A 57,671-nucleotide genomic window follows, 5' to 3' on the forward strand; every position below is an offset into this window, starting at 1 on the left:
GCATCGTCGACAAGACGCTGACCGCCGAAGCCGTGCGCGCCATCGGCCACGCCCTCGGTTCCGAAGCCGTCGCCCGCGGCCAGCAGGCCATCGCGGTGGGCCGCGACGGCCGCCTGTCGGGCCCCGAGCTCGCCGGTGCGCTCGCCGACGGCATCCGCGCCGCCGGGGTTGATGTGGTGGACGTGGGCTGCGTGCCCACCCCGCTCACCTACTTCGCCGCGTATGAACTCGGCACGAACTCCTGCGTCTCCGTCACTGGCAGCCACAACCCGCCGGACTACAACGGCCTGAAAATGGTGCTGGGCGGCCAGACGCTCTTCGGCGAGCTGATCCAGGCCCTGCGCCAGCGCATCATCGACGGCAACCTCGTCACCGCCGCCGTGCCGGGCAAGCTCACCCACGCCGATGTGGTGCCGGCGTACGTAGAGAAGATCGTCGGCGACGTGAAGCTTTCCCGCCCCATGAAGGTGGTGATGGACTGCGGCAACGGCGTAGCTGGTGCCGTCGCCCCGGAGCTCTTCAAGCGCCTGGGCTGCGAGCTGGTGGAACTCTTCTGCGAAGTGGATGGCAATTTCCCCAACCACCACCCGGACCCGTCCAAGCCCGAGAACCTCGCCGACGTGATCCGCGCGCTGAAGGAAACCGACGCCGAGATCGGCCTCGCCTTCGACGGCGACGGCGACCGGCTGGGCGTGGTGACGAAGGACGGCGAGATCATCTTCCCGGATCGTCAGCTGATGCTGTTCGCCGAGGATGTGCTGTCCCGCGTGCCCGGTGGCGAGATCATCTACGACGTGAAATGCACCCGCAACCTCGCCGGCTGGATCAAGGATCGCGGCGGCAAGCCCACCATGTGGAACACCGGCCACGCGCTGGTGAAGGCCAAGCTGAAGGAAACCGGCGCCCCGCTGGCCGGCGAGATGAGCGGCCACGTGTTCTTCAAGGAGCGCTGGTACGGCTTTGACGACGGCCTCTACACCGGCGCCCGCCTGCTGGAGATCGTGTCCCGCCAGCCGGACGCCAACCCGGTGCTGAAGAACCTGCCCAACGCCACCAGCACGCCGGAGCTCAACATCAAGATGAACGAAGGCGAGCCCTTCGCGCTGGTGGATAAACTCAAGGCCGAGGCGAAGTTTGAGGGCGCCGAGAGCATCCTCACCATCGACGGCGTGCGCGTCGAATACGCCGACGGTTTCGGCCTCGCCCGTCCGTCCAACACCACCCCGGTGGTTGTGCTGCGCTTCGAGGCCGACAACCAGGCCGCCATCGAGCGCATCCAGGCCGACTTCCGCCGCGCCATCGAAGGCGTGTGGCCGGGGGTGAAGCTGCCGTTCTGAGCGGGACCCCAGCGCAAAAAAACGGCGACCGGAGCAATCCTGTCGCCGTTTTTGTTTTGTGCCCATGCTCGGACTTCAGTCCAAAAGAACCCGCTCTGAACTCCAACGCTTACCACCAAGAGCTGCCCGGCAGATAAATACGTCCGCGGCCCCACCAGAGCCCGAACTAGCTCCGATAGCAACACCCTTTCCAAACAAATCAATCGCTACCAAACAGATCCCGGGTATAGACCTTATCCTGGACGTCATCCAGCGCCTCGGTTCGACGATTGGCAATAATGACATCAGCCTGCTGCTTAAAAGTACTCAAATCGTTAACAACACGAGAATGAAAGAACTCCCCTTCCTTAAGCACAGGCTCATAGACTATCACCTCGATGCCCTTCGCCTTGATCCGCTTCATGATCCCCTGGATGCTCGAAGCACGGAAATTGTCTGATCCGGCCTTCATGATCAAGCGGTAGACTCCAACCGTCTTGGGCTGGCGACGGATGATATCGTCGGCAATAAAATCCTTCCGGGTGGTATTGGATTCGACAATTGCATGAATGAGATTCTGCGGGACATCCCGATAGTTGGCCAACAACTGCTTCGTATCTTTGGGGAGGCAGTAGCCGCCATATCCAAAGCTCGGGTTGTTGTAGTGCGCCCCGATGCGAGGATCCAGACTGACGCCATCGACAATCTGCCGCGTGTCTAACCCATGGGTTGCAGCGTATGTATCAAGCTCATTAAAGAATGCAACACGCATCGCAAGATAAGTGTTGGCAAATAGCTTGATTGCCTCTGCCTCGGTGCTGTCGGTGTACAACACCGCAACATCCTGCTTGATCGCGCCTTGGCGCAACAAACCAGCGAACATCGCAGCCCGATCCGAACGCTCGCCGACGATAATGCGCGACGGATATAAGTTGTCGTATAAAGCACGCCCCTCTCGCAAGAATTCCGGCGAAAAAACGAGGTTTTCGCATGAAAACTGCTGCCGCGCCCTAACCGTGTAGCCGACGGGGACGGTGGATTTGATGACCATCATCGCCTTCGGATTGATGGCCATCACGTCACGAATGACCGCCTCGATGGAGTTGGTATTGAAATAGTTAGTCTCCGGATCGTAATCGGTAGGGGTGGCAATGATGACCACATCCGCGGCTTCATAGGCCTCCTGTTTATCTAGCGTTGCCCGAAGATTCAACGGTTTGTCGCGCAGAAACTCCTCAATTTCCTTATCCTCAATCGGAGACTCTCGGCGATTGAGCATCTCCACCTTCTCCGCCACGATATCCAGCGCCACAACTTCATTGTGTTGCGCGAGGAGTACCGCATTAGACAACCCAACATAACCAGTCCCAGCAATCGCGATCTTCATTGCAATCCTCTATTTAACCTTTATCACCAAGCACCCAAAAGCCTTAAAGCGACCTTAGGGCTTACCGTATCCAAATACTCCCTAGAAATCCCCGCGCTCCCGACACCACGCAATCAACGCACGGGTCGACTGATCGAGCCCCTCCAGCCCTCCCTCGCCCTTTAGCGCCGGCAACAATCGACCAGCAAGCTGCTTGCCCAGCTCGACACCCCACTGGTCAAAGGAATTGATACCCCAGATCACGCCCTGAACAAACACCTTATGCTCATAGAGCGCAATCAACATGCCGAGGCTGTGGGGATCAAGGCGGGGAAGAATGATCGTCGTCGAAGGTTGATTGCCAGCAAATACCTTGTGCGGAAGCAGCGCCGCCATGTGCTCAACCGGAACCCCTGCGGCCTCCAGTTCTGCGCGTGCTTCGGCTTCAGACTTTCCAAAGGCCAGCGCCGAACTCTGCGCAAGAAAATTTGCCATCAAGGGTGCCTGATGGTCTGGCAGGGGAAAATCACTCTGCGCGCTGGCAATGAAATCGCACGGAACGAGCCACCCCCCCTGATGGAGCAACTGGAAGAATGCGTGCTGCCCGTTGGATCCAATCTCCCCCCACACAATGGGGTTGGCCTGGCAGCTCAGAGGGCGGCCGTCCCGCCCAACCGTTTTTCCGTTGGACTCCATCTCCAGTTGCTGTAGAAACGATGGAAGAAACCGCAGCGACTCGTGATAGGGGAGCACGGCACTTGTTCCAGCGCCAAGGAAATTGGTGTTCCAGATGCCGATCAAAGCCATCAAGACCGGTAGGTTCCGCTCGAAGGACGCCTCCCGGAAATGCTCATCCATCGCCTCGGCCCCGGCGAGCAGGCGCTCAAAACCATTCATCCCGACCGCCAATGCTATGGGCAAACCAACAGCCGACCACAGGGAATAGCGCCCCCCCACCCAATCCCACATACGAAACAGATTCTCGGGCGGCAGGCCAAATACTGCGGCTCTATCAACGGCTGATGTCACCGCAACAAAGTGAAGGGGCAGCGCACGACCTGCCGACTCCCCCGCCGCTGCACATAACCACTGGCGAGCGGTGTGGGCATTACGCATGGTCTCCTGAGTCGTGAAAGTCTTGCTGGCAACCACAAAGAGCGTCGTCTTCGGATCCAGTGAATCCAGCAACGGTCCAAGCTGCGCACTATCGAGATTGGAAACGAAGTGAAGCCTGAGCCCAGGTCGCTGATACGCCGAGAGCGCACGCACAACCATCTTGGGGCCGAGATCCGAGCCCCCGATGCCGATGTTCACGACATCCCGGATGGCCTCTCCCGAGAACCCCCGCCACAAGCCGGAGCGAACCTTGTCTGAAAACTGCCGCATCTGCGCACGTACTGAGCGCACTTCCGGCATCACATCGACACTCGCGGAAGGAAACGGCGACAGCTTTAAATGACGCAGCGCCGGGTGCAGTACGGCGCGGTGCTCACTCACATTGATCTTCTCGCCACCAAACAGCCGATCACGCCAACCAGCAAGATCAGCGTCCCGCGCCAGATCAACAAGCAGGCGCAGGACGTGACCATCAAGGCGCTGTTTGGAAAAGTCAACCAACAGGCCATTGAGCTCCAAGGACATCTGAGAAAACCGCGCACCATCCCTCGCAAATAAATCACGAAGATGACGGAACGCAAAGATGTCCCGCAGAACGGACAACTCTTTCCAGGCAGCAGTTTCGGTAATCAACATAAGGACACGCACTACAGACAATTGCAAACTTGTGTAGCACTATACAAGAGTTCTTACGCCGTTACCGTGACACTGTTACTCGATTTGAATCAACACACTTCGCAGCCAGAATCCGCGCAAAAGAGTCTCGTGCGGCTTGACAGCAGGCACTCAGCCTCTGGCATCCCCCCAACGCAGACTTACCCCGTCCTCACCCACGTAAGTCGTCTTACCTGACCGCTCAACGCAATATTGCGGAGACAAGATGCGCTCGGCAACCGTACAACCCTCACTCACACGGGTGTACTCAAAAAGAATGCTTCGTTCGAGCCGCGCCGAAGATTTCACATGGCACCCGTGGCCAATCCAAGAAGGACCAATGATCGATGCGCCGGGGTCGATCCTTACATTCGATCCGATATAAACCGGCCCAACAATCTGTACGCTATCCCAAGCGATCGACGTATTGAGCCCAACCCACACGCCTGGGCGAATCTGCTTGCCCGGCATGTGCATCTGTGACACCTCACCACGAAGCACACGCTGAAGCACATCCCAGTAGTCTGTCAGGCGACCGATATCAATCCAATTGAACGACTGCCGCTGAGCGTAGAAAGGAATCCCCTTCTCCACCAACATCGGGAACAACTGACTGCCGATGTCAAATTCGCAGCCCTGAGGAATCAAGTCGAGAATTTCCGGCTCAAAAATGTAAATCCCTGTACTGGCCAGCGTCGACTTCGCCTCTTCCGGAGAGGGCTTCTCCTGAAACGAGACCACGCGACCGTCGCTGTCTGTGACAACGACCCCATAGTTCTTAACCTGCTCACGCGGAACATCAACCGTCACAACGCTGGCAAGCGCCCCCTTGGCCTTGTGCTCGGCAAGCGCAGCCTGAATGTCGAGGTCAACAATAGCATCGCCACAGAGCACCAACGTCGTCTCGTCGAAGAATCCCCCGAAATCCTGGATCTTTCGCATTCCTCCGGCAGACCCCAGGGCCTTGGGCACGATGTCCCCATGGTCTCGGCCACCTTCGTAGGAGTACCCGATCTCAACCCCCCAGCGATGTCCATCGCCAAAGTAGCTTTCAATCTTGTAGTGATTGAATGCGACATTGATCATGACCTCGCGAATTCCATGACGGGAGAGATGCTCAATCAGGTACTCCAGCAATGGCTTGCCCAACAACGGAACCATCGGTTTCGGAATATTCTTGGTTAGCGGTTTTACTCGTGTCCCCTGCCCCGCCGCCAGGATCATGCCTTTTGCCACATCACACCTCAAGAATAGTTATTTTGTGTAGCTCTTCAAATTTCTTACAATCTGATCCACAGCCGCTCGCGATGAATACAACGACTCAGAAAGTGCTTTAGCCCGAGTAGACATTCCAGATTTGTCCTGCTCTTCAAACAAGGCCATGCCCAAGTCTGCGAACTCCGACAGTGACTCGCCCACATAGGCCTTCCCAACCCCTTCCCGTGCAATGAGGTCGCACAGATCGTTTCCGGCGTTGATGCGCGCCAGTACAGGCAGGCCCGCCTGCATATAGGTGAGGAACTTGCCCGGGACGTTGTGCGTCTTGTGCCGCGGATCGAGCATGACGAGACCAACATGGCACTGGGCGAGTAGCCCGGGAACCTCGGTCGGATCAATCTCGTCATGGAAAAGCACGTTCGGCAACTGCATCTCTTCGGCCAGCGCACGAAGGCGCGCAACATCCGACCCTCGGCCTACGAACATGAAGCCCACGTCGGTACGATCCTTGAGGCGATCAGCAAGCCCGAGCACCATGTCCATCGACTGGGCCGCGCCCATGTTACCGGCGTATACGAAGATGCGCCGCCCGGCCAGATGGGTTTCGCTCACCTGAATCGAGCAGCCCATGTTCTCGGCCGGGGCAAGCCAGTTCTGCAGCACCTCGAGACGGCGGCCAGGCTGGCGGGACCATTCGGCGAAATAAGGCAGCCCCGCGTGGGACTGAACACCAATGGTGTCGGCAGCCGCGTACTGAACCTGCTCGAAGTACTTGAAGAACTTGTACACCGGCCCACGCCCCATCAGCCCGAGATCGACCGCCCACTCGGGAAAGATGTCGCGGATGATGAGATAGCTGGGGCAGCGGCTTCTCGCCTTGAGCCAAGCAACAGCCCGACCAAAAAAGATCGTGGGCGAATACCAGACAACCGCGTCCCATTTCACGTCCCGCAAGGGGCTGGCCTCCAGCCCCTTGCGGACGAAATGAGACAGCGCAAGTTCGGCCAGCGTGCGCCACACGTAACTGGTGTCACGAGTCTGCATAGCCTTGACGCGGAGGACCTGAACGCCATCCAGCGTTTCGAGCGCCCACGGAGTGCCAAGGCTCGCAGATGGCACGATGACGGTAATATCGTGCCCCTGTCGGACGAACTCACGGGACAGATCCCTGAGCTGTACTGCCCCCGATGAGCGCAGCGGCGGATAGGCATCCGCGATCAAGGCTATACGCATTGAACCCTGGCCCTCAGTACTTCTTCCAGACCACCCGATTCACGTAATCGGTATAGCTGTGGATGATCCGGACGACCTTGTCGGACACGTTGGGCATGCTGTAATCGCCCACCTGACGGAGCAGACGGGTCTCGCCGCTGGGCTGATCCTCCAGGATTGCCAGCCCCTGCATGACGCGCTCGGTGTTCATGCCGACCATCATGGCGGCCGCCTCTTCCATACCTTCGGGGCGCTCGTGGGCATCACGAATGTTGAGTGCCGGGAAGTTGAGGATCGACGACTCTTCGTTGATCGTGCCGCTATCCGACAGCACCGCCTTGGCGTTGAGCTGCAGCTTGTTGTAATCCTTGAAGCCCAGGGGCTTGAGCAGGCGGACGAGCGGATGGAACTTTGCGCCCATCGCATCCACACGCTTCTGGGTGCGCGGGTGGGTCGAGACGATCACCGGCATCTGGTACTTATCGGCCACGGCATTAAGGGTGGCAACCAGATTGGTGAAGTTCTTCTCGGAATCGATGTTCTCTTCCCGGTGGGCGCTCACCACAAAGAACTCACGAGCCTTGAGGCCCAGGCGCTCCAGCACATCGGATGCCTCGATACCGTCGCGGTAGTGGGTCAGCACTTCGAACATCGGGCTGCCGGTCTTGATGACCATGTCGGGCGGCAGGCCCTCACGCAGCAGGTAATCGCGGGCGATGGTGCTGTAGGTGAGGTTGATGTCGGCCGTGTGGTCGACGATACGGCGGTTGATCTCCTCGGGCACGCGCATGTCGAAGCAGCGGTTGCCAGCTTCCATGTGGAAGGTGGGGATCTTGCGGCGCTTGGCGGGCAGCACCGAAATGCAGCTGTTGGTATCACCCAGCACCAGCATGGCGTCCGGCGTCTCCTCCGCCAGCACCTGATCGACCGCAATCACCACCTTGCCGATGGTCTCGGCGCCGGTTGCACCGGCCGCGTTGAGGAAGTGATCGGGCTTGCGCACGCCCAGATCTTCAAAAAAGATCTGGTTCAGCTCGTAGTCGTAGTTTTGGCCGGTGTGCACCAACACGTGTTCACAATAGTCATCCAGCTTTGCCAGCACGCGGGACAGACGGATGATCTCGGGACGGGTGCCGACAACCGACACCACCTTCAGCTTCTTCATTGCTTCACCTTGTTGGCAAACGTATCGGGCTTTTCACGATCGAATATCTCGTTAGCCCACAGCATGACGATCATCTCGTCGTCGCCGATATTCGTAATGTTGTGCGTCCAGCCCGGCACCGTTTCAACGATCCGGCCCTCACCACCCTTGGTAACCAGCTCGTAGTGCTCGCCGGTGACGATATGGCGGAAGCCGAAATGCGCCGTGCCCTTGAGCACCATGAACTTCTCGGTCTTGGTGTGGTGATAGTGCTCGCCACGAGTGACGCCGGGATGCGACGTAAAGTACGAGAACTGGCCGCAATCCGGGGTCTTGAGCATCTCGACGAAATCGCCGCGCGGATCGGAATGCTTGACCACGCTGTAAGCAAACGACTCGGTGGGCAGGAAGCTCAGATAGGTGGAATACAGCGCCCGCACCAGGCCGGTGCCCACACGATCGGTAATCATCGATGCGCGGCTGGCCGCAAACCCACGGATCGTATCGGCCACCTGACCAACGGTGGAGTCGTATTCCGGACCGGCGGGCACAAAGCCGCTGGGCGTGCCGGGCGACTGCAGCAGGCCGACAAAAGCCTCGACCACATCGTCTATGTACACCAGCTTGAGCGGTGCGGCGGGATCATTCACCTTGATCTCCAGCCCGCGAGCGATGTTGTGGCAGAAGGTGGCCACCGCAGAGTTGTAATTGGGCTGTGACCACTTGCCAAACACATTGGTCAGGCGGAACACATAGGCCGGAGAGCCGTTTTGCGTGCCATGCTCGAACACCGCATCCTCGGCAGCACGCTTGCTGACCCCATACGGGTTATCGAGCGCGGCCTGGGTGGAGGACGACAGGACCACCGGCGCCTTGTTGCCGTACTCGGCCAGCAGGCTGCACACGGTTTCGGTAAGGCCGGCATTGCCGGTGGCAAACTCGCTTACATCCTTGGGACGATTGATGCCCGCCAGGTGATAAACAAAATCAGCCCCTTTGAGCGCGGCCTTCAGATCAGCATCGGACGAATCGAGGGTGATGCGCGCAATGTCGGTATGCCCAAGCTCGCCCAGGCGAACGGATAGGTTGCGGCCGATGAAACCGTCGGCGCCGGTAATCACGATACGCATGGCGGCTTAGTCCTGCGCCTCGGCCTTTTCGCCGCGTGCGATCTTCTGCATGAAATCCAGCTTGAGCAGCAGCTGGGTCATGCCATCCACGTCCAGGCGTTCGGTGTTATGGGAGGTGTACTCTACAGCCTCGGTAATCTTCTGCTCGCCCTCTTCCACAAACTTGTCGTAGTTGAGATCGCGGCCGTCGGCCGGCACGCGGAAATAACCCGGCAGATCCTCGGCGCAGGCGCGCTCTTCTCGGCTGAGCAGCGCTTCATAGAGCTTCTCGCCGTGGCGGGTGCCGATGATGCGGACTTCGTGATCCGGCTTCTTCATCAGGCCAAGAATGGATTTGGTGAGCACATCCACCGTGGCGGCCGGGGCCTTTTGCACAAAGATGTCGCCATTGTTGCCGTGCTGGAAGGCGTAGAGCACCAGATCCACCGCATCATCCAGCGTCATCATGAAGCGGGTCATGTTGGGATCGGTGATGGTGATGGGCTTGCCATTGAGCACCTGATCCACAAACAGCGGAATCACCGAACCGCGCGACGCCATCACGTTGCCGTAACGGGTGCCGCACACTACGGTGCCAGTGCCTTCCAGGTTGCGGGACGCGGCAACCATCACCTTTTCCATCATCGCCTTGGAGATGCCCATGGCGTTGATCGGATACACCGCCTTGTCGGTGGACAGGCACACAACGCGCTTCACCTTGTTGGCAATTGCCGCCTCGATCATGTTCTCGGTGCCGAGCACATTGGTGCGCACCGCCTGCATGGGGTGGAATTCGCAAGACGGAACCTGCTTGAGCGCGGCGGCGTGGAACACGTAATCGACACCACGCATGGCCGCGGCGATGGATTGCGGATCGCGCACGTCGCCGATGTAGAACTTCAGCTTGCGGTTGTTGTAGAGCTTCCGCATGTCGTCCTGCTTCTTCTCGTCCCGGGAGAAAATGCGGATTTCGCCGATGTCGGTATTGAGGAAGCGACGGAGGACGGCGTTGCCGAAGGATCCGGTGCCACCAGTAATCAAAAGTGTACTGTTATTGAACATTTCAACCTCAAAAATCAAGATTTAGAGCAGCAATTCTCAGCTATTAGAAAAATCAAAGACACGCAACGTCATCGCGCTTGCATCAGATTGAAGAACCTTCTCTGAAATGTAGTCCTTAATCTTCAGTCTCATCCCTCCAAAACTCTCATCACCCATTCCTGCCATAAACTCAACCACCTCTGAGAATCCGCTCGAATTAGCAAGTGGAATATCCCAACCAACACCTTGCTCCGCCAATCCACGCCACGGCGTCTGGTCACTGACTAACACAGGACAACCGCACTGCAAAGCTTCCGCAATTGCGTGGCAAAAGTTCTCACCCAAGGTCGGCAAAATAAAAAGATGGTAGCGCGCGATCACATCCGGAACTTCATCAACATCCACCGGCCCCATATACCTGACTACAACATTACTTGGAAGTTTTTTTATTAACTCTTCACAGCAAATCCAGTAATCATTATCCTCTTTAGGACCGTAAATATCGAAGGCAACTTCAGCCCTGACACTCATCAAAATCTTCAAAGCATACTCAAGATTTTTTTTTGGTGAAATTCTAGAAAGAAAAATTAACTTGAGGCGCCCCCCCTCCTTTTTAGTTTCGAATACCTTCTGGCGAATTCTCATATCAACGATATTGGGCGCCACGCGAACAGTCACGCCATCGCCAAACACTCTCGCTATGTCTTTAGATTCCTCATCACTAGTGGCATGCCAAGTTATTCCATCGTGCAGACGTGCGAGCTTACTGAGCGAAATAAAGACCCTTTTTTTAAGTGGCTTGAGCATCAACGCACCTTCAGAAAATTCCCCCCTAGGCGCCAAGATGACTTTCGACGATGCCTTTACAAAACCGAACCGCTTTAAAATAAAAAAAAGGATACTAAGTGTGAAAGCAAAAAAACTATTCAAGTAAAAAACGACATCCGTGTCCTTAACCCTTCCAGCAGCGACTATTTGCATCAATACTTTCAAAGAACCACTAGAATAATAGACACTACACTGGGGCAGACGAATCCAACTATCTGGGACAACATCACCCATAACTGTTTTCGATCCAACATCGTAAGCTTGCGTGAGAACCTTAACCTCGGCATTAGTCGAAAGTAGCTCTACAATAGCACCCATTGATTTGACCGGCCCACCAGCCTTTTTTGCAGGCCAAAAATATGGGGCGAGGACAAAAATCTTCTTCATACCTTAAAACCCACAATATCCAAGAAGGCGTCAAACCCTTCTCTTTATTGACTTCAAGACAAATTCAAAGATTGGAAATTAATGAGAAACCACCCCAAGCCAAAAACAAACAGCCAAATAGAATCTGAAATTTCAGCTCAAAGCTTCCTTAATTTTAATTAACCAACCAACCCAAAAGCATAAGAAAAATTCAGCAAAATTTAAAACATCTCATTAAACTATGAAAATTTACTTATCAACTGACAATCGACTTAAAATAGTAAGAATACAAGCTCGCCAACTGTAAGAATCTCGAAGAAGCTCATGACGCTCTTTTACAAACTCAGCCTCCCCTAGAACACGAGCCTTATCCAATGCACTCTTAAGCTGCGTAAGCCCCTCATCTACGACGGAAAGATACGGCCTCAATACATCTGGCAGACCGTATAGATTGTTCACAATGACCCCCCCAGGGGCAGCCGCAATATTAAAAAACTTAGAGGGAAAGAAATATCTCTGATTGAGTCCTATGCTATAGCGCAAGCAAAAATTCCAGAGGGATCGGGCTTGCCACTGAGCGACCTCAGCCTCAGAAACCAAGCCGTGAAAAAAAACCCATTCACTACGCTCAGCCATATCACGAATCTCTTTCTCCAAACTTCCTCGCCCAAAAACATGGAGGGGATAATTAATATCGTACTGTATCCACTGCCGCACCAATTTATCTACGCCATTGTGAGACTCCAGCGCGCCCGCAAAAACGGCCATCTCGTCCAAATTCACACGACCTTTACTCATTAATTCAGACGCAAACTTTGTAACCCCCCCCTGAAAGACAAAGCATTTTTCAGGGGAAAACCCAAAGTCATCGACAATTGCCACACTAATAGGAACTATTAAATCAAAGCTCTTTGCAAAGAAAAGACTAACTCTCTCAGATAAAGATCGAAACCATTTCTTTGAAAAAAACCTCGATCTGGACCCTGCATGTACATCCTGAATGAGGACAGCCAGCGACACTCGTGACGACAAGAACCTATAAAGCAGTAGCGCCCAATTTTCGAAAACGAAAGAATTGTATTGAATGCACACTTTCGGCCCGAACCGAAAGGCCTCAAACAACAACATCAACGAAAAAATAAGATGCTTAAGGACAGGAACATTTAAATAAAAAGGAAATACAATATTTCTCTCTTCTTGTTTTCGTGAGAAAAGGGGCCCTTTAGGCCAATGCGGCAACGACGGCATCGCACAGCACAGTACGTTACACTCTCCTGCAGACGCGACCAACTCCGCGACGATCTGCGCTTGAACCTGACTCCCGGCAACAGAGCTCCCCTTCCCCAATACGCTGACGCTAGGAGAAAAGTGCCCTACCATCATAATTCTTGCCAAAATAAGCCCCACTTTAGATGAAAATTAATTGATATCTCAGCGTCAGTTATTTTTTTCACCACCAGGAACCAATGAATACAAATATAGAAAAGACATAATAATCAAGCCCTGAACTAAGTAAGCAGCGAAGACATCGAGCAAATGGAAAATTAAGGCTAAAGCAAAAACGAACTTGGCCGACAAGGCAACAACCAAAGCAAAACGTGATCTAGCCCGCCCGAGGTAATACATTCTCAGTGTAAATACTCTAAATAGAGATACAGCAAAAAAAGAAAAACCCAAAGAAAGGCTAAGAATAGGATCTGATTTAAATCCTTCCATCCAAAACGGTATTAACCAGCCAGAGCACGCACTCGCAAAAAAATAACTAACCGCGCAAGACCAATAAATAATCTTGAGTAAACCGTCAGCAGCACCTTCACCAAATCTCGAGTATGCGTTTGGCAACACATTGTCCCATAGCGACCTAAGAAGATCAAAGTACTTCTTTACTACCAACAGACCAGCTATCACCACAGCAGGAATCGACGACAGTCCGAACAGTAGCGCATCGATCATAAAGAGCGAAAAATAGGCCAAATTAATCGCTACAACCTCGCCACCTAGATAGCTTGAACTATGGAAAATTGGGCGATAGGGAATTTGCACTAGCCTTACCTGAGACACAAACGTAACAAAAGCCCGGACAAAGACAGCAACGCCAACCCCAAAAGCAATATTCTCTTTGAAGAAAATAAGCACGCATAAAAATAAAATCTGCGAAAAAACGGCCAAAAAACTAATCTGCCGATTTTTCCTTTGCACTCTCAACGCAGCAGTTTCAGCGTAGCCCGATAGAGTTAATGCTATAGACAGCCCGAGGAGGATGTAAGACGTCTTTAAGCGCTCTGAGCCAACTCCAAAAAACGACACCACGAGCAATATAACTATAAATGCAACGATTCCTATTAATAAAAGTACACAACGAAGTCCATTAAGCCGGTCAACAAGCCCTTCCGCATGTCCGTCCTTAAAGTCTGCTATGAAGCGATGCGAAAAGCCTAGATCCAGAAGAAGAAGGAACTGTGATACCTCAAAAACCAAAAACCAGGCAGAAAACTCATCCGGAGATAGCGCACTCCAAAGCAAGCGATAAACGTAGAGTCCTATGAAAACAGAAAGAAAGAAGGCGCATACCGATACTAATGCATCAACACCAAACCGCTTTACATCTGAGCTCACGTTCTGATCCGCACCAATCGCCTTTTAATAAAATAGGGGATCATCAAGGAAAAAAAACCCACGACGCTCTCCCCGCTCTGCATCACCTGATTATTTGCTGACAAATAGAAAAATACGATTATCAAGTAGGCGAACAACAATATTGAAGCGGCGTCACCTTTAGTGAGCAGCGTATTACCGATCGAAGAATAAAGAAAACCTAATACAAACATCAATATACCAACCCCTATATACGTCAGGTCAGAAGCCCACCACAAATAAAATGAAGACCATTGAACGTATCGATCCCATCCGTATTTTTCAATTCTTGCCGGGTATGTATTATCTTGAATCGAACTTCCGAGCACTCGATCTGCTTGCCGTGCAAGAAACGTCGAATTACCTACACCCCAAGTAAACACGAATGGTTCATGCATTGATAAATCTAACGCCCGATACCCTTGTGTGAGGTATGTTGTGATAGCTGAATAGAATACAAGAAGCGGACCATCGTCAATATTATATTCAGAATATGCACCAAGTGATGTGCTAACACCCGAAACTGCGGCAGAGCCCTCCCTAGTGACCTGCCCTTCTGTAAAGTAAGCCCCAGCACCGAACAAACTACAGAGGATAACCATAGAGGCAACCCACCCTCTGATTGTGTTGAAAAGGGTGTGGCCCCACAACAGATAAAACATTGCTGAAAAAATTATTATTACGTCAAATATATACTTGTTAACGCCCATGGCGTATGACATATACACATTCAACAATACACACAGCACCACCAAAAACTTATCTACGCCTAGAATTTTTTCCCAATAAATGAGGGCCAGTGGCAAAAATCCGAATAATGAATAGCCAAAAACCATTCTCACGTATTCGATTGCAGAGTCACCGGACTGCCTTCTCGCGTGCGAAGCACTATAAATATCCCCAAGATCAGTACCTAATTCAACACCTCCGGACCGAAAATAGATTGTCAGTGGCACCAGCACCATGGTCGTTAGAATGCTAAATCTCAAAAACGACAATGGAGACGTTGGTCCGCTACTCCCAGCAAAACGGAATCTTCTCCCCGAAAGAGCCCCAAGCTTAAGCAAGGCTAGAAAACAAACTACAGCGATGCCTGCCCCTCCCTCAACAGCCGGTCGCTCATAGGCAATCGGGCCAAAGTAGAATAACCATAAGGTAACTAGCTGAAAGGCAATCAGGCCGTCCAAGAGTCGGCTTACATTTCGACCGCACATAGCACTCTATATCCAGCAAAACAAAATGGGCTTGGCGCCGACACCAAAAAGCTCCTCAGGTCGCATTGGCGTTGCGATAAGAATACCTGTAGACATAACCTTTATAACCATACCTATAGCGCTGGCGATCCGTATTGAGATCATTGAACACAAACCCCTTAACCAGCACACCGGCATGATTGAGCCGCTTGACCGCTTGCTCCAGCTCAGAAATCGGATGATGACCAGCACGCGCAACCATCAACGTAGCGCCGGCAAGCCGGCCAATAATTGCAGCATCGGACACAGCCAGGATCGGCGGAGCATCGATGATCAGCGTGTCGAACTGCTCGCCGAGCTGTTGCAGCAACTGTTCAAACCGAAGATGCATGAGCAGTTCGGAAGGATTGGGGGGGATTTGCCCCGTGGTGACAACCCACAGATTGGGCACGGCAGTCGGCTTGACAATGTCTTCAAGCTTGACAGTGCCCGCCACATACTCGGACACCCCCACTTCCCGCCGCAGCCCAAACTCCTTGTTGATGTGACCACGACGCAAGTCGGCGTCGATGATCACCGCGCGAGAACCAGCTTGGGCAAGCACGGCGCCAAGGTTCTTGGAAATGAAGCTTTTGCCAAGGCCTGGGCTGGAGCCGGTAATGAGGATCGAGTTGTGGCTGGCATCCATCAGCGCGAAATGGATGGTAGTTCGCAGCCCACGCAGGCTTTCGATCGCGTCGTCCTCTGGCTTGCTGATCGCTAGCAGTTCGCCAGTCTTGCCTTTGCGTGTGCGGCTGAATAGCGCGACTTCGTCGTCACTGTGGGGGATGGTTGCATAGACGGGCAGGCCAAGCTGCGATTCAATGACTTCAGGATCTTCGATCACGACGCGGAGCGAGCGCTTGAGCCACACGATGCCAAGGCTGGCAATCAGGCCCAGCAGGGCGGAGATTGCAATCTTGGCAGGAGCCTTCATGCCCACCGGCTCGCTTGCAACCGCGGCGGCGTCAATGATGCGCACGTCGCCCACGGTGCCTGCCTTGGATACCTTGAGTTGCTGGGCAGTATTGACGAGGTTGGTGTAGAGGGTAGTGGAGACTTCCACGTCGCGTGCAAGGCGCAGCACTTTCTGCTGGGTATCCGGGAGTTTAGTTACGTCGGAGTCGAACTGTTTGCGACGTTCGCGCAGGCGTTCAAGACGCTGGTCAACGGCCTGGACACGGGGGTGCTCCGGGGTGAAGCTCTGGCGCAGCTCGTCCCGCTCCTGCTTGAGGGCAACGATTTGGTTGTCTACTTCAACCAGAGATTGCAGCACGCTCTGGGTTTCTAGGTTCAGATCAAGGCTGCCCCGACTTTGGCGATAGGCGTTATAGGCCGCTTCGGCCGCATCCATCTCTTGCTTGAGGGTGGGGAGCTGGGTTTCGAGGAACTTGAGTGTGTTTTCGGCTTCAGCCGAGCGACGCTCGACGTTCTGCCGAACATAGGTCTTTAGAATGTCGTCGAGGACAGTGGCGTTGCGGTCGGCGTCATCACCCTGCAAGCTCACTTCGACGATGCCGGATTTCTTGCCACGCTCCTTGGCAGCAAAATCACGGCGCAGCGCCGCAACAGCAGCTTCGGTCGACCGTTTGACGATAACGAACCGGGTGCCGGGCCGTGCATTGATGTTGGATACAAAGATCGAGAACTGACGTCCGTTGGCACGGGCACCAACACTACCCGCCAATACAAGATCGCCATCTGCATCAGTGAGTTCGAACTTGCCCTTTTCGCCAGCGGTGAGGGTCAGAGGCTTGTTTTGCGCATCCCGCGGCACATCGAGCGCATCAACCCGAAGTACGTCGCCGCCCCATGCATAGCTGGCGAGGCCGAGTACGGGCTCGTTGGGTTGCTCGCCCTCATAGCGGCGGGCAATGGCCGGTCCGATCAGGGGAAAATACTTGGGCTGGACATCGATGTTGAGCTTTAGTTTGTCGATGACACGGCCGAGCACCATGCGCGAGGTTAGGATTTCGAGTTCGGCCGATACGGTGGTGCTGTCACCCAGAAGCGGCTGTAGTTCCTTAAGCGCGGACATGCCGCTGGCCTTCTCTTCCACTTGGATGAGCCCATCGGCCCGATAGACCGGCTTGGACACGACAGACCAGGCAACACCCAGCAGGACTGCAACCGCGGTGACAGTCGCAACCAGCCAGCGGTGTTCCATCACTACCGCGACGATTTCGCCTACGGCAAATCCTTCCGGCTCTTCGTTAGAATTCGCGATCTGCTGACCGGAGATGCCCGCGGCGGCTTTGAGATTTTCGTTGTCCATGACGATTTGCTGTTTGCGTGATGCTGAGTAAGCCAATCGGGTTGGCCCTACACAGGATTGTTTTCAATTGGACGACCGAACTGGATCGGCCCCGATAAAGTACGGCCCGCGCCAAGCACGGGCCAGCGCGCGCCAGTTAAGGATTGCGTCCGCCAAACAGCGGGTATCTCGTCAGGCTGGTCTGGTATAACGTAGTAGCGGTCGGCAGAATGTTGCTCATCACACGGTTCCAGCGCACCACATCGGCGGCATCCACATAAACGATGTCACGCGGGCGAAGCGGGAAACGATCGGCCAGCAGCATGGCGTCCGGCGAGCTACCATCCAGGTGGAAGAGCTCCGGCGTTTCGCTCTCGCCGCGCATCACGTAGATCCACTTGGGATTGGCCTGATCCTGGGCGATGTAACCAGTGTCGGCCAAAGCTTCGGCCAGGGTGGAGCGCTTCTTGGTCATGACCAGCGAACCGGGCTTTTGCACGGCGCCCAGCACAAAGATCTTGTTGAAGCTGCGATCCTGCACGTTGAGGATGTCGCCATGCTCAAGCAGCGCGTTCTGCTCGGTGGCACCGTTTTCGTACATGGCCTGGATATCCACCCGGAAGGTGGTGCCCTTGCGGGTGAGCAGCACACGGCTGTGGTCGGCTTCGGGGCCAAAGCCACCGGCCTGATTGACGGCTTCAAGCACGGTCATCGGCACGTCCGAGATGGAGAGCTGGCCCGGTTTGGCCACCTCGCCCACCACATAGATGCGCTGGCTGCGGAAGGCGGCGACGCGCACATCCAGCTGCACCCGCTCGATGAACTTGGCAAGGCGGGCAATCAGCATCTCGCGGATCTGGCGCGATGTCTTGCCGGCCACCTGCAGCGTGCCCACATAGGGGTAGTAGATGGTGCCGTCTTCATTTACCACGGTACCCGCCTGGTCTGCCGAACGGTACTGACCGGCGGGGGTGGTGAGCTCGGGGTGGTCCCACACGATGATGGTCAGCACGTCGCCCGGGCCTACCTTGTAATCGGGCACGGCGGCGCTGGGGGCCGCGGGCTTGCCACCACGCCCGGTCAGGTTGGTGTTGGTGGCGGTGGGCCGCTCGGCCGCGGCGAGCTTCATCTGTTCGATGATGAGCTCAGCGGTGATCGGCTTGATGTTCACATTGGCCGGCACCGGCTCGGCGGCCTCGGCCTGGCGCACGGGCAGCTTGACGGAAGATTGCTGGTCGCGCAGGCCGTAAGCCTTGTCACCGGGAACAACGGCACATGCGCCCAGACTCGCGCACACAATAGCCAGCAGCAGGCTGCTGGCCATACGCGACTTGGCAGGCATGGAGGGAGCGAATGCTCCATCAGGAATAGTGTTCATGGATGCCCTGACTGATTGTGTTTGAACAGTACCCCGAATGATAGTTGAGCCCCGTTAACGTCATAGGGCACAAGACACACATTGGACACGATAGTTGAGATTGACCTTACAGTCGCCGGGACCATTCGGTCACGCCACGGTCGATGAGGCCTACAGCCTCATCCCATACGGTCTGGGACCGCTTGTAGGGGTCGGGGATTTCAAACTTGCCCCAGTGCCCCAGCAGAAAGGTCTTGCCGCGAACAGCGGGATCGATGTCGGTGAGCGCCTCACGATGGTGGCTTTCCATCACCAACACGAGCTCGGCCCAGCGGCACAGGGCCACATCGGCCTGCTGGGCCCGGTGCGGCGCAAGATCAATGCCCCTGGCGGCCATCATGGCGGTTGCAGTTTCGTGGGCAGGATCACCCACCAGCGCACCAACGCCGGCCGAAGCCACCTCGGGCTTGCGGCCGGAACGTAAAAGGGCGTCGCGGAGCAGATATTCGGCTACGGGGCTACGGCAGATGTTGCCCGTGCATACAACGAGGATGCGGTCGTACAAAACTATCTACCCCTCACCCGTGCGCGACAACGCTGGGCTCGCCGGCAGCGCTATCCAGACGATAGATCAGCGCAGCGTTGCCGGTAGAGCGTCGGTCCCCCGCCCGGCGTTCGCTGCGCCGATACTTTTCGCCGACGCGGCGGTCGTGGGTTTCCTTCCGGTCTACAAACTGGCGGACCTTCACGCCGGGTTCGCGCCCGACCTCTCGGCGCAGCACGGCAATGATGCGGCTGATGTGAGCCTGGGTGAGATCCTGGTCGTCACCAAGGAGCTGGATCACGCCATAGCAGGCGGGGCCTGCGTTACCCTCGGTGTGGTAGGCGCGGAAACGGAAATCCACATGGGGGCCGATGCAGCGGTTGAGCATATCGGCAAACGAACCCAGCTTGTGCTCCGGCAGGCCGGCCACATGCACACCCACGGCATGGACGGACGTCATGCCGAGCGACCGGTGGATGCGCCGCAGCAGCGGCACCAGCCGCCACGGGCGCAGCACGATGAAGAAGCACACCGCAAACACGACCAGGAAGGCCGCCAGCATCACCAGCTCGTCTACGCCGGCATACATGCCCAGCAGGCCGATAGCCCCAAAGCAGAATTGCACCAGCGCCAGCACCAGCACGGCATCCTGCACCCGGAAACCGGCCCGCAGGAAGAGGTGATGCAGATGGTTGCGGTCGGCGTGGAAGGGGGAGCGCCCCATCCACATGCGTCGCAGCATGACGCACAGGGTGTCGATCAGCGGCACCGCAAACAGCCACAGGGTGGTGATGGGGGTGATGGCACGAACGCTCTCGTTTGACTGGGAGAGATCGGAGAGGAGCCAGGCAAACACGAAGCCAAGCTGCATGCTGCCGTTGTCACCCATGAAGCATCGTGCGCGACGCCAGCCCAGATAACGCAGGTTGAAGCACAGAAAGCCCGCAACCCCGCCGGCGATGATCAGGATCAACGAAAAGTAGGCCGGATCGCCCGAGATATAAACGGCAAGAGCAATCAGCAGAAGACTGACGATGGACAGGGAACCGGAAAGCCCGTCGATGCCATCGATCATGTTGAGGGCGTTGATGGCACCGATGGTTGCCAGCAGGGTGATCGGGACAGCGAGATAACCTAGGGAGAGGAGATCACCCGAGAGCAGCTGCCCGAGATCGGAAATCTCGACCCCCCCCAGAAACACCATGGCCAGACCCACGGCAGCCTGGATGCCGAAGCGGATCTTGTAGTTGAGCTGCAGGATGTCGTCGGCAAAACCCGTGATGAACAGAACGAGCACGCCGCCAAGCAACACGTAGATCCGATCTCCGAAGGACGGGAAATACTGGCTGACAACGTAGCCGCCCGTGAGCATGGCCGCGAGGATGCCCACCCCACCCACAAACGGCGTCACGGTGTCGTGCGCCTTGTGACCACCGGGCTGATCGACAACCCCAAAGCGATGGGAGGCCTGGATGCTGTAGTAAACCGCCACAGCGGAAACAATCAGACCCAGCAGGAACAACGACATCGATAACATTCGAATCAGCCTTTTATTGGCAGGCGCTTACGCCCACGCAAACTTGATTGCACACCACGGAACGTCGTACGCCACCGCCACAGCACCGACTTGAACAACAGGGAGCATACAGATGCAACCCGACCAACATATTTCAGTATTTTACAAAGCCCGCCGTCGACGGACAGGTAATTTCACACAACAACGTTAAAACAATGCCAAACGCGACCCGTGTTTGACGACTCTTCACATAATTGCAAAATCATGTCGCGCCGCAATGCTTAAGCAATAATCAGGCCAAAATCAAAACCCAGATAAATCAGTGGATTAAAATATGCATTTTTCACTATTTTACAATGTATGTAAAATTTTCCGACACATCGCCACCCCGAAGCGGCACTGCAGCCACGCCATACGCTGAAGGCAACACAGCAGCGATCAGCCGAGTACAGCACTGCGAAGGCCAAAGGTCAGCACCACCCGACCTCCGCGAAAATGATTTGGCATGCATCACCAACAATGAGATTACCGGGCACACATGCCGCCCAGACACCCCAGCCCAGCCTGAACAGGCACACGCCAGCACCACCAGCAAAGGAACAGGGACAGCGACACACAACGGAAACAGGAGGAGGGAGAAGCCGACAACCACAGGCCACCAGACTCAGGAAACCAACGCAAAAAAGCCTCGCAGGATCTGCGAGGCTTTTGAAATGACTGGCGGAGTGGACGGGACTCGAACCCGCGACCCCCGGCGTGACAGGCCGGTATTCTAACCGACTGAACTACCACTCCGCGCTTTGACTGCTGTCACAGCCGGGCTTGGCTGCAACTGCCTGCATTGCTGCAGGACGCTTGATCCTGGCGTCCCCACGGGGATTCGAACCCCGGTTATCGCCGTGAAAGGGCGGTGTCCTAGGCCTCTAGACGATGGGGACCTGTGTATTCGGTTGTTTGGTGGAGGTAAGCGGGATCGAACCGCTGACCTCTTGCATGCCATGCAAGCGCTCTCCCAGCTGAGCTATACCCCCACAACACAACAACTACTAGCTTGACCACTCCTGGCTAAAGTGGCGTCCCCACGGGGATTCGAACCCCGGTTATCGCCGTGAAAGGGCGGTGTCCTAGGCCTCTAGACGATGGGGACTGCTATTACAGCCCAAAGAAAGCAGAGCCTTCTTCGTTTCTGTTGGTGGCGGAGTGGACGGGACTCGAACCCGCGACCCCCGGCGTGACAGGCCGGTATTCTAACCGACTGAACTACCACTCCGCACTTTAACTGCCGCCACAACCCGGTCTTGGTTGCGACTGCCTGCATTGCTGCAGGACGCTTGATCCTGGCGTCCCCACGGGGATTCGAACCCCGGTTATCGCCGTGAAAGGGCGGTGTCCTAGGCCTCTAGACGATGGGGACCCTATGTACTGCAAGTCGTTTGGTGGAGGTAAGCGGGATCGAACCGCTGACCTCTTGCATGCCATGCAAGCGCTCTCCCAGCTGAGCTATACCCCCGTGCAACGAGAAGCGCATTATAGACATGCTCCAGGAGGCTGTAAACCCTTTTCTGCATTTTGCTGAAAAAAAACATCCATCCAGCCCGCCCAGCCCCACACAAAGCACAAACGGCAACCTGACGGTTGCCGTTTGATCACGCATACCGCACCGGACAAGCCGGTGCAGCGAAGCGGCTTACTTGCGGCGACGCACTGCAGCCAGACCAGCCATGCCGAGGCCCAGCAGCGCCATCGAGGCGGGTTCCGGAACGGCGTAAAGCACGCCATTGGTGGCGAAGGTGCCGTCGATGATGCCATTACGGTCACCAGCACCCTTGCCCGGGATGGTGCCGGCAGGCATGTTGTCCAGCACCAGCAGCGCGTTTTCGAAGCTACCGCCAACCAGGTTGGTCTCGTCGATGGCGAAGTCGATACGGTCTTGATAGACCTGATAGAGGATATCGACCGTGCCGGAGACTGCGCCGCCCAGGAAGCCACCCAGGCCCAGCAGGGTGCCGAACAGGGAGGTCGCCGCAGCGCCGGTGACGGTGAGGCTGCCGGTGGTGTACGGAATCGCCTGGCTCACGCCGTCCAGCTTGAGCGTGGTGGCGTTGGTGCCATTGAAGTTGAACTCGAGCAGGCTGGTGCTGACGCCGGTGACGGCCAGCGGGCCCGTGCCGATCTTGGTGTTTGCAGCATAAGCCACGCCCAGGTCGGGACCGACCACGCCGTCGAAATCGATGACGGAACTGGAGCCAGCCTTGGCGTAGATGTCGTAGATGCCGGCAACCGGGACTTCGATGGTGACCTTGCCGTTGACGTTGGTCAGCGACACATTGAAGGTGCGATCCGCATCCGGCAGCGTGGGGGTGGCGCCCGGCATGTCGGTGCCGAAGTTGTTGATGAGGAAGTTGCCGTTGAGGCCTTCAAAGGTGGTGGAGTACACCGCGGCGTTGGCGCCAGCGCTGAGAGTACCCAGCGCAACGGCGACGAGCAGAGCCGATTTCTTCATGAGTTGAATCTCCTTGTAATGAACCTTAGGTTCAGATTGCTGGGGCTGGCCGCCTCTTGAACGCACGGCGAACTGGCGCCACATCAAAATCTGTTTCCAGCTCAAAAAGAAGCAGGTTACGTGCCAGACAGTTAATTTTTTTTAAATTCATGAGCTTAAAAAAAACGCGGGTGGCGCTTTTCAGGATGTGTCAAAAATTCCGACAAATACGCCAATGCCCATTTTGAGCCTAGAAATATCAATGAGATATCGCTCACATATCGCCCGTGCACTGCGTCACATCAGAGTAATTTTCCCGGATTCATGCGCCCTTCCGGATCGAAGGCGCGCTTGAGGATCTTCATCATCTCAAGCTCGATCGGGGGCTTGTAGAACATGAGAATATCGCGCTTCAACTGGCCGATGCCATGCTCGGCAGAAATCGACCCGCCCAGCTCGGCTGCGAGGCCGTGGACGATCCGATTGACCTCGGCGGTGCGCTCGATGAAGGCGCTGTTCTCGCCCTTCACTGGCCGCGACTGGTTGTAGTGCAGGTTGCCATCGCCCAGATGGCCGAAGCACACGATGCGCAGGCCCGGGTAGGCGGCTTCGAGACGCTCTCCGGCGAGGGCGATGAAGCGGGGAATTTCGCTGACCGGCACGGAGATGTCGTGCTTGATGCTCACGCCTTCGCGCTTCTGGGCTTCGGAGATGTTCTCGCGCAAGGCCCACAGGGCGGCGGCCTGGGTGGTGCTGGCGGCAATGGTACCGTCGAGGATCAGCCCCGCATCGACGCCCTGCCCCACCTCCTCTTCGAGCAGCTCCTCAAGGCCCGCGTCGATGCGGGTGTCGGTCAGCTCGACAAGCACATACCAGGGATACGCATCGGCGAGCGGATCGCGCGCACCGGGGATGTGCTGGAGCACCAGATCCAGCGACTGCCGGCTGACCAGCTCAAAGGCGGTGACGCGATCGCCGGCCACCGCACGCAGCCGGCCGAGCAGGTCGACCGCCGCGGCCGGATCGGCGATCGCCAGCCAGGCCGTGGCGGACGCCCGCAGACGCGGGAAGAGCTTGAGGCTCGCCGCGGTGACGATGCCCAGCGTACCTTCCGCGCCGATGAAAAGCTGTTTGAGATCATAGCCCGTGTTGTCCTTGCGCAGTGCGCGCAGGCCGTCCCAGATCTGCCCGTCGGGGAGCACCACCTCCAGCCCGAGCACCAGCTCGCGGGCGTTGCCGTAGCGCAGCACCTGCACGCCACCGGCGTTGGTGGAGATGAACCCACCCACCTCGCAGCTGCCTTCGCTGGCCAGGGAGAGCGGGAACAGCCGGTCGGCCTCCTCGGCCGCGGCTTGCACGGCCACCAGGGTGACGCCGGCCTCGACGACGATGGCGTTGTTGGCTGGATCAACCCGCCGCACCCGGCGCAGCCGTGAGAGATTGACCACCACCGCCGCACTGCCCGCCAGCGGCGTGGCGCCGCCGCACAGGCCGGTGTTGCCACCCTGGGGCACGATGGCACAGCCGGCGTCGGCGCAGGCACGCACCACGGCGGACACCTCGGCCGTATCGGCCGGCAGCACGACGGCCGACGCGGTGCCGGTGTAGCGGCCGCGCCAGTCGGTGAGATAGGGAGCTTTGTCGGCGTCCGCCACCAGGCAATGGGGCTCGCCGACGATCGCACGCAGGGTTTCGATCAGGGCATTCATGGGACGCCTCCCGGCGAAGGACGGATTTCAGCGCCCGAGGGCGCGGCGGATGGACGGCAGGGCAAGCTCGACGGCGGCTTCGCCTTCGGCGATCGCCTCACACCCCCGGTGATAGTCCATCAGGCCAAGCTGGGCAAGGCGCGGGGAGATGAGCACGTCGGCGGGTTCGCCGGCCAGACGGCTGCGGGCGATGCGCACCGACATGATGGAGATGCTGCTCTGCATCACGGTGAGCATGGAAGGCGTGCCTTCCGGCTCTTCCTCCGGCTCATCGGTAGGCGGCGCGTTGTTGCGCCCGAAGCGGGACAGCAGGCGCTTCGACCAGCCGTTGGCGGTGGTTTCGGTGTTGCGTTCGGGTTCGGGGCGATGATTGCGCCAGGCGGCGCCAACGACATCGGAGTTGAGATCGACGGCGATGACGATGTCGGCGCCCATCGCCCGGGCCAGCGACACCGGCACCGGATTGACGAGGCCGCCATCCACCAGCAGCCGGCCATCCTGCCACGACGGCGTGAGCAGGCCGGGCAGCGCGATGGAGGCGCGCACGGCCGCCGAGACACTGCCTTCGCGCAGCCAGACTTCGTGCCCGCTCTGCAGATCAGTGGCGACGCAGCCGAAGCTGTGACTGAGGGAGATGAAATCCCGGTCGACGAAGTTGCGTTCGAAGAAGGTGATCAGCCGATCACCCTTGATGAGACCGCCGCGCAGGCCCATGTCCATCAGGCCGACGACGTCCTGCCAGCCGAGGGTCTCGACCCAGCTGCCGAGCTTTTCCAGATCCCCCGCCGCCGCCACGGCGCCAACGAAGGCGCCGATGGAGCAGCCCGCGATGATCTGCGGCTCGATGCCCTCGCGGGCCAGCGCCCGCAACACGCCGATATGCGCCCAGCCCCGGGCGGAGCCGCTGCCGAGGGCGATGCCGATGCGGGGGGTGCGTTTCATGGGTGTCCGGGTGACGAAACGGTTGGCGATTCCCTGTAGGTCGGACTTCAGTCCGACATCGTGCTCATATCGGACAGCGTTGTCGGACTGAAGTCCGACCTACAGGACCGGGGTTTGGGCTGCGGAGTCGGACTGAAGTCCGACCTACAGGGGTCCGAGGGTCAGATCGGTTCGGCGTACAGGTCGTGGACGTCGCAGTCGGTGATGCGGACGCGGGCGAACTCGCCGGGCTCGAGGTTCTCGCCAGCCGGGATGATGACCAGGCCGTCGATGTCGGGCGCATCGCCGGGCGAACGGGCCAGCGCGCCCTCCTCGTCGATCTCGTCCACCAGGACGGTCATCTCGCGGCCGATGAAGCGCTCGAGGCGCTCGGTGGAGATGTCTTCCTGGAATTCCATCAGCTGGATGCGGCGCTCTTCGCGGATTTCTTCCGGCACCGGATCGGCCAGCTCGTTGGCGGCGGCACCTTCGACCGGCGAGTAGGCGAAGGCGCCCACGCGGTCGAGCTTGGCTTCTTCAAGGAACTGCAGCAGCTCTTCAAAATCGGCATCGGTTTCGCCGGGGAAGCCGGTGATGAAGGTGGAGCGGATGGTGAGATCGGGGCAGATCTCACGCCAGCGGCGAATGCGCTCAAGGTTGTTCTCGGTGCTGGCCGGGCGCTTCATGGCCTTCAGGATGCGCGGGCTGGCGTGCTGGAAGGGCACGTCGAGGTACGGGAGGATCTTGCCCTCGGCCATCAGCGGGATGATGTCATCCACGCTGGGGTAGGGATACACGTAGTGCAGGCGCACCCACACGCCCAGGTCGCCCAGCGCGTTGCACAGGTCGTAGAGCTTGGTGCGGACGGGCTTGCCGCCCCAGAAGCCGGTACGGTACTTCACGTCAACGCCGTAGGCGGAGGTGTCCTGGGAGACGACCAGCAGCTCCTTCACGCCGGCATTGACGAGGTTCTCGGCCTCGCGCATCACGTCGCCGATCGGGCGGCTGACGAGATCGCCACGCAGCGACGGGATGATGCAGAAGGTGCAGCGGTGGTTGCAGCCTTCGGAAATCTTGAGGTAGGCGTAGTGATTAGGCGTGAGCTTGACGCCCTGGGGCGGCAGCAGGTCGATGAACGGATCGTGGGGCTTGGGCAGGTGCTTGTGCACCTCCTGCATGACCTGTTCGGTGGCGTGGGGGCCGGTGACGGCCAGCACTTGCGGGTGGGCCGCCATCACCACGTCTTCCTTGGCGCCGAGACACCCGGTAACGATCACCTTGCCGTTCTCGTTGAGGGCTTCGCCGATGGCGTCGAGGGATTCCTCCACCGCTGCGTCGATGAAGCCGCAGGTGTTGATGACCACCAGATCGGAGCCTTCATACGACGGCGAGATCTCGTAGCCCTCGGCCCGCAGACGGGTGAGGATGTGTTCGGAATCGACCAGGGCCTTGGGGCACCCAAGGCTAACTACACCTATACTTGGCGGTTTGTTGCTCATGCTGCAGCCTAAAAATGACTAAACCGCGAGTATACAGTTATCTACGGTTCTCGGACCCGAGGCAATCGGCGGGCTCGAGCATCGATCGCCAAACAGCCTACGCGCGCCAATGGGCCGCCGCGCACGACCTCGCCCTCGACGAGTCGTTATCGATGCGTGACGAGGGCCTCTCGGCGTACCACCAGCGCCACATCAAGCAAGGCGCGCTCGGGGTTTTTCTCGAGGCTGTATCGGCCGGCACGATCTCGCCCGGGTCCGTCCTGATCGTCGAGGCACTCGACCGACTCAGCCGGGCCGAGCCCATCGTCGCGCAGGCGCAGCTCGCGCAGATCATCAACGCGGGGATAACAGTCGTTACCGCGAGCGACGGCCGGGAATACAACAGAGAGGGCCTCAAGGCGCAGCCGATGGACCTCGTTTATAGCCTCCTCTTGATGATCCAAGCACACAAGGAAAGCGAGACGAAGTCGGTCCGCGTGAAGGCATCGATTCGACGGCTTTGCGAGCAATGGATCGCCGGCACGTATCGCGGGCCGATCAACAACGGCCATGATCCGGCATGGGTCCGAAGGTCCGGCCAAGGCTGGGAGCTTGTCGAGGAGCACGTCGCCGCCGTCCGCCGGACCGTCGAGCTATTCCGGGCCGGCGAGGGGGCCACCCGGATCATCCGAGAGCTAAACGCGCACGGCCTCAAGCTCGCCCCCAAAGGCGGGGCCGCGTCGAGTATCTATAAGCTCCTGCGCCTGCCCGCGCTTTACGGTGCGAAGCGGCTCGAGATAGACGGCCAGGAATACACCATGTTCGACTATTACCCGGCACTCATGACCGCCGACGAATGGGCCGAGCTGCAGCACCTCCTCGGCGACCGGAGCCGCCGCCGAGGACGCGGCGACATCGTCGGCCTGATTACCGGCATGAAACGGACCTTTTGCGGATACTGCGGCGCGGCCGTCGTCGCGCAAAACCTCATGACCCGGAACAAGCGCCCGGACGGAATACCGCAGGACGGCCACCGCCGTTTGACGTGCCAACGCAACGCGCACGCCCACGAATGTCCCGTGCCGGGGACGTGCTCGGTCGTCCCGGTCGAGCACGCCCTCCTCGCCTGGTGCTCGGATCAAATGAACCTGACCGCGATCACCGAAGGCGGGCCGGACCTGCAGACGCCCCGCGCTCGCCTCGCGAAACTCCGACTCGAGATCACCCAGGTCGAGCGCCAGATCGCAAAGATTACGGACGCGCTCCTCGACGACGACGGCCCGGCGCCGGTCGCATTCGCCCGCCGCGCCCGCGACCTCGAGGCGCAGCTCGAGCAGCTCAACACCGAAGCCACCGCCACAGAGCGCGAACTCGCCGCCGTCGCCTCGAGGAGCACGACGCCCGCCCTCGCGAGCGCCTGGTCGGCGCTGGCCGAGCGTGCCCTCGGCATGGACCACGACGCCCGCCTGCAAATCCGGAACATGGTCGCCGACACCTTCGAGCGGATCGTGATCCTCCACGCCGGAGCGGACCCGTACGCCAACGGCCCGAAGCCGATCACGATACAGCTCATTTCAAAGACCGGCGCCGGCCGCGTGCTCAACATCCACCGCAAAACCGGCGCACTCCTCGACGCGAGGACAACGGCGCCCGACATTCCGGACGCCCCGGACCCCTACGCCTAGCCCGTCACGGCACACCACCCGCCGCGCGGTCCTCGGTCACAACCCGCTGACAGGCGGCGAGCTGGTCGGCGACGGCGTCGGCGTCGGCGGCGAGGTCGAGAAGAAACCCAGCAGCCGCGCCCGAAAGTTCGCGGGACGGGGGACCATCACATCCGCAGGAGCCGGCGCCAGCCGAGGCGGCGACACTTCGACCAGCCGGGGCGGGGCCGGGGTCGCGCAGGCGCAGAGCGCCAGACAGCAGAGCAGCACGGTCCGCCGTGCGTTGTCGATCACGTTCACTGATTTTCTCCTGATAGTCTCGAGACACCTCGGCGAGCGCCTCGGCATGCTTTCGTTCCGCCGCGCGGGCCTGCTCCTGCAGCTCGCCCACGCGACGACCCACCACCTCGGCCGCGACCTGGTCGCGGCGCAGCGCCTCGGACCCGGCGCGGGTCGTACCGTCAAGCCAGCCGACAACGCCGGCAGCAATCAACAGCACGCCCCACACCAAAGCCCGCCACGCCCACGGAATAGGCACAGTCCACACGATCACGCCCCCAGCGCCGCGACGTACTTCGCCCGCCGGACGATCATCACGTTCTGAACGTGCCCGCGATTGATCTCGAACGCGCTCGCGCCGTAGCCGTGCCACCGCGCCCGGCTCTTTGTCGAATGCGCCTCGACGTTGCCGAACCAGACGCCCGGGTCACACCCGGGCGCCTGCGCGCATAGTCGACGCTCGGCCATCACGCCGCCCTCGCCGCCGTTGTAAGCCGCGTCACACATCGCCAGCGCGTTGTAATCGTCGCGCACCAGGCGCGAGAGGCGCGCGTGACACGTTCGCACTTTCACCACCACCGCCCGGAGCTGCATCCGGGGGTTATAGCGATCCGCCCACGACCACGCGGCGAGCGACGGGTCGAGCCGCGACACCTCGGCCAGCGCATCAAAGCGGAGCCGCCCGTCTGCACCGTACGCCCGCGTAAACTGCCCGAGGCCGACGCCGTCCTCGCGCGACGTGTGGAGCGTCGCCCGCTCCCTCCATCCGCTTTCCTGCTCCACCAGCGCCGCGAGCATCGACGGCGCCGGCATCGACGGCCAGCGGGCCGAGACTTCCGACTGCAGCACAGGGAGATACTGCACAGCCCCGGCCGGCAGCTCGGCCGCAGGCGCCCGGCCACAGATCACCAGCAGGAGCCCGACCTCGAGCACGCGAAGGCCGAGATACGCCAGCCCGGCGGCGACGTTGCCATCGCGCACCAGCTCGGCCAGGTCACGCCCGCGCACCGACTCAGCGAGCGCCCGCCGTGCCAGATAGACCAGCGGGAGCGCGAACACCACCCCCACAAGCGCGCGGAGCTGCTCCGCAAACTGCCGGCCGCCGTCCGGATCGGCGACCAGGTACAGCGCCGCCACCGCGACGGACGCGACGCCCATCACCCAAAAACGAAAACGCTTCATCACATCACCCCGATTTTTTTCAAAACCACCATTACAAACAGGCCGCCACAAAAGCCGCACGCCGCGACAATCCAGCCCGACGTAAGCCGCTGCACCGGCTGCGCCTGCTCAAGATCACGAATCCGCGCCTCGAGCTTCTCCGGGATCGCCTGCTCGAGATCGCGCACGCGATCCGAGAGCTTGCTGATTGCGCCAAAGGCCCGATCCTGCGCGCTCGACACAACCGCGTGACGCTCCTCGAGCACGGCCAGCCGAACGACCGCGTCGGCCATCTTCGACATTGCCGCCCGAATCTCCCGGACGTCCTCGCGAACGCCGTCGAGCGCCTCTTGAACCACCCCGAGCCCTACGCCCGGATCATCCTTGCCCGACACATGCACCCCCCAAAAAAGAAAAACCCGCCGAAGCGGGTCAAATCGATTGCAGACGTCTGCACAACTACGGCGCCGGACGGTACTCCGGCGGCGACTGCGAGCGGAGCCGTTCGGACTCATAAGCCCCGCAGCAATGCCCCGCGCCGAAAATCGCGTCGACCACCCGCCACGCCATACGCCAGCGCCGCGAGGTGCCGCGCAAACGCCAACACCGCGCGCTAATCGTCTCGTCCGCGTAGCCGCCGGCCAGCGTGTTACCGAGCTGGTCGATTCCGATCGCGACTTGTTTCAAGCCCACAAAAACCCCCTTTCTTAGACTGCATCCAACGCCGCGACGACTTGCGCAGCAAACTCGGCGATCGCGCCCGCATCACCCAGCGCCGCGAGCCGATCCTTTCCATTGACCCGCGTCGCCTCGATCTGAGGCCCGATCACCTCCCCCCACAACTGCCCAAGGCGGATGATCCGGTCCGCCGCCTCGCGGGCCGTACGGTCCGCACGAGGCGCGCTCTCGCCGGCCACATACGGCCACCCGGCGAGGTCGTCGGGATAACCCGCCACCCGGTACGCGACCGCCTCGGCGTACTTCGCCGTATAGGTCGCGTCCTGACCGGGCGCCGTCGTGATATAGCGCGCCCGCGCCCGCCCGGCCGCCTCGTCGATCTGCACCACCGCCGCCGCCCGCGCCGCCGAGACGGTCGGCGAGGACACCCAGCGCCAGGCCGAGGCGTCCCACGACCAGACCTCGCGATCCGTATCCAGCGGAGCCGGCGGCCGGTAATCGACCAGCTCGCCCCCCTCGACACGCCACCGCAGCGGGTCCGGCGGGGCCGCCTCATAGCGCCAAACGCTCATGCCTTCCGGCACCATGCGCAGCATTAACGATTCATCGGACCCCGCGACGGTCTGCCCGGTAAACACCCCGTCCGGCCCAAAAATTGCGCCCATCATCGTTTCATCACCTCGATTCGCGTCGCCTGTTTGACGTTCAACAACGCACCAGCCGGCCGCAGCTTTACGAATACCCGGATGTTTTGCACAGCCGGCAGCACAAAGGACGTGCCGATCGAATATCCCCGCTCATCAACCCCCGAAAACTTCGCGATCGGGAACTCCGAAACAAGGACGTACTCGGTCCCCCACGGCAACCCTAGCCCCGGCCCGCTCGGCGTCCCGGGGACCGCCGTAATCGTGCAATAGACATCCATCGCACCTTGAGGCCAGAACATGCCGCAGCTTTCCATCGCCACCACCGCGCCCGTTTTCGCCTCGTCGAGCAAGTCAAAGAATCCGATCGCCGTCGTCGACCCCGACAAAATGCCGGAGTAGGTCGCGCTCGCCGACTGCATGACCGACGTAGCAGCTTGGGCCGCGAGCTGGCTCGTACCCATCGCGCCAGCTCCAACCAGCGCCGCGACGTTACTCGCAGTAATCTGACCGTCGACATTCACGCCAAGCGTAGCGCCTGCAGTCGCGTTGTCCTGCGGCCTCCCAGCCCCCGTTACGCCCGACCATTTCGCGGTCTGCCCGAGGCTTGCCCCATCGGTGAGCTGTGACGTATTAGTGACCGCCCGAGCACCATCCGACCAGGGCGAGAATCCACTTTGCGCGTCGAGCGCCTCGCCAATGTAAGCCTGATCGAAGAACACATAGGCATCAGCCCCCGTCATGTCCCTGAGCTTGACGCAAAGCGACATCCACCGAGTACCGGCCGGCGCCACGGCAAAACCGCCCGTTTTCTTGAAGTCAGCTAGCGTGGTGCCGCCGGGCTTCTCGGACACATTACTTCCGACCGTAACCTGCGTAAGCCCCCCCAATCCGTCATACCAGTTGATACACACTGCTGCCGTACAGCGCATGGCACCCGTCAATGCGTAAGCCTCGACGCGCGTGCCCGGAAGAACTTGGATTTGCTGCGGATGGACATTCCATTCCAGCTCTCGCCCGACAACAACCGAACCAACGGCATGCAAATACCGCGATGCGCCGCCAGGCATCGCATAGGTAGCCCACGCCGGAAGAACATACCCCCTATCGGCCTCACTGCCGGCAAACCCGCTGCCGGCATTCGTCCAAACCGACCACCCATCATCATTTGGATAAAGCGGATGGGCCGACGTATTGAACGCCCGATTTGCCCCACCAACAGCCCCAACCGGAGCCGCGCCGAGCGTGACCGTCGTCCGGGCGCCCGTCGCGCTGATCGCGCCGAACGTGTCGCGAATGCGGGCCTCGAACGTCCATGTACCGGCCGCAGGCGTCTGCACCTCGAGGCGACCGCCACCGTACGGGGCTTGGCCGAGAACCGACATTGCCGACCAGGCCGCGCCCGCCGAGGCACTAAATCGCACCTCGACAACAGCGCCGCTTACCACGGCCGCCGACGTGCTCCACGTATGGACGCGCGTCCCATCCCCCGCCGTCGCGACGGCGTACCCCGAGAGATTCGGAGGCGGATAGCCCTGCACCGTGTACGCCACCGGAGAGAGCGCCGCGAGGTCCTGATATGCCGCGCCGTAAAGGTTGAACGCCTGCAGCTTGAGATAAAGCGTCTTGCCGACGAGCGACGGGTCGTAGGCATAACGGAACACGTTACCGTCAAGCCGCACGAACGAGGCGCCCGACGCATGAGCCGAGATCGGCGACCCATAGGCACCACGCCGCAGGCTCGAGAGGTTGTAACGGCCCGCAGAGACGAGCGTCGACGTCTGGTAACTGACCAGCTCGCCGCCGACCCAGCACAGCGTATTGAACGTGTCGCGATCCTGCGCCAGCCCGCCAGAGAGCACCCCGCCTGACGCCGTCAGATCGACCGAGAGCGTGCTCGTCGTGTCCGGATCGACGCCAGTCGGAAAGACCGCCGTCGTAACGCCAAAGCGCGATTTCACGGCATGCGTGCCGATCTTCTTATACGTCGTGCCATCGAATGACACCCAGACGTCACACCCGCCGTAATTCGCCCCGCCCCCCGTCGCGAGCCAAATCTCGGGCTGGCCCGCCAACTGTAACGGCGGCTCGAACACGACAGGCGCCGCAGCATTCCCCGGCGCGACGTTCGCGTTAGTCGAGTAGCCCGACGACGGCGGCGACGGGACGGTCGGCGCCAGCCCGGCCCCCTGGACGAAATCCTCAGCCGTGACCGTAATTTTCCCGTCCGGAGAATCCTCGACGTCGAGCACCCGGACCGGAGCCCCCGACAGCCCGAGCCCCGCATGAGTCAGCGTCAAAATATCCATCGGCTCGAGCCGGCAGAATTTCAAGCCGAGCTTGAATTCGTACGTGTTGCACACATAGAGGCCCCGCTGCATTTGCAGCCACGCGACCGACTGCGCCACCGATTGAGACTTGATCGCCTCATACGTCCGCGTCTCGGGGTTCGCACGGCGTCCAAACTGCGCCGCGTGCGCGTCGTCCTGCACCTCCACCGTGTTCGTGTTGTACTCGAGCGCCCGATCCTTGAACTCGAGCCGCAGAGAATTTTTCTGATCGCCGGGAGACTTCCGGACGATCCGGATCGGAAGCGCCTCGCCCTCGATCGCGAGAAAGTCATCGTCGGTCAGCGCGTAGGACGGCGCGACGATCGGCGTAAAGGTCCGGCCGTTCCCGGTCTTTTGCGTGTCGCCGTACGGGACGACCTTCAATTTCCCTTCGGAAAAGAACGGCGCGGAACAAGTCATCTCGAAAACCTTGTCAAGATGATCTCCGGCCCGCTGCTGCTGATCGAGAACGGGCGAAAGGAAAAGCCCATACGCAAACACGAAATCGGTATAGGCCGACAAATCCCCGACCCGGGACGCCGGAAAGCCCGCATCGGTCAAAATGTCCTGAACGACCACCGCGGGCGATGCGTCATAGGAGCCACCCGCGCCCGAGGATGCCGTTTGCACCTCATAGGACAAGCTCGGGAGCGTCGGCGTCGTGCCGAGGTTGCCGTTTGCCACCCCCACCCACGCAAGGCCCGGATACGCGAGCGCCTCGGTCGGATGCTTGGCCGAGAGGTACGCCCACGGCGATTGACCGAGCGAGCCCGCCGACTGGTCAGGCGCCGCCGTGAAGGTCATCCGGGTCTTGTTCTCCCACGAGCACAGGAGCGCCGTGATCGGATTGTCACAAAGCCCGATCTGCACCGACGACGAATAGGTATAGCCCGCGACGTAAGAGGCGCCCCCCTTTCCGCCGCCGGCAGACTGCGCCGTCGACGTGAAATCCCCGTACCAGATCAAGTTACCCGCGACACGAGCCGTCCCCCACACGCGCGGGATCGCGACACCGTACGCGCTCGTTTGAATTGTCAGCGTCGAAACTCGATTGACCCCCGAGGACGCGACAGGAGCACCAAAAAAGGACATGAGAGATCACCAGAGAGAATAAAACCGGGCCTCGCGGCCTGAGAGCTTGTCGGCATCACCAGGCGACGCGACCACCTCACCCCACGGCCGGAAGGCATGCACCACCACCGCCGGCCACTCGACCACAATCCCCGCATGCGAAAACGACTTGCCGAACCGCCAGACGACCACGTCCCCAGCCTGCGGGACCTCGACCAGCCGGCCGCCCTGAGCCTCGATCGTCTCGACCAGCCGCTCGGCGTCCGCGTGAAGCATGAAATCGATCGGATAGTCCTCGACCCGGAAGTCGGGCCGCACCCCGGCGCCGACGTATGCCGCCTTGACCAGCCGCGCACAATCCACACCCGCGCCGAGCACCTCGGCGCCGTGGTGCCAGGGCGTACCCACCCACCGCAGCGCCTCGGCGACGATCGCCGCCCGTGCATCGTTTTCGTTTTTCATGCTGCCGTCTCCTGACGTGGAACGAGCGGGAACCCCTTGAACCGCCCTTGACCGGGGAACCGGCTCGAGCACGTCGCCTGCGTCCGGTCACACCCCTTGTAAACCGTGAACGTGTCCCCCACCGCCGGAGCGTCCGGCAGCGGGAACGAGAGGACGAGCTGCCCCGCCGTGTGCTGCTTAACCGTCCGCCGCACGCCAGCATTGACACCCGTCACGCCGTCAATCTCGCCGAGGTCGTACGTCGCCGAGCCCGTCACGCCGCACACGATCACCGAGCGCGTGCTCCCGCCCTGCACCGTCACCGCCAGGGCGTGCGCCGCTTTCGACACCCCACAGCCGGCCCCGTAAAGCGACCAGACGCACCCGGGCTGATAGACATACGGCGGAAACGGCGCGTCGAGCAGCTCGACGGGGCTCTTGACTGTGTAGCGGGCTGCATTCGACAGAATCTCGGCGTCCGCGAGCCGCCCCTCGAACACAGACACCGACCCGACGATCGGATTCGCCGGGTCGTCGGTAAAGGCCCGGACGATCTTCAACTCGGCGCCATCGAGCGCCCCGCGCCGGGCCGCCTGCAGCAGCGGGAGCCCGAGGACCGTAATCGCGTCCGTCGCGTAAAACGTGACGTCGCAACTCGTGACCGCGAGGCCGACACCCGTTTTCACGGCCCCGCGCTCGACAATCGGCCCCGTCGCGTACGTGTTGCCACCGTAGGCGATACCCACGTCCGCGCCCGACCAGCGATAAATCTGCCCGCCGATCAAGGTCAACGTGAACAGCTCCACAACGAAAAAAGCCCTCGACGACTGCAACAGCGTCGCGAGGGCCGGCTCGACGGATTTCATTGATTACTCTTTCACAGTCAAGAGGACGACTTTTTTAGCCGACCACAGATCACGGAGAAACTGCTCGAACTCCGACTCGTCGCGCTCGAACCGGACCCGCTTGTAAAACTGCCCGGACCAGGTCACGGCCGCGCCATTCGCCGGAGCTGCGGAAAACGTCAGCACGCCGGCCGTGATCGTGTAATCAACCCCGGCCGTTTTGACCACGCCCCCCACCTTGACCACCGGGGCCGACACATAGTTAAGCACCGGCTCCGAAAAGCCCCCGAACGTGCGATAGACCGTAAAGGCCACCAGCGCGCCATTACCGACCCCGATCTGCTGATCGGCGACCGCGTTGTCGTCCTGGTCAAGCCAGAGGAAGTCATCCCACGCCCCGCGCCGCGAATTGAAAAACCCGACGAGCGCCTGCAGCTCGGCAAACCCGCCGCCGGCCCGCAGGAACTCATAAGAGAGCGTCACGCGCCAGCGCGGATAAACCATTGAGGTCCACCGCAGCTCGCGCCCGCTTACCGACTCTTGCGTTTGGGTTTTCCAGATCGGAGCTTTGAGGACGCCCCACGACAGCCCCGGCAGCACCGGGAAAATCGCGTTACTCATTTAGCCCCCCACCTTCTGAAAATTGCGATGCGCCCCGGCGAGCGCACGCGTTACCGCGCCGCCCCGCTGCAGCTCGCGGACCATGTCGCGAGGTGCAAACGTCTGCACGTTCACGACTGGGGAGAAGCCCCCGCCACCACCACCGCCGCCACCGCCACCGCCACCATCCGCCATCCCGCGAATAACGTCGGCGTACTTCGCCGGGAGAATCATCTCCTCGGAATGGGCCTGCACCATCGGATTAACCCCGGCCGGAATGTCATAGCCGCCGCTCGCCGACTTAATGCCGCTTGTCGCCCCCATCAAAAGCGCCATCGTCCCGACGAACGCCGCAGCCGCCATGCCCGGCCCAACGAACGGGATCGGAGCCACCGCCGCCGCCGCCGCCGTCGCACCCTCGGCCGCATTCGCCGAGACGACCGCCGTCGCCTCGGCCGCCTTTACGCCGACGACCGCCGTCGAGGCCGCCGCCTGCTCCGCGACCTGCTTACCCATCAAGAGCGACTCGAGCGACGACAGCCCGAGGCGCTGCGCGACCCACTTCACCGCGAGCTGCGCGAGCGTCTGCGTTACGGTCTGCATCGTGTTCGAGAACATCCCGCGCATGAGGTCGTTTAGGGTCATTTGCCCTTGCGCCATCTTCGCGAGGAGCGAGGCCCACCCGCTTTCGAGCGAGTTAATCATCCCCGACAGGCCCTTGCCGGCCTCGACGCTCGCCTGCCCGCGCAACTGCGCCAGGCGTTGCTGGTGCTGCGTCTCCGACTGCTCGATCTGCCGATTAACCTGGTCATACGCCACCGGGTCTTTATCGGGATCGATCAACGCGAGCCGCTCCTGCAGCGCCGCCGCCCTGATCTCATAGAGCCGCCGCTCGAACGCCGCCTCGGCCTGCAGCGCCTCGGATTTCGTGACATCACCGAGCGCGAGCCGCTCCTGCAGCGTGATCCGCTCGAGTTCAATCTCGCCGACCGCCCGATCGCGCCGGGCCTCGGCCGCGCTCGCCTCGAGGGCCTGCGACTGCGTCACGAACGCGCGATGCTCGGCGAGCACGTCCGCGTAAGCCTTGCGGGCTTCCTTGCTTTCCTCGCCGTACTTGCTGACCGTCTCGGCGTACGCCTGCGCGGCCAGGCGCGTCCGCTCTGCGAAGTTCTTCCCGGCCTCCTCGCGCTCGACCCGCAGCCCCTCGAGCCGCGCCTCGAACGCCTGTTTATCGATCGCGAGCCCCTCCTCGGCGACCTTCCGGCGCACCGCGAGCAGCTCTTTTTGTGTCAGCGATCCGCGCGACAGGATCGCTTGCCAATATTCCAGCTCCTCGGCCTTGCTCATTTCGCGGAACGCACCCTCGGCGCGTCCCTGCTCGGCGATCACGAGCTTTTTCTCGGCGAGTTCGGCCTCCCACTCCGACATGCGAGATTCTTGTTTCGCCCCCTTCTTTTTGCTGCTGCCGAATTCCCCCATCGTCCGGCCGCCACCCTTCGGCGCAGGGACTGCCGTCCCATTGCCCCAGATCCGCCCCATGTCGGCGCCCCACGCGTCCGAGGCATCCGAGAACGCGTCACGACCCGCATTGACGACGTTGCGGATTCCCTGCGCGTAGCGGGCTTTCAACTTGTCCCACGCGTCCGCCGCGCCCTTGTAATCGCCGGACAACAGCGCGCCCATTAGCTCCGACAAATTCCCGAGCTGGTCGACCGTCTGCCCGATGAACTCGAACACAACCCCGGCCACCGTCTTAACCGTGGCCTGCAGCCCCCGGAAAACCAGCGTCAGCGCCGTGAGCGCCCCGCGAAAGATCATTACAAACTGCGGACCGGCCTCGGCGAACAGATTGCCCAGGTCGGCAAAAATCGGCATCACCGCTTGGCCGATCACATTCTTTACAGCGAGCAGCACGTCGCCGACGTCGTTCATTGCCGCCTTGTACGCCTTCGACGCCTCGACCCCTTCTTTCGTGACGACGAGCCCGAGTTCCTCGTTTTTCCGCCGGGCGTCGTCGAGCACCTGATTATTCAGCTTTTGCAGCTTCATCGCGTCGTCGACGCTTTTGCCGAATAGGGTTTGCGCCGCCGTCGTCTGATCTAGGCCCGGCTTGTATTCGCCGACCTTCCGGAGCGCCTCTTGAAATAGCGTGTTCGAGTCGCGCAGGTGCCCGTTCGCGTCGCGCGTCTGCAGGCCCATCGCCTGCAGCCCGTCCTCGTTCGTCCGGAGCTGCTTCGCGAACTTGTCGAACGCGCCGATATACGTGTCCGAATCCGAGCCAATGTCGCCGAGCGCCGTATTCAGCGCCGAGGCATCCTCGGCCGTCATGCCGAGGCGCCGCGAGAGGTTCATCGTCTCGGCGGTCAGCTTTTGCGACTCGGCGATCGCCTCCTTAAAAAAGCTGCCGCCCGCGACCACGGCGGCCAAAACGACGAGCTGCTTCTGCACAGCCTCGAACGCCTTGCCGACCCCCTCGAGACTCCCCTTAATGCTCGCGGTCGCCTGCGTCGTGACGCTCGCGCAGCCTTCCATTGCGCGGACAAACTGAGCATTCTCGGCCGTGATCTCATAGTTGATCGTCTTGTTTCCGTCGCTCATTTTTCCCCACCTTTATTGACGAATGCGTCCCACGCGGACGTGTCAAGCGCAGGCGCCCCGGAGATTTGCGGCGATGCCTGCACGAGCTTTTGCAGCTCGGCCTCTTGCTCTTTCGACATGGGCGCGCCGGGCTGGTCGGCCGGCTTGTAATCGAGATACGCGGCGACAAGATGATGAACCGGCGGATGCCGACGCCATTCGGCGTTAAGCGCCTCAAGCATCGGCAGGTCCACACAGTTCCGCACGTACTCCCACGCCCACCCGGTATTGGCGCAGACGTGGGCATAAATGCGGGGCCAGCTTAAGGGCTCGTCGCCGCCGCTTTTTTTTCGACCTCCCCGGCCTCGAGTTCCTTCCGGCGTACCCCTGCGACGTCCATCACGGCCGCGATAACGTCCATCATGTTTCCGAGGTCGATCTCGGCCGCAACCTGGTCGCGGGGCACGTCGGGGTAATTGCGGACGAGCGCCATGTGCGTTGCGTCCACAATCGTGCGGATGCTTTCCGGATCGGTCCCGCCGAGCGAGAGCTTTCCGATTCGGTCCTGCAGCAGCTCGAGCGAACCGAGAGACAGCGGGGGAATGACCCATTCCGGACGCCCCGGAAACGGAATCCCGGCGAGTTTGACTTTATTGGACATGACCGATTACTCCGACGTGTAGACATAGCCGACGATGCCGGCCGCGTCCGCGAAAACGGAAATGTCGAGCGAGTTCTCGGTAAAGTCGTCCTGTTTCGGATCGACAGAGAGCTTCGACGCGACGCAATTCGGGAAACGCCAGTTCATCTGTTTCCCGCCAAACCCGAGGGCGAGGTCCATCCCGAAAGTGGGGACATAGCCCATCGGGAGAGACTGCAGCGTCATCGCCTTGGCACCCGCCGCCGTGGCCGAATACGCATAGGAAATGAAAACCTGCTTACCCGTATCGGCCGCCGCGAACGTGTAAACACCCGCCGCAACGCTGTATTGACCCGTTGCCGGCGCCGAGGCGACGCGGACATAACTCACGCCGTTGGAATCGACGACGCCGAGGTCGCGCGACCAGGTGCCCGAACTCGGCGGGACGACGGTCACGGTATAGGGCGAGGAGGGGATCGACGCGCCGGTCGTGTCATTCTGCACGCCGGTCAGCGTGCCGCCGGTCATCGTCTGACCGAAAAACAGATCGGAGAAAACGCGGCCAGCGATGCGGGCGAATTTCGCTTTCACATCGATTTTCATCTTCCCGCCACCAACAGCCGCCGGCATTTGGAGCTGCCCGTAAAGGAGCTTGACGTCGCGGGAAATATCGATACCGACGTCCTGCACCTCGCCGAACTTGAGCGGGGTAATGTTCGCGATCGTGTTGCCGTTCGCGTCCTGCGTCTGATAGCCCCACATATTGCCGGAGCCGAACGCAAATTGACTCATGGTTTCACCTCTTAGACTGGTTGACTCGCCAGGTCGTCGGGCCTGGTCAAGTACGTGATTTGATAGCGCGCCGACAGGACACCCGCCGTCCGGTCGGCCTCCTGCGCCTCATACTCGGCACCGAGGCGCCGCACATCGAGCGCATAAATCCGGATCGTCTGATCCTTCATCATTACCCGGTGCGCGACCTCGGCGACCTGGTCGGCGATCGCGTCCCACGGATCGCCCCGGACGAATATCTCGAGGACGAGCACAAGCTCCTGCCGGTCGGCAGACGCCCCCATCCGCGTCGAGACGAGAGACTCGGGCATAACGACGATTGCCGGCGTCAGGCCCCGCGTGATGCTGACCTCACGCGACCGGAACACGTTATCCCCGGCCGGCGTGACGCCAGTCAGCGCCGCGACCGTCTGCGCCGTGATCTGCTCGCGGAGCGTCGTCACGACTTAGCCCTCGACGGCTTCGACTTGTGCAGACGTCTGCACGCCCTCGACCTCGACGCCCTCGACACCCTCGGCGGCCTCGGCGGCCTGCGAAGGCTCCGCCACGCCCGCGCCGACGCCGGCCGGCTCCTCGACGCACGCGACGGGCTGCTCCTCGAGCTTGTCGCGATGGAAAAGCGCCATGTCGAGCGACAGCTCGATATGCTCGCCGCCGCCCTTGATCTGATCGCCGTCACGGAACGTGAAGCCCGGACGGATGCGGTAATGCTTGGTCGCCATAGCGCCCCCTACTTGGAAAGTGTTACGTGTGAAAACGCGCCGTCATCAACGAGCAGCACGTCGCGGACGAGGTACGCCACCCCGCCGACCGCGATCGCGCAGCCGGACACGAGGCCCGCCGCCGTCGCGTCATCGGTTTTCACGGTGCAGACGTACATCGTCGAGAGGATGTTCACGCCGCCCATATTCAGCGTCTCGTCGGGGGTATCGAGCAGACCCTTGAAGGTCTGCCCGCCCGACGTACAGACAACGCCGAAATCCGCGAGGAAAACATCGAGGCCCTCGGCGATCACGCCTTAACCCCCGGACGCGCCGCCCTGATCGGCGGGCGCCGACGCGGGCGCAGCGGCGGCCAACTTGATTGCCTCGGCCATCAACGCGACGAGCTGCTCGAGCGAGGCACCCGCGGGCGCAGCGGCGGGAGCAGCGACCGGCGCATCGAACGCGACGGCGAGGCCCTCGAGCCAGGCTTTCGCCTCTTTGTCGAACGGCTCGAGCTTGTGCGCATGCTCGCGCGCCTCGTCCGGGTCGAAATCGACGACCTGCTTCGCGTAGTAGCTGCTGACCTGAACCTCGATCGTCTCCTCGCCATCGACGAGCCCCGGCACTTTGACGAGGCGGCGATGATGGATAACGAAACCCTCACGGACCTTGAAACGCATTTTTGCTTCTCCTGATTGATTGAGCGCGGGAGCACCCGCCCCCGCGCGACTACCGGCTTAGAAGCCCGGAGTCAGACCGTCCGACATGACCGCGAAGGACGCACCGTGACGGACGCCGACGTCCACCGTCTGGAACATGCGGAGCACGACGTCACCATTCGCAAAGCCGGCCGAGTCGTACGGATTGACCGCGATTTCGGTCACGCCCCACTCACCGACGAACAGCTCGCCCCAGTTGCCGTAAATGCCTTCGGAGCAAATGCCCGTACTGGTGCCCTTGGTCAGCCCGCTGCGGAGCTGCTGCGACTCGGCATAGGGCGAGCCCTTGAGGCGATCCGGCGAGCCAGCGGTAAGGCCGCCTTGCGGGTCCCACAGGTATTGACCCGTCGACGCCTTGAGCGTCGAGAGGTAGCCGATCGTCTTGGAATTGAGCGCGTAGCCGAGCGCAGCCTGCGGGGCGTTGGCGACCTTGATCGCGTATTTCAGGGCGATCATGTGATCGAACGTCCAGCTCGCGCCGTTCGCGCCGCCGACCACCGAGTTAACCCCGGCCTGATTGACGATGCCGGTCGGCTGGTTGCCGGCGCCCGTGCCCGACAGCGCGGCAAGGTCGATACCCAGCGCACCGACCGAGGCCAGGTCGCGACGGATAATCATCTCGATCGACGGCGTCGACTGCAGCAGCATGAGGCGCGACACCTTCGAGAGCGCGCCGATCGTGCGAGGCTGCAAAACAACCTGATCGAACGTCGCCTCGGCCTCGGTCGGCGCTCCGGATTCGCCGACCCAATAGGTCCCGGTCGCCGTGATCTGGCGGGGGATCGCGACCTTACCGACCAGGCCCGGGAGATAGGTCGCACCGAGGATGCTCGTCACGGCCTGATTGCGCAGGACCTCGATAAACGTGTCCGCGAGGAGGTTCGTCGCAACGAGGTTGCCGCCCTGCGCGCCCGTGCCAACCTGATAAATCGCGCGCTGCTGCGCCTCGAGGGCCTGCCGGCGATTCACCGCACGGAAGGCGCGGACGTGATCCTCGGTCGGGCAGAACGGGAGATCGTTCGGCGCAAAAAAGCCCTTGCCGGTGGCCTCGCGGCCGGCATGCTTGGCGATCGCGCCGGAGACGGAACGCTCGAAACCGGCTTTCGACCAGTCGCCAGACATCGCCGCCGAGATCGCGCGCATGAACGAAAAGCCGCGCTTTTCCTTGTCGGTCAAGCCGAGATCATCGGACATGCTCGACAGCGACTCTTGACGGCCACGGCCCGCAAGCTCGAGGGAGACAATCCCGCGCGCTTCGACGACAGTCGTCCCGCGCTGGATCATTTCGTTGCGCAGGTTGTCGGCGACGCCATGCTTACGGCACATGGCGTCGATTTCGGTAATGCGCTCGCGCTCGCCGGTCGCGCCATCGAGCGCGGAGCGGGTCGCGTTGTGCGCAGGATCACCGGCCGGCTCGATCGTCTCGGCCGGGGGATTACCACCAGCGCCGGAGCGGGAGCCCTTCCCGGTATCGCCCGGGGCGGCTTCCATGAGGGGGAAACGACGACGACGCATGTTCTCTTCTCCTTCCTGTTGCCCGGATTCGGGCGAAAAAAAACCCGCCGGATCGGCGGGTTGTTCGGTTTGCTGCGCGGCCTCACCAGGCGGCGAGGCGCGTGTTTTGGGGACAATCTCGACAGGGTGCCCCACCCCCTCAGCAGCTCGGCCGAGGCCGACCGTCGCGTCGGCGGGGATCGTCACGAGCGAAACCTCGTAAGGCTCCCAATCGATCGCCGTATAGGTGTCCTCCTCCTCGTCGACGACGTAGCGGTAAACCTGATACATGAACGACGCATTCACGAGAACGCCGTCCGCCGCTTGCTGCATTGCCCATTCGCCGCGCTCGTCGCGCCCGAACCGGACCGTGCAGTAACCGCGCCGGTCCGGGCCGATCCACAGCTTTTCGATAACCCCGAGGAGGTCGTCGCGCTTGTGGTTGAACAACAGATTCAGGGCCGTTTGACGAATGCCTGCCCGCATCGAGCCCGGGTCGTGACTCAGGATTTCGCACCCGATCCACATCTCGACCGGCTCCTCGGAGCTGAACGGGAATGTGCAGGTCCGCGCCTCGAGATCGACGAGAGGCCCCGACGTCGCCCGCAGCGACAGCGCCCGCCGTTGAGGCTTGAGCGTGTCGCCCGTTGCGAGCTTTGCTTGCTTGCTCATGGCTTGCCCCTTAGTTCACGACGATGAAATCGACTTTCGTCGCCGCCGTCGCCGCCGCGTCGCCGTAGATCGTGAAAGACCCCGCCGCCGGCACGACCCGGTTAATCGCGAGGAGCGTCCCATCGATCGACGACACGGTCGCAAACACCGTGCTCGCCGCAGTAACGAGCGCGCTCGTTACCACCACCGAGGACGCCCCCGCCGCGATCGCAACCCGGCCGCGCGGGCTGCTATTCGTCACGTTCCCGGGCGTGCCCGAGCTATCCGTAAACACCGCCGCGAGGTTGCTCGTCTTGACGGCGGCCGGGGTCGTTTGCCCGACCGTCGCGCCGTTGATCGTTCCGCCCGTGATCGCGACCGCAGCCGGGACATAGGTCGCCACGAGCGAGCCGTCCGGCTTGACCAGATAGCCGCCAGTCATGTCCGACCAGATCGCGGGCGTCCGGAGCTGCTGCGTATCGACCGACACCCACACGGCCCGCTGTTCATAAACCCATTGCCGGGCGAGATCGTCGGCGAGCGACGGCGTCGCCCCTACGGCGTACAGCGTGCCGAGGTGCAGCGTGTCGCGGGTCATCTTGACCGTTAGCGCCATGTTTTAACCTCCTTCTCGGGGCTGCTCTTGATCGGCCTCGGCAGGCGCCCCGCTTTCCTCGCCAGCCTCGGGAGCGCCAGCCGCCCCCGCAGAATCGCCGCTGCCGGCCTCGCCCTCGCCGCCCGCCTCGCCGGGCGTGACGGCCTGCGCCTGCCCCTTGTCCGTGACCTTTGCCGGGTCCGTATCGAACACGAGGCCGAGGTCGTCCATTGTTTTCAACTCGGCCGCGCGGGCTTGAAACACTTCCTCGGGGTCGGCGCCGCCGGCCGTCTGACTGATTACGTCGGACACGGTCATAAAGCCCGCGCGCACCGCCAGCCGGTATGCCGTGACCTCCTTAGTCGGATCGATCCACGACCAGCCGCGCGGCTTGTATCGGACCGCCTCGACATACATTTGCCGCCGCGAGTAGTAATCGGGGATCGACACCTCGCCCGCGAGGACAAGGGCATCGAGCAAATCCGGATAGATCGCCATCCGGAACGACCGGATAAACCAGCCCTGCAGGACGCGCCAGAGATCGCGGTCGACGAGCTGCGCCGCCCGCTCGCTCGAGTAGTTCGTTTGCGACCAGTCACCCGTAAGCGCCGCGTAAGAGACGCCCACCCCGACCGCCGCCGATCGGAGCATATGACGTAGGAAAGGGTCCATCGCCGCGTTAGGCCGGCTCGGATTGAAGCCTTGGAAAATCTCGCCGGGGGCGAGGTCCATAATCACGCCCGGCGACATATCGACAACGCGCTCGCCGTCCTCGACGTCGTCCTCGTCGCCAACGCCGTCCACCGGGTCGTCCGCCTCGGGAGACTGCCGAAAGCCCATGATCGCGGCCGAGGCCCGCATCGCGACAATCTCGGCCTCCTCATAGCCGCCGACGTTGTTCATGCGCTTGAGCGCGGCATGAAACCACGGCTCGCCGCGCGTCTGCGGCCAGCGGTCCACGAGGTGGAGGTGGATGATCTCGTCCGCCGGCACCCGGATAAACCGCGACGCGGTCAGGGTGGAAAACTGGAAGTCGCCCGGGTGGCCGGGATAAAGCCAGTAGGCGACCGGCCGGAGCCACTGGTCGACCTCGATACCCATCCGGATCGGGTTCCCGTTGTCGGGGTTCGTCGCCTGCGAATAGTTATCGACGAGCCGGTCGGCCTCGATCACCTCGAGCGCAAACGCGACCGAGTTCTCGCGCCCGAACGCCTGCCGCACCTTGCGCACGAGGACCTCGCCGTCCCGAGCGACCGCCATCACGAGCACCCGCTCGAGGTCGTGCAGGTGCAGCTTTCCGGCCGTGTGACACGAATCGGCCTTTGCCCATCGATCGAACGCGCGTTTAATCGCGAGATTGATCGGCGCCCGCAACACGCCGCCCGCAGTCGCGACCGTCGCCTGCATGCCCACCCCGCCGCCGATCACGTTGTTTGCGATCTGCCGCAGCGCGTTTTTTGCGTGCTCGTTGTCGCGGCACACCTGACGCGAGCGAGCCCGCAGCATCCGGAGGGACGTAACGAGTTCCGCATCGGCGGACGTGTTCATCGGCGTCCAATCGGACGTTAGGCGGTCCACCTTCGCGCCTGCGTACATGCGCCGCCCGCGTGCAGACGTCTGCACAGCCGCCCGCGAGAGGGGCGTCCGGCCGAGCCGCTCCGGCCCGCTTCGCTCGCGCCACGCGTTAAGGACGACACTCCCGGGCGTACGGACGCGCTCCGCGTTGTACCAAGGCTTTTTAACTTGTCCCACCGTTCCCCCCCCACTTGATCCGATACCGCCGGACACGGCCAGCCGCCGCCATCTGCAGCCCGCACCACAGGCCGAACAACCGCCCGCGCCCGAATGCGCGAGCCGTCGAATACGCCGACCACGCAAGCCGACCACGCACCCCCGGATTAAGATTCATCCCCGGAACCTCACAGCAAAGCGCCCGGGATTCCCGAGCCCATTCGCCGCCGCCTGCGCTTTCCGCTCGCGCCGGACGATCCGCAAACACCGCTGCTCAAGCTCGAGGAGCGCCGCGACGGGCTCCTTTTTCAGCGACCGCGCCCCGATCGAATACTCGACGGTAAGGCCGCCGTTCACCCGCGACTTCAACTCAGCCCGAACCGCCTCGAGGTCCTGCTCGGCCTGACTCCGGCCGTCAAACGCCGCCGTCGCAGCCAGCCCCGCGAGGTTTGGCCGAGCCCGGAGGACGCCCGTCCCGACCGTCAGCCGCGCGGCGGCCTTCGTCGCGTACGCCTGCCAGCTCCACACCACCACCGACGAACCGGAATTCAGCGCCGCCGACTGCGCCGGGGTCAGCGCGAACGACCAGCCGGAGCCCGCCGCAGTCCCGACCAGGTCGAGCCCGCCAGCCCCTTGCGTCCCGCGAAAACTGAACGTCAGCGACCAGCCACCCGAGGCCGTGATCTGCCCGAGCACCGGATCGGAGAACGCGACCTCGGACCAGCCGACCGAATCGCCCGCATTAACAATCAAAGGAATTTTCATAGACCCACCACTTAGCCCCACGACCTAGCCGAGAACCCACCGCCACCACGCGGCCCACTCTTGCGGACCTTGCGGCGAACGACCCGAGGCGCGGCCGGCGCAGGCGTTAAAAAGCCCGCGTCGTCGTGAGACTCGGCGGGCTCGTTGTCTTGCTGCTCGAGCAGCTCCGGCGGATCGGACGAGGCCGGAGGCCCGGCCGCCCTGACCTGCTCGGGCTGCACCTGGTCGGCGCGACCTTCGTCGGCCTGCTCTTGCTCGGCGCGCTCCTGGTCGAGCGCCTCGGGCGTCTCGTCGTCGTCCGAGAGATCGACCGGGGCCTCCTCCTGCTCGGGCTCCGCGATCAAACTCCGCTGACGCAAGCGCGCCTCGATCGCGTCCCAATGCCCCGGCTGCATCAAGTTCGTCTTGAGGCGCCGCGCCGCGTGCAGCGCGTACACCTCACAGTCGAGCGCCTCGTTTCTGACGCCGGCCTTTTTCTGCCACGTCAGCCGATTGCGATTGATCCGACTCGGGGCCTTTACTTCGCTCGTGAGCTGCTCCCAATAGTCGGGCCGGACGCCGCGATACCAATGCAAGCACCCGGCGCCCGCCTTCTCGATTTTCAGCCGCGTGTCGAGAATGAGGTCCTTCGCGCGGGCCGTCCCGACGATGTACGTCTCGAGGCCCTTTTTCGCCATCTTTCCCGCCTTGCCCGGATCGACCCGGCGGGGCGTGCTGAAAATCTCCTTTTTGTCGTCGGACGCCTCGGCCGCGCCCTTGATCGCCATGTAACGATGCCCGCGACGCGGGCGAACGAAGGCGTGCACGATCTCGGTCCGATTGCCGTCCGAGCCGTCGATCGAAACCGCGTTGATCCGCAGCACCGCGCCGGACGCGTGCCGATACTCGCGCGTCAACAATGCGTCGAGGTCGAGCCATGCCCCGGCCTTCGGCTGCAGGGTCGAGCCGTAGATTTCGCCCCAATAGACTAACCATGACTCCTCACCCCGCCCCCATGCGCGGATGATGATCGCGAGCCGGTCGTGCTGGACGTCCACCCCGGCGGTCATCAACAGGCCGCCGGCCGGAACGGTAAATTCCGCGTAATCCTCGGCGCGGAGCTTGAGATCGTCGCCGTCCGGAAGGTCGGATTTATAGGCATACGGAAGGCCCTCGGTATTGTTCCGAAAGCTCCGCATTTTCGTATCGTCGCCGAGCGCGAGGGCGTGCTCCGCAATCAGCCGCTTTTTCAGCAGCTCCGACATGACCGAGCCGGGGAACGGCGAATACAGCTCATTGATATAAAAGCTCGCCATTCCCTGAAACTGCGCCGAGGCCCGCCACACCCCGCGACGGACGGCGCGATTTTTCTCCGCATCCGTCCACAGCGCGTCGCAGTGTGGGCAATGGTAGCGAGCCGAGGCCAGGTCGATCCGGCCGAAAATCTCATGAGGCGGGACGTCCCGCTCAACCCATCGGACTTGCTCCCACGCGAGCACCTGCTCCTCGCCGCAATGCGGACACGGAACCCAAAACTTCCGCTGATCGCCCGCCAGGTACGACGCCCAAATCCGCGAGACACCTTCAATCGTCGGCGTCCCCCCGAAAATGACTTTCCGGCGCGGAAATGTTTTTGTCCGCTCTTTCAAAAGCGTGATCGTGTCGCCCTGCTCCCGGACGTTCTCGTTACAGTCGTCCGGCTCCTCGACGCACACCACCGGGGCCGGCGTCGATTTGACCGAGGCCGGCGAGTTTGAGCCGACGAACTTCAGGAAGCCGCCCGGGAAATCCTTGAATTCCCACCGGGCCTTAGACTTCGGCGGGAGCTTCTTTTGTAGGACGACGGTCGCCTCGACCATCGGCTCGAACTTCTCGGCGTTGAACTCCTGCGCCGACTTCTCCTTCGCGAACATGACAATCATCGGCGCCGGATCGACGTCGATTCGCTTGCCCAAGTAATTCAGGATCACGCCGTCCGTCCACGCGACCTGCGCCGACTTCGCGCAACTCACCTCAACGACCGCCGGATCGTCGAGCGCGTCGTGAATCCCCGCGACCCACGGCGTTATATCCGGGTTGTAATCACCCGGGAGCGCGCTCCCCTTCGCCGAGAGCTTTCGCCGATCCTTCGCCCATACCGTCGTCCCCATCTTGACCGGCGGCTCGAGCTGGGCCAGCACTCGACGCATCAAGGCTTGCACGCTCGGCATCGTATCTAGCGAGCTGGCGCAATGCGGAATATGTGTAGTCATTCAACAAACCAATATCGATTTCGACGCCGTAAAGGGCGTCTAGCTCGGCCTTTAGCTTGTCGTCGCGCGAGAGCAGCGCCGTCCGGAAAGCCCCGATCATCCGCGACAGCTCGGGCTCGAGCTGCTCGACGTTCACCACCTGCCCCCGCTTCTCCGCGAGCGTGAGGAGCTTTAACTCCCGCTCGACGCGCTCGGTCATTGCCCGTTCATAGGTCAGATCGACCCCGTCCTGTGACATATGCCCGGCGGCCACCGCGCGCAAATGCTTGATGTACGCGACCCGGACCTCGTCGAGCGTCGCCGCTTTCCAGTCGAGCCCGAGCGCGCCGAGGTGCCGACTTACCGCGCTTTGATCTAGCCCGAGGTGCTCCGCGATTTGCTGTTGCGTAGGCATTCAACCCCCTGTGTTTTATGACCCCCTAGCACGAGCCACACCGAGACAGAATCGGCGGTCATCGCGCCCGCTCAGTTAAGAGGCCAGGAAGGACCCGGAATTTTCAGACAACCGGCAAGGACGACCAGGTCAGCGGCGACGCCGCGAGGCGAGCCACTTGTGGTGACGCTCGAGGAGAACGGGGAACTTCTCGGCGACGAACGCCTGCAGCGCGTCTTGAACTTCCCGATTCGCCAGCCCATCCGGAACGGACGGGCCGAACAGTTCGCGGATGCCGAGGGCGTGCCAGCTCGCCTTGCCCCGCGTTTTCATTTTCTTGTGCTGCGCACCCTCGACCCGGACGAATACCCCGCGATGCCCGTTAGGCATCACGCCGATGAATGCGCCCGAGATCGTCTTGCGACCGTGCAGCACCGAAACCGACACGCCGCGAGAGGTGTCACGCGCCGAGAACTCGACGAGCGGGATCGGCTGCCCCCGAGCGATCACTGCCGCCCGGAGCTTGCTCGGCGACGCGCGGGATATGCTCAAGCCTGCCTTGATCGTCCGCACCCGAACTTTATAACCCGCGTCCCGGATGCCTCTCGCCGCTGCGACTTTCGCCTGCTCGGCCATCTCGTTAAGCGCGCCCGATGTAGCCTTGTCGCGCATGTCGCGCGCCGCGGTCGAGAACTCAAGCGCCACCGTCCCGGCATTCGTCCTGCACCCGATCTGCACCGCCCCGACCCCCCAAAAAGCAAAAGGCCCGCTAGACGAGCTAGAGGGCCTTGAACGCACGAAACCTGATTCTGCCCGAATCGTGCCAGTTATGTCCGGATCGGTCAATAGCGGCCCTATAAATCGGCCGCGATGTCGTTCATATGCCCGAGCAAGCGATCACCGGCCACATTAAGCCGCTCGGAGACTCGTTGCCGATGCCACCCGAACTTAGCCGCGATCTCCTTCACCTTGAGCCGATCGACATAAGTCGCTTTTATTAGATCGCGGTCGCCTTCATCGAGCCGCTTAATCGCCTTATCCGTAAATTCGCAGTCGTCCACGTTGCCCCCGACACCGATCGGCGGCCGAGACTCGGCAGGCATCACGCCCGCAAGCCCATCGCGAAACATAGGCGAACACGTCGCCCAACCGACACCGCCGTCCTGATTTCGGACAACCCACCGGCCCCACGCACTCAGCAATGAATTGACATACGGAATCACAAAACACCCCTTTCTAAAGCCTTTCGCAGATCGCGCCAGGTCGCGCACCAAGCCTCAATGCGATCGATCCACGGGCGTCCGTCGATTTTTGGATTAATGCCGACTGAATTACCGATGTCCTGCGCTATCGTTTCGCGCCAGGCCCTCACCTCCTCGCGGGAATGCACTCCCGCTCTGATCCATGCGTCCGAGACGCGGTCAAAATCAGCGCCGCAACGATCCACCGCCGCGCCCCATCCCTCGGGCACCCGAACACGGCACCCGCTAAACTCAACCAACACCAGCCGAGGCGCCCCGGACGGTGCTGCAGACGTCTGCAACTCCCGAGCGAAGCGGCCAGCCGCCGCCCGCACGTCATCACCCACCCCCGGCCGCGCAATTCCGCGCGCCTGCAGATCGGCACGAGCGCGCCGCGTGACCTCGGCAGCATCGGCCGCCGCCCGCTCCGCACTGGCGGCCTTTGCCGCGCGGATGTTCCGCGCCCGCTCCTCGGCCGTAAGGGCCTTACTCATTCCGCGCTCCTCTCATGCGCAGCCCGGACCCTCGCCCGAAACTGCTCCTCAGACTCACCAGGCCGCGCCCCGGAAATCCCGAGCTTTCGCGCCAGCGCCTCAAAATCCGCCAGCCCGCGAGCCGCATCGCGCCGCCCCCGGACGCGCTCGACCCCGCGCCGCACCGCCGCCCGCTCCGACTTCACGACCGCCGCGACGTACTTCACCGGCACCGGCTGGAACGACCCCTGTTTTTCCCGCTCCTCGAGCGAGAGCTTGATCGCCGACCGCAGCTCGGCCACCGTGACCCCGTTCGCCGCCATTTCCGCCGGCACCTTCGACGCCGCCGGAACGCGGATAGCGCGCTCGGCCAACACCCGCCGCAAAGTCGCCTCGAGCGATTCCGCAGAGTCACCACCAGCCCCGGCCGTCGACTCGTTTTCTGCCAAACCTGCGCGCTCGTCGTCTCCGCAGTCGGTCGGCGTCGCACCACCAGGCGCAGCAAGGCCGCCGGAGCGGCGCATCGGCGCCGCGTGTGAGGCCGGAGGCCGATCTCGATCAACCTCCCCGGAGTCGGCCCCCTGCGGGCCGACGTGTGAGCCCGCAGGGCGATCTCGATCCGGGTTTGCGTAGGTTTCGCCGGACCGGCAACAAGCCGGGGCGGCCTGTGAGGCCGGAGGCCGATCTCGATTTACCCCCGCCGCAGCCGCGCCGCCCGGAGCCCCTTCGTTAACCGCTGTTGACGACGACTGGGGGGGCGTAAACCCTTGATCTCTGATGTGTGGCCCGTTCCCGGATTCCGGCCACTCCCCGGGGGTGGCCTCTTCGTCCTCGACCCACGCCCAAGGCGTTGAATCGTATGGATTTTCTCCTCGCTCCGGGGTGGCTCGATATGGGGGTAAAGGGGTGGCCCGATGGTGGCCCGTTTGAAATGGACGCACTGACCCGTAATCAGCCAGAGGGCACAAAAAACAGAGCACAGGGCCGCCCCTGCTCGCGAGCAAGCCCGCCGCCTCGAGCCGCTCCACAAGCCGCCGCGCGACCTCCTTCCGGGCCTTTGGCGTATCGGCGAGCCGGATCGTCTGGGAGCCCTGCCCCTTCCTGATCTCGTATTCCCCGTGCTCGCCGATCGCCTGATAGCTGATACCCGTCACCATGCCGATCAAACCCGTCCGGCGGTCCATACGGGTCCGCAGGAAAACATAGGTCTTGACGAGCACCGGCTCGAGGCGATCGATCACCTCGAGTTCACGGTCGGACAGGTATATCCCCACGACCTACGCGCCCCTGCGCGGGATCGCCCGCGTCGGCCGGAACGCCGCCGGGGAATCGACCCGAACGAGGACGACGCGCCACCAGAGCGCGTCACAATCCCACTCGACGCCGACCTCCTCGACACGCCCCCATACATCCACCGCGCGCACATCAACGAGATCGCCAGGGCTGCCCCACGGACACCGCAAACCCAAACCCATCACCCGGGCGAATACGGTGCGAGGAAGCACACAGCCCCGAGGCGGGGACAACGGGACGGGGTCAGCAGGCCGGAGCACCGCCCGACCATCCTCGACGAGTCGGCGGACGGCGTCCGCATCGATGCGAATCCGCCGCCAAGCCAAGCGCGACACCGTCATCGCGCAGCCTTCGCCAACTGGTCAAGCGACCGCCGCACCGCCTGCAGCTCCTCGAGCACCGCCTCGAGCACCTTCCGGGACTCGGCCTTTTCCCCGTCAATCACGCTGCGCACATCCTGCGCAGTCGAGAGGCCCATCCGGACATGGGTAATGATTACCGACGTGACCTTTTCAACCTCCCGGAGCCGCTGGCCGAGTTCCCCCTGCTGCCGGAACAACCCCTGCCCCTGCTCGAGCAGCCGATCGAGGCGCCCGTCGAGATCATCAAGCGACGTTGACAGCAGGGTTTCAACCCGCCGCACCAACCCGGCGCCCAGCTCGCCCGCAATCGTCCGGGCGACCGCCTCGAGGAGCTGCGCATCGATCGCAACACCGAGCGCCGCGCGATCACATGCACCACGAATCGCCGCCTCATGCACCGCGACGTGACTCTCGGCGAACACAGGAGCGCCGCCCATCAACACGCCAACCGGGCGCAGGCCCTCGAGGACAAGCGCCTCGGCGAGCACCGCATCCGGCACCCCCGGCGGCACCGCAAACCGCAGGCGCAGCTCGTCAATCGTGACCAGCCCGTAACACTTCTTTTCGTTCGACATCCGACCACACCTCACAGTAAACAAACCCATCCGAACACGCCGGCAACCCCCACGCGGGGGCCTGCAGGCGCATCGACTGACACCGCACAGCCGGCACCCGGAACGTGCAGCCCTGACAGACCACCCGACCGCCGGCCGCCTCTTCGACGAGGCGCACCGGCACCGCGAGAACGCGGACCGTCACCCCGACACCCAAATCGCCAAGGGTCACGCCGGCCCCTGCGCAAACGAGCGGAAAGCGACCGCCGAATTAATCAGGTCATCGAGCAGCGGGAGCAGCTCCTCCCGCTCGGGCGCGTCGAGACGCTCGTCCTCGAGCGCCTTCGCCCCCGACGCCATCACATCGGCGGCCCTGCGCGTGAGCGCCACAAATGCGCGCATCACCTCGGCGGGGGACGTCACAGCGGGGACGCTTACCGTCGTTCGATCCACATACGACGCGATCACATTCACCGCCCGGACGCTCTCGAGCCGCTCGATCAAATCGAGCAGCTCGCCAACCTTCAAAACCTTGTCAAAGCAGTTCGGATTGATCTTGTCCGCGAGGACCCGCGGATCGATGCCCATCTCATGAGCAAGCGCCGTTATCCCCCCGGGGTAACGCTTCGCGTCCGCCTGCAGCGCCACGAACAGGGAGCGATTCCGCACCTTCGGATTGTTCCGATCCGTGAACGGCGCCTGATTTTCACGCGTCATAAATTCACCCTTTGACTAAAATCGATCCATGCACTCAAAAACAAACCGCCCGGCCTCAAAAAAGCCCCCCGGCCAGCACCGCCAGCCGGGGGGAAATTCGGGCTTTCGCCCGGCGAGGGAGACAACTCAACATGCCGAAGCAGCCCGCCCGGCCCAAAATGCCGCCCAATCAAGCCCCGGACACAGAGGCTCGACTCGAACCCGCGAGCCGCTCGCGACTTCGATCGCGATCGCATGCTCTGCGCTGCATGGCTTCGACCCGTACGCAATGTTTCGGAGGTGCCCAACCGAGACGCCAACCCGCGCCGCGAAGTCGTCGCGGGCCTCGGGCGTCATCGAAGCGAGGAAAGTTCGTAAATCCATGTGCCGGAATTTACATCGTTTAATGTAATCGATCAACATCGGACAATGAATAGTCGAGAGCACCATCGTTTGATGTAATGACCCCGATGAAAAACGACGACACCACCCGCGCCCGCCGGCAGCTCCTCGCCGACCTGGTCGCCGCTCGAGGACAGGCCAACGTGGCACGCCAGGCCCAAAAGGCCGACCGGCAGATCGCCGACCTCGTCGCCGGCCGCGTGTCATTCGGCGACCGGCTCGCCCGCAACCTCGAGCCGCTCTTGCGCCCCGACCTTCCGCCGGGGTGGCTAGTGTTCGCACACCCCGGCCAGCCAGTCCCGGCACCAGGCGCAGCAGACACGGACGCGCAGACGCAAGCCCTCGCCCAAGCGATCGGGCAAGAGCTGGCGACACAAGCGGCCGAGCTTGGCGCGCTTTGGATAGGGCTCGACGAAGAGGAACGGGCCGAGATACTCCTCGCGATCCGCGAGAAGGCCGGCAAAGCGGGGGACGAGTCGGGACTTAAAAAAATAAAGGCCCGCCGCAGAACAGGGCGAGCCGCAGGAAACGGGACGACCGGCGAGAGCTAGTCGTCTAAATCCGGACTTAGGAGCGCATCCTTTAAACGGGCAACTGCGTAATACGCCATATGAGCCGCCTTCTCGAACACGCCAGAAACCGCCATATCTATATCAGCGTCAGCCGTCCACATTGCAATCGCCACCCCGAGCAGCTCGCCCCGCTCGGCACGATCCGCCAACGCCCGAAGCGCCCGCGCGATTCGGTGCCCATGCAAATGCACGACTGTCTTACGGGGATAGATATGTTTCATGGCGAAAGAGGTTACATTGCCAACTGTAAATATTCACAATAAATGACACTTTACCGTTAAGTAATCCACATAGGCCAACATGCTTAAACGTACAGCCCGCCTTGCTCTCGCCGCCCTCGCCCTGACTCTCGCCGCCTGCGCGGGCTCGCCCTTCAAATGGGACGACGCCCGAAAGATTCAGCCAGGCATGACCCCGACCGAAGTCTCGCAGCTCCTCGGCCCCCCGACTGCGGTCCGCGCCAGCGGCGAAACCGTTTCATACGTTTGGGCGTACGTCTCGAGCGTCTCGGGCTCCCGGACGCTTCGCGTCGATTTCAAGGACGGCCACGTCATCAAAGCCCCGCCAATCCCGCCAGAACTGCGGGATTAGCCCACCGAATACCCCTTTCTAGCCCGCACCTCGCGGGCTTTTTTTTTCGCCCTCACGCGACGGCCCGCCGCCGCCCCCGAGAAAAGTTACATTAAACGATGTTTTTATTGACGACGACTTACATCATTTGATGTAATTCGCTCCGAAGCCGCCGTATCTGCCCACCGGACAGACGGACGGACAAGGAGCCACCGTGCAGACGTCTGCAAAAAGCCCGAAATTCCGCGCTCGCATCCGCGCGGCATGGGTCCGCCGCAATGCCCCCCTGAAATCGGCCGAGTACGCCCTTCGGCTCGCAACCGACGCCGCGACCCGCACCGAACCCGGGCACCCCGACCACCAGCGAGCCCACCGCCTCGCCGACCGCGCCCGCGCCGCAGCCCGAGCGATCCGCAAGCCTGCCGCACGATTCGCCCGGGTCGCCGCCACGACCGCCGGCCTCGCCCTCGCCATGACGCCCGCCCACGCCGCCGACGACTGGACCGACAGCCAGCTCGCCAAGGCCGCCGCGCTCGCAACACTCACCGCCGCCGACTGGTCGCAAACGCGAAACATTGCCCGGCACCCCTCCCGGTGGCACGAGACGAACCCGCTCCTCGGCGAGCACCCCACGACCGCCACCGTCGACCGGCACTTCATCGCCTCGGCCGTCCTCGGCGCCGCCCTGCTGCACGCCCTGCCCTCGAACGTCCGCGACTACGCGCTCGACGCCGGCCTCGTGCTCGAGGTCGGATGCGTCGCGAATAACGTCCGCCTCGGGATCGGCATCAAGTTCTAACGGAGCCTCGACCATGAACAACACCCACACCCTCGGCGAGCTGCTCGCCGTCGTCACCGTCGCGCTGATTGCGCTTCTGCTCACCGCGGCGACCGTCCGCGCGCTCGCCCGCAGGCTTCACACCACCCGCACCAGCGACCGCGACGGCCTTCGCGAAAAGGTCGTCGCCGCCCGCTTCGAGCGCCACATCCGCGCCCGACTCAAGAGCCGGTCGACCCCGCCGACCG

At 61.6% G+C, this 57,671-nt stretch carries 53 protein-coding genes and 7 tRNA genes (1 of these 60 running past the window's edge); 6 read left to right on the forward strand and 54 right to left on the reverse strand.

The annotated features are described in order from the left end of the window. Positions 1-2: 2 nt before the first annotated feature. Entirely contained in the window at positions 3-1,337 is a 1,335-nt protein-coding gene (locus QQK25_RS01045) for a phosphomannomutase/phosphoglucomutase (RefSeq protein ID WP_284186346.1), read from the forward strand. Positions 1,338-1,536: 199 nt separating this feature from the next. Here the strand turns inward: QQK25_RS01045 and QQK25_RS01050 are convergent, their stop codons facing one another. The 26 genes from QQK25_RS01050 to rimO all read right to left on the reverse strand — a co-directional run bounded on the left by QQK25_RS01050 (position 1,537) and on the right by rimO (position 27,518). Beyond that, positions 1,537-2,703 carry a nucleotide sugar dehydrogenase gene (locus QQK25_RS01050; protein WP_284186347.1) on the reverse strand — a complete coding sequence of 389 codons (1,167 nt, stop codon included), beginning with the start codon at positions 2,701-2,703 and terminating at the stop codon, positions 1,537-1,539. 81 nt (positions 2,704-2,784) lie between these two features. Further along, positions 2,785-4,434 (reverse strand): glucose-6-phosphate isomerase, encoded by a 1,650-nt coding sequence (gene pgi, locus QQK25_RS01055; RefSeq protein WP_284186348.1) that lies wholly within the window; start codon positions 4,432-4,434, stop codon positions 2,785-2,787. 150 nt (positions 4,435-4,584) lie between these two features. Continuing rightward, positions 4,585-5,688, reverse strand: a complete 1,104-nt coding sequence (locus tag QQK25_RS01060) for a nucleotidyltransferase family protein (protein WP_284186349.1) — start codon at positions 5,686-5,688, stop codon at positions 4,585-4,587. 18 nt (positions 5,689-5,706) lie between these two features. Further along, positions 5,707-6,891 carry a glycosyltransferase family 4 protein gene (locus QQK25_RS01065; RefSeq protein WP_284186350.1) on the reverse strand — a complete coding sequence of 395 codons (1,185 nt, stop codon included), beginning with the start codon at positions 6,889-6,891 and terminating at the stop codon, positions 5,707-5,709. 25 nt (positions 6,892-6,916) lie between these two features. Beyond that, complete coding sequence (gene wecB, locus QQK25_RS01070; protein ID WP_284186351.1) at positions 6,917-8,047, reverse strand: non-hydrolyzing UDP-N-acetylglucosamine 2-epimerase; 1,131 nt, start codon at positions 8,045-8,047, stop codon at positions 6,917-6,919. After that, complete coding sequence (wbjC, locus tag QQK25_RS01075; RefSeq protein ID WP_284186352.1) at positions 8,044-9,156, reverse strand: UDP-2-acetamido-2,6-beta-L-arabino-hexul-4-ose reductase; 1,113 nt, start codon at positions 9,154-9,156, stop codon at positions 8,044-8,046. The genes wecB and wbjC overlap by 4 nt, the downstream gene beginning before the upstream one ends. 6 nt (positions 9,157-9,162) lie before the next feature. Continuing rightward, positions 9,163-10,197, reverse strand: coding sequence for a polysaccharide biosynthesis protein (locus tag QQK25_RS01080; RefSeq protein WP_284186353.1), 1,035 nt, complete (start codon positions 10,195-10,197; stop codon positions 9,163-9,165). Between the two features lie 36 nt (positions 10,198-10,233). Further along, the gene (locus QQK25_RS01085) at positions 10,234-11,391 is read right to left on the reverse strand and encodes a glycosyltransferase (RefSeq protein ID WP_284186354.1); all 1,158 of its coding nucleotides are present in this window, start codon (positions 11,389-11,391) and stop codon (positions 10,234-10,236) included. Positions 11,392-11,619: 228 nt separating this feature from the next. Then, the gene (locus QQK25_RS01090) at positions 11,620-12,618 is read right to left on the reverse strand and encodes a glycosyltransferase family protein (RefSeq protein ID WP_284186355.1); all 999 of its coding nucleotides are present in this window, start codon (positions 12,616-12,618) and stop codon (positions 11,620-11,622) included. 189 nt (positions 12,619-12,807) lie between these two features. Then, a complete protein-coding gene (locus QQK25_RS01095; protein WP_284186356.1) occupies positions 12,808-13,986 on the reverse strand; it encodes a polysaccharide biosynthesis protein in 1,179 nt (392 codons plus the stop codon). Next, positions 13,983-15,191: a hypothetical protein gene (locus QQK25_RS01100; RefSeq protein WP_284186357.1), complete on the reverse strand. Its 1,209-nt coding sequence runs from the start codon at positions 15,189-15,191 to the stop codon at positions 13,983-13,985. The genes QQK25_RS01095 and QQK25_RS01100 overlap by 4 nt, the downstream gene beginning before the upstream one ends. Before the next feature lie 82 nt (positions 15,192-15,273). Then, on the reverse strand, positions 15,274-17,511 hold the full coding sequence (locus tag QQK25_RS01105; protein ID WP_284186358.1) for a polysaccharide biosynthesis tyrosine autokinase: 2,238 nt from the start codon (positions 17,509-17,511) through the stop codon (positions 15,274-15,276). 136 nt (positions 17,512-17,647) lie between these two features. Further along, positions 17,648-18,832, reverse strand: coding sequence for a polysaccharide export protein (locus tag QQK25_RS01110; RefSeq protein WP_284186359.1), 1,185 nt, complete (start codon positions 18,830-18,832; stop codon positions 17,648-17,650). Positions 18,833-18,974: 142 nt separating this feature from the next. Then, a complete protein-coding gene (locus QQK25_RS01115) occupies positions 18,975-19,412 on the reverse strand; it encodes a low molecular weight protein-tyrosine-phosphatase (RefSeq protein ID WP_284186360.1) in 438 nt (145 codons plus the stop codon). A gap of 13 nt (positions 19,413-19,425) precedes the next feature. Continuing rightward, on the reverse strand, positions 19,426-20,919 hold the full coding sequence (locus QQK25_RS01120; protein WP_284186361.1) for an MraY family glycosyltransferase: 1,494 nt from the start codon (positions 20,917-20,919) through the stop codon (positions 19,426-19,428). A gap of 706 nt (positions 20,920-21,625) precedes the next feature. Then, positions 21,626-21,702 (reverse strand) — tRNA-Asp (locus QQK25_RS01125). Between the two features lie 67 nt (positions 21,703-21,769). Continuing rightward, positions 21,770-21,845, reverse strand: a tRNA-Glu gene (locus QQK25_RS01130). A 17-nt stretch (positions 21,846-21,862) separates the two neighbouring features. Next, positions 21,863-21,938 (reverse strand) — tRNA-Ala (locus QQK25_RS01135). 40 nt (positions 21,939-21,978) lie between these two features. After that, positions 21,979-22,054, reverse strand: a tRNA-Glu gene (locus tag QQK25_RS01140). 46 nt (positions 22,055-22,100) lie between these two features. Beyond that, positions 22,101-22,177 (reverse strand) — tRNA-Asp (locus QQK25_RS01145). 68 nt (positions 22,178-22,245) lie between these two features. Next, positions 22,246-22,321: transfer RNA gene (locus tag QQK25_RS01150), tRNA-Glu, on the reverse strand. Positions 22,322-22,341: 20 nt separating this feature from the next. Next, positions 22,342-22,417, reverse strand: a tRNA-Ala gene (locus QQK25_RS01155). Positions 22,418-22,594: 177 nt separating this feature from the next. Further along, positions 22,595-23,410, reverse strand: coding sequence for a PEP-CTERM sorting domain-containing protein (locus QQK25_RS01160; RefSeq protein ID WP_284186362.1), 816 nt, complete (start codon positions 23,408-23,410; stop codon positions 22,595-22,597). Positions 23,411-23,691: 281 nt separating this feature from the next. Continuing rightward, positions 23,692-25,098 carry an FAD-binding oxidoreductase gene (locus QQK25_RS01165; RefSeq protein WP_284186363.1) on the reverse strand — a complete coding sequence of 469 codons (1,407 nt, stop codon included), beginning with the start codon at positions 25,096-25,098 and terminating at the stop codon, positions 23,692-23,694. Between the two features lie 27 nt (positions 25,099-25,125). After that, positions 25,126-26,040: a patatin-like phospholipase RssA gene (gene rssA / locus QQK25_RS01170; RefSeq protein ID WP_284186364.1), complete on the reverse strand. Its 915-nt coding sequence runs from the start codon at positions 26,038-26,040 to the stop codon at positions 25,126-25,128. Between the two features lie 161 nt (positions 26,041-26,201). After that, the gene (gene rimO / locus QQK25_RS01175; RefSeq protein ID WP_284186365.1) at positions 26,202-27,518 is read right to left on the reverse strand and encodes a 30S ribosomal protein S12 methylthiotransferase RimO; all 1,317 of its coding nucleotides are present in this window, start codon (positions 27,516-27,518) and stop codon (positions 26,202-26,204) included. A gap of 14 nt (positions 27,519-27,532) precedes the next feature. Between rimO and QQK25_RS01180 the strand changes: the two genes are divergently transcribed. Next, complete coding sequence (locus QQK25_RS01180; protein WP_284186366.1) at positions 27,533-29,182, forward strand: recombinase family protein; 1,650 nt, start codon at positions 27,533-27,535, stop codon at positions 29,180-29,182. A gap of 4 nt (positions 29,183-29,186) precedes the next feature. Here the strand turns inward: QQK25_RS01180 and QQK25_RS01185 are convergent, their stop codons facing one another. The 28 genes from QQK25_RS01185 to QQK25_RS01320 form a co-directional block, all read right to left on the reverse strand. After that, positions 29,187-29,660, reverse strand: coding sequence for a lysis system i-spanin subunit Rz (locus QQK25_RS01185; protein WP_284186367.1), 474 nt, complete (start codon positions 29,658-29,660; stop codon positions 29,187-29,189). A 50-nt stretch (positions 29,661-29,710) separates the two neighbouring features. After that, positions 29,711-30,622, reverse strand: a complete 912-nt coding sequence (locus QQK25_RS01190) for a transglycosylase SLT domain-containing protein (protein WP_284186368.1) — start codon at positions 30,620-30,622, stop codon at positions 29,711-29,713. Then, on the reverse strand, positions 30,622-30,996 hold the full coding sequence (locus QQK25_RS01195) for a hypothetical protein (RefSeq protein ID WP_284186369.1): 375 nt from the start codon (positions 30,994-30,996) through the stop codon (positions 30,622-30,624). Before QQK25_RS01195 ends, QQK25_RS01190 begins: the two co-directional genes overlap by 1 nt. A 312-nt stretch (positions 30,997-31,308) precedes the next feature. Next, entirely contained in the window at positions 31,309-31,947 is a 639-nt protein-coding gene (locus QQK25_RS01200) for a hypothetical protein (RefSeq protein ID WP_284186370.1), read from the reverse strand. After that, positions 31,944-35,345, reverse strand: coding sequence for a phage tail protein (locus QQK25_RS01205; protein WP_284186371.1), 3,402 nt, complete (start codon positions 35,343-35,345; stop codon positions 31,944-31,946). Before QQK25_RS01205 ends, QQK25_RS01200 begins: the two co-directional genes overlap by 4 nt. A 6-nt stretch (positions 35,346-35,351) precedes the next feature. Next, a complete protein-coding gene (locus tag QQK25_RS01210; RefSeq protein WP_284186372.1) occupies positions 35,352-35,786 on the reverse strand; it encodes a C40 family peptidase in 435 nt (144 codons plus the stop codon). Next, positions 35,783-36,631, reverse strand: coding sequence for a DUF2163 domain-containing protein (locus tag QQK25_RS01215; RefSeq protein ID WP_284186373.1), 849 nt, complete (start codon positions 36,629-36,631; stop codon positions 35,783-35,785). The genes QQK25_RS01210 and QQK25_RS01215 overlap by 4 nt, the downstream gene beginning before the upstream one ends. Before the next feature lie 3 nt (positions 36,632-36,634). Further along, positions 36,635-37,231 (reverse strand): DUF2460 domain-containing protein, encoded by a 597-nt coding sequence (locus QQK25_RS01220; protein WP_284186374.1) that lies wholly within the window; start codon positions 37,229-37,231, stop codon positions 36,635-36,637. Continuing rightward, positions 37,232-39,808: a hypothetical protein gene (locus tag QQK25_RS01225; protein ID WP_284186375.1), complete on the reverse strand. Its 2,577-nt coding sequence runs from the start codon at positions 39,806-39,808 to the stop codon at positions 37,232-37,234. Further along, positions 39,805-40,041: a hypothetical protein gene (locus tag QQK25_RS01230; RefSeq protein ID WP_284186376.1), complete on the reverse strand. Its 237-nt coding sequence runs from the start codon at positions 40,039-40,041 to the stop codon at positions 39,805-39,807. Before QQK25_RS01230 ends, QQK25_RS01225 begins: the two co-directional genes overlap by 4 nt. Before the next feature lie 68 nt (positions 40,042-40,109). Next, positions 40,110-40,448 (reverse strand): hypothetical protein, encoded by a 339-nt coding sequence (locus QQK25_RS01235; protein ID WP_284186377.1) that lies wholly within the window; start codon positions 40,446-40,448, stop codon positions 40,110-40,112. A 6-nt stretch (positions 40,449-40,454) separates the two neighbouring features. Beyond that, on the reverse strand, positions 40,455-41,219 hold the full coding sequence (locus tag QQK25_RS01240) for a hypothetical protein (RefSeq protein ID WP_284186378.1): 765 nt from the start codon (positions 41,217-41,219) through the stop codon (positions 40,455-40,457). An 11-nt stretch (positions 41,220-41,230) separates the two neighbouring features. Next, positions 41,231-41,662: a hypothetical protein gene (locus QQK25_RS01245; RefSeq protein ID WP_284186379.1), complete on the reverse strand. Its 432-nt coding sequence runs from the start codon at positions 41,660-41,662 to the stop codon at positions 41,231-41,233. A gap of 3 nt (positions 41,663-41,665) precedes the next feature. Further along, positions 41,666-41,941 (reverse strand): hypothetical protein, encoded by a 276-nt coding sequence (locus QQK25_RS01250; protein ID WP_284186380.1) that lies wholly within the window; start codon positions 41,939-41,941, stop codon positions 41,666-41,668. A gap of 8 nt (positions 41,942-41,949) precedes the next feature. After that, complete coding sequence (locus QQK25_RS01255) at positions 41,950-42,234, reverse strand: head-tail joining protein (protein ID WP_284186381.1); 285 nt, start codon at positions 42,232-42,234, stop codon at positions 41,950-41,952. A gap of 3 nt (positions 42,235-42,237) precedes the next feature. Then, positions 42,238-42,603, reverse strand: coding sequence for a hypothetical protein (locus QQK25_RS01260; RefSeq protein ID WP_284186382.1), 366 nt, complete (start codon positions 42,601-42,603; stop codon positions 42,238-42,240). Positions 42,604-42,660: 57 nt separating this feature from the next. Then, the gene (locus tag QQK25_RS01265; RefSeq protein ID WP_284186383.1) at positions 42,661-44,808 is read right to left on the reverse strand and encodes a phage major capsid protein; all 2,148 of its coding nucleotides are present in this window, start codon (positions 44,806-44,808) and stop codon (positions 42,661-42,663) included. A 10-nt stretch (positions 44,809-44,818) separates the two neighbouring features. After that, positions 44,819-45,403, reverse strand: coding sequence for a hypothetical protein (locus QQK25_RS01270; protein WP_284186384.1), 585 nt, complete (start codon positions 45,401-45,403; stop codon positions 44,819-44,821). Between the two features lie 3 nt (positions 45,404-45,406). Continuing rightward, on the reverse strand, positions 45,407-46,978 hold the full coding sequence (locus QQK25_RS01275; RefSeq protein WP_284186385.1) for a phage portal protein: 1,572 nt from the start codon (positions 46,976-46,978) through the stop codon (positions 45,407-45,409). Between the two features lie 309 nt (positions 46,979-47,287). Continuing rightward, entirely contained in the window at positions 47,288-47,878 is a 591-nt protein-coding gene (locus tag QQK25_RS01280; protein WP_284186386.1) for a hypothetical protein, read from the reverse strand. 11 nt (positions 47,879-47,889) lie between these two features. Continuing rightward, positions 47,890-50,037: a phage terminase large subunit family protein gene (locus tag QQK25_RS01285; RefSeq protein ID WP_284186387.1), complete on the reverse strand. Its 2,148-nt coding sequence runs from the start codon at positions 50,035-50,037 to the stop codon at positions 47,890-47,892. Then, positions 49,940-50,503, reverse strand: coding sequence for an ArsR family transcriptional regulator (locus tag QQK25_RS01290; RefSeq protein ID WP_284186388.1), 564 nt, complete (start codon positions 50,501-50,503; stop codon positions 49,940-49,942). The genes QQK25_RS01285 and QQK25_RS01290 overlap by 98 nt, the downstream gene beginning before the upstream one ends. A 129-nt stretch (positions 50,504-50,632) precedes the next feature. Continuing rightward, entirely contained in the window at positions 50,633-51,154 is a 522-nt protein-coding gene (locus QQK25_RS01295; RefSeq protein ID WP_284186389.1) for a phage tail protein, read from the reverse strand. A gap of 182 nt (positions 51,155-51,336) precedes the next feature. Further along, the gene (locus QQK25_RS01300) at positions 51,337-51,753 is read right to left on the reverse strand and encodes an antiterminator Q family protein (RefSeq protein WP_306664077.1); all 417 of its coding nucleotides are present in this window, start codon (positions 51,751-51,753) and stop codon (positions 51,337-51,339) included. Then, positions 51,702-52,217 (reverse strand): hypothetical protein, encoded by a 516-nt coding sequence (locus QQK25_RS01305; RefSeq protein ID WP_284186391.1) that lies wholly within the window; start codon positions 52,215-52,217, stop codon positions 51,702-51,704. The genes QQK25_RS01300 and QQK25_RS01305 overlap by 52 nt, the downstream gene beginning before the upstream one ends. After that, positions 52,214-52,720, reverse strand: coding sequence for a hypothetical protein (locus QQK25_RS01310; RefSeq protein WP_284186392.1), 507 nt, complete (start codon positions 52,718-52,720; stop codon positions 52,214-52,216). The genes QQK25_RS01305 and QQK25_RS01310 overlap by 4 nt, the downstream gene beginning before the upstream one ends. Positions 52,721-53,826: 1,106 nt before the next feature. After that, complete coding sequence (locus QQK25_RS01315) at positions 53,827-54,426, reverse strand: hypothetical protein (RefSeq protein WP_284186393.1); 600 nt, start codon at positions 54,424-54,426, stop codon at positions 53,827-53,829. 207 nt (positions 54,427-54,633) lie between these two features. Next, positions 54,634-55,122 carry a phage regulatory CII family protein gene (locus QQK25_RS01320; protein ID WP_284186394.1) on the reverse strand — a complete coding sequence of 163 codons (489 nt, stop codon included), beginning with the start codon at positions 55,120-55,122 and terminating at the stop codon, positions 54,634-54,636. A gap of 449 nt (positions 55,123-55,571) precedes the next feature. On the opposite strand from QQK25_RS01320, the gene QQK25_RS01325 reads away from it, so the two are divergent. The 4 genes from QQK25_RS01325 to QQK25_RS01340 all read left to right on the forward strand — a co-directional run. Further along, positions 55,572-56,054 (forward strand): hypothetical protein, encoded by a 483-nt coding sequence (locus tag QQK25_RS01325; protein WP_284186395.1) that lies wholly within the window; start codon positions 55,572-55,574, stop codon positions 56,052-56,054. Between the two features lie 321 nt (positions 56,055-56,375). After that, complete coding sequence (gene bamE, locus QQK25_RS01330; RefSeq protein ID WP_284186396.1) at positions 56,376-56,666, forward strand: outer membrane protein assembly factor BamE domain-containing protein; 291 nt, start codon at positions 56,376-56,378, stop codon at positions 56,664-56,666. A 193-nt stretch (positions 56,667-56,859) separates the two neighbouring features. Then, a complete protein-coding gene (locus tag QQK25_RS01335; protein ID WP_284186397.1) occupies positions 56,860-57,444 on the forward strand; it encodes a hypothetical protein in 585 nt (194 codons plus the stop codon). Positions 57,445-57,457: 13 nt separating this feature from the next. Next, positions 57,458-57,671, forward strand: the 5' portion of a protein-coding gene (locus QQK25_RS01340) for a hypothetical protein (RefSeq protein WP_284186398.1). 191 nt of this gene lie beyond the right edge of the window; only the first 214 of its 405 coding nucleotides appear in the window; its start codon is at positions 57,458-57,460; the stop codon falls past the right edge of the window.

The organism is Zoogloea oryzae (assembly GCF_030161255.1).
GTDB lineage: Bacteria > Pseudomonadota > Gammaproteobacteria > Burkholderiales > Rhodocyclaceae > Zoogloea > Zoogloea oryzae.

Excerpts from the sequence above, each read along its gene's own strand:
- QQK25_RS01205 (WP_284186371.1), bottom strand. The coding sequence starts at position 35,345 with ATGTCCTTTTTTGGTGCTCCTGTCGCGTCCTCGGGGGTCAATCGAGTT.
- QQK25_RS01290 (WP_284186388.1), bottom strand. The coding sequence starts at position 50,503 with ATGCCTACGCAACAGCAAATCGCGGAGCACCTCGGGCTAGATCAAAGC.
- QQK25_RS01260 (WP_284186382.1), bottom strand. The coding sequence starts at position 42,603 with ATGCGTTTCAAGGTCCGTGAGGGTTTCGTTATCCATCATCGCCGCCTC.
- QQK25_RS01270 (WP_284186384.1), bottom strand. The coding sequence starts at position 45,403 with ATGGCGCTAACGGTCAAGATGACCCGCGACACGCTGCACCTCGGCACG.
- QQK25_RS01215 (WP_284186373.1), bottom strand. The coding sequence starts at position 36,631 with ATGAAATCCGTCGAGCCGGCCCTCGCGACGCTGTTGCAGTCGTCGAGG.
- rssA (WP_284186364.1), bottom strand. The coding sequence starts at position 26,040 with ATGAAACGCACCCCCCGCATCGGCATCGCCCTCGGCAGCGGCTCCGCC.
- QQK25_RS01110 (WP_284186359.1), bottom strand. The coding sequence starts at position 18,832 with ATGCCTGCCAAGTCGCGTATGGCCAGCAGCCTGCTGCTGGCTATTGTG.
- pgi (WP_284186348.1), bottom strand. The coding sequence starts at position 4,434 with ATGTTGATTACCGAAACTGCTGCCTGGAAAGAGTTGTCCGTTCTGCGG.
- QQK25_RS01295 (WP_284186389.1), bottom strand. The coding sequence starts at position 51,154 with ATGCGCGACAAGGCTACATCGGGCGCGCTTAACGAGATGGCCGAGCAG.
- QQK25_RS01210 (WP_284186372.1), bottom strand. The coding sequence starts at position 35,786 with ATGAAAAACGAAAACGATGCACGGGCGGCGATCGTCGCCGAGGCGCTG.
- bamE (WP_284186396.1), top strand. The coding sequence starts at position 56,376 with ATGCTTAAACGTACAGCCCGCCTTGCTCTCGCCGCCCTCGCCCTGACT.
- QQK25_RS01220 (WP_284186374.1), bottom strand. The coding sequence starts at position 37,231 with ATGAGTAACGCGATTTTCCCGGTGCTGCCGGGGCTGTCGTGGGGCGTC.
- QQK25_RS01275 (WP_284186385.1), bottom strand. The coding sequence starts at position 46,978 with ATGTACGCAGGCGCGAAGGTGGACCGCCTAACGTCCGATTGGACGCCG.
- QQK25_RS01160 (WP_284186362.1), bottom strand. The coding sequence starts at position 23,410 with ATGAAGAAATCGGCTCTGCTCGTCGCCGTTGCGCTGGGTACTCTCAGC.
- QQK25_RS01310 (WP_284186392.1), bottom strand. The coding sequence starts at position 52,720 with ATGCGCCGCTCCGGCGGCCTTGCTGCGCCTGGTGGTGCGACGCCGACC.
- QQK25_RS01250 (WP_284186380.1), bottom strand. The coding sequence starts at position 41,941 with ATGGCGACCAAGCATTACCGCATCCGTCCGGGCTTCACGTTCCGTGAC.
- wbjC (WP_284186352.1), bottom strand. The coding sequence starts at position 9,156 with ATGCGTATCGTGATTACCGGCGCCGACGGTTTCATCGGCCGCAACCTA.
- QQK25_RS01225 (WP_284186375.1), bottom strand. The coding sequence starts at position 39,808 with ATGAGCGACGGAAACAAGACGATCAACTATGAGATCACGGCCGAGAAT.
- QQK25_RS01085 (WP_284186354.1), bottom strand. The coding sequence starts at position 11,391 with ATGAAGAAGATTTTTGTCCTCGCCCCATATTTTTGGCCTGCAAAAAAG.
- QQK25_RS01240 (WP_284186378.1), bottom strand. The coding sequence starts at position 41,219 with ATGAGTCAATTTGCGTTCGGCTCCGGCAATATGTGGGGCTATCAGACG.
- QQK25_RS01120 (WP_284186361.1), bottom strand. The coding sequence starts at position 20,919 with ATGTCGTTGTTCCTGCTGGGTCTGATTGTTTCCGCTGTGGCGGTTTAC.
- QQK25_RS01265 (WP_284186383.1), bottom strand. The coding sequence starts at position 44,808 with ATGAGCAAGCAAGCAAAGCTCGCAACGGGCGACACGCTCAAGCCTCAA.
- QQK25_RS01200 (WP_284186370.1), bottom strand. The coding sequence starts at position 31,947 with ATGATGGGCGCAATTTTTGGGCCGGACGGGGTGTTTACCGGGCAGACC.
- QQK25_RS01280 (WP_284186386.1), bottom strand. The coding sequence starts at position 47,878 with ATGAAAATTCCTTTGATTGTTAATGCGGGCGATTCGGTCGGCTGGTCC.
- QQK25_RS01235 (WP_284186377.1), bottom strand. The coding sequence starts at position 40,448 with ATGTCCAATAAAGTCAAACTCGCCGGGATTCCGTTTCCGGGGCGTCCG.
- wecB (WP_284186351.1), bottom strand. The coding sequence starts at position 8,047 with ATGAAGAAGCTGAAGGTGGTGTCGGTTGTCGGCACCCGTCCCGAGATC.
- QQK25_RS01190 (WP_284186368.1), bottom strand. The coding sequence starts at position 30,622 with ATGAAGCGTTTTCGTTTTTGGGTGATGGGCGTCGCGTCCGTCGCGGTG.
- QQK25_RS01080 (WP_284186353.1), bottom strand. The coding sequence starts at position 10,197 with ATGTTCAATAACAGTACACTTTTGATTACTGGTGGCACCGGATCCTTC.
- QQK25_RS01305 (WP_284186391.1), bottom strand. The coding sequence starts at position 52,217 with ATGAGTAAGGCCCTTACGGCCGAGGAGCGGGCGCGGAACATCCGCGCG.
- QQK25_RS01325 (WP_284186395.1), top strand. The coding sequence starts at position 55,572 with ATGAAAAACGACGACACCACCCGCGCCCGCCGGCAGCTCCTCGCCGAC.
- QQK25_RS01105 (WP_284186358.1), bottom strand. The coding sequence starts at position 17,511 with ATGGACAACGAAAATCTCAAAGCCGCCGCGGGCATCTCCGGTCAGCAG.
- QQK25_RS01050 (WP_284186347.1), bottom strand. The coding sequence starts at position 2,703 with ATGAAGATCGCGATTGCTGGGACTGGTTATGTTGGGTTGTCTAATGCG.
- QQK25_RS01320 (WP_284186394.1), bottom strand. The coding sequence starts at position 55,122 with ATGACGCGTGAAAATCAGGCGCCGTTCACGGATCGGAACAATCCGAAG.
- QQK25_RS01090 (WP_284186355.1), bottom strand. The coding sequence starts at position 12,618 with ATGCCGTCGTTGCCGCATTGGCCTAAAGGGCCCCTTTTCTCACGAAAA.
- QQK25_RS01315 (WP_284186393.1), bottom strand. The coding sequence starts at position 54,426 with ATGTCGAACGAAAAGAAGTGTTACGGGCTGGTCACGATTGACGAGCTG.
- rimO (WP_284186365.1), bottom strand. The coding sequence starts at position 27,518 with ATGAGCAACAAACCGCCAAGTATAGGTGTAGTTAGCCTTGGGTGCCCC.
- QQK25_RS01165 (WP_284186363.1), bottom strand. The coding sequence starts at position 25,098 with ATGAATGCCCTGATCGAAACCCTGCGTGCGATCGTCGGCGAGCCCCAT.
- QQK25_RS01180 (WP_284186366.1), top strand. The coding sequence starts at position 27,533 with ATGACTAAACCGCGAGTATACAGTTATCTACGGTTCTCGGACCCGAGG.